Genomic DNA, 55,239 nt, shown 5'->3' with positions numbered 1-55,239 from the left:
GCGATATCGCCGAGTTCGGGAGTGAACCCGCCGCAGAGGGCTTGCCACTCGAAACTTCCCAGCGTCGAAGTAAACATCGTTGTCATGCGGGCGACGATGACAACACCTTGCTGGCCGGCGCAATAGGTGTTGCGCCAAGTGCAACACTTGACTCGTGGACTTGGGCGATTTGCACATCTTCAGTTCGGTCGTTGATGCCGGTGGGATACGCGCGGCGGCACGACATCTGGAGATGACACCGGCGACCGTATCCAGAGCCCTGCGCAGGCTGGAACGTTCGGTCGGAGTGCCACTACTGACCACCGAAGCCGGCCACACCTCCCAACCCACCGATGCGGGCCTGGCCCTGCTCACCGAGGCCAAGATCGCCTTCGCTCATCTCGGACGCGGTGTTCTGATGGCCCGGCACACCGGACGAACAGGGGCGGTAGCTATCGGAATACCGCCGCTGCCACCGGTCATCGAGCTGCATCGCCTGCTCGCGCGAGCCGATCACGCCTTCACACAGACCGGAATCGTGCTGCGGCGCGTCAGTTGGCGCGACTCCTTCACCGGCAATTCCTTGGGCTCGGCGAACCTCGACGCGGTGGTGGCACTGATCCCGGGGCCGACCGCCGACCTTCAGGAAATTCCTGTTGTGCCCCTACCTCGGGTTGCGGTGCTCCCGAACGAACACCGGCTATCCGCACTGCACGGCGTCACCGCCGCAGACCTCGATGGGGAGCGAGCGGTCGTTGGCTCCACACTTTCGACGTCCGCAGCACGGTTTTGGGGGCTGGATCCCCAAAGCAATGGGCGACGCCGTCGTTACTCGCGACAGACCAACTCGGTGTCGGGAATGCTGACCGCTATCGCCGAGGGGCGCGGATTCGCGACAATGCCCGCGCTCACGCCGCTGATGTGGACACGCAGTGATTTGTCCTGGCCGGCGCTGGACGCTGCACCGGCCTGGCTGGGTTTTACCTGCGGACTGCGGACTCCCCCATCCGTAGTGGAGCGACTACTCGAACTGAAAGCCGATTCGAGCTAGCCGCAGTGCCGCCGCGTGCACGCCATCAGGGTGCGATGCAGGACGCGTTGGTAATCAGCGTTACTCGGCGGGGCTGTGCCCGGCCAACTGCATCTTTTGCAGTCGCTGATGGGTACGGTCCAGCCACGCGTCGTAGTCAGTGGCTTTACGCAGAAAGGAGTCGCCCACTCGGGGGTGAGGGAGGGCGAGGAATTTTCCGGCAGCAGCGGCGTCGAGTGCCTGCCGGGCACAGTCCTCGGGCTCCACGACGTCGCCCAGGGCGGCGAGATCGATCATGGGCGTGCGGCTCTCGTCGTCCTCGTTACGACCGAGCATTCCGGTGTTCACCGCGTTCGGGCACAGGCAGGTGACCTGGATGCCGCGGTGCCGGTAGTTCAGCGCAACCCATTCGGCAAACCCGAGCGCACCATGCTTACTCAGCGTGTAGCCCATGAAGGACGGCCCGGTGATCAGGGCCGCCGATGAGATGGTCTGGATCAGCCAACCCTCGCCGCGGTCGAGCATGCCAGGCAACACCGCCTGGGCAGCCCACACATGACTGAGGAGGTTGACCTCCACGATCCGGCGCAGGTCCTCAGGCGGCAAAGTCAGGCCGTCACCGTTGTCGGAATAGCCAGCGTTGGAGCACAACACCGACACCGGCCCGAAAGCGTCCTGCGCCGCTTCCACCAGGTCGGCAATGCCCTCAGGTGAACCCACATTGCACTCGACGGCCACACCGCCGATTCGATCGGCCACTCGCTGCGCCCGCTCCACATTGAGATCGGCTACCACAACGCGGGCACCACGCCGGGCCAATTCCTCTGCCAGTGCGCGACCGATACCGTGCGCCCCACCCGTCACGACCGCGCAGCGTTCGTTCAAATCCACGTCGATTCCTTTCTCACAGGTGTCCGCCGTCGACGGCCAGCACTTGACCGGTCGTGAAACTCGCGGCGTCGGACACCAGGTAGAGGACTGCGCCCGACACCTCATCGGGCGTGCCGATTCGTCCGAGAGCTGCTGTGGCACTGGCCATGTCACGCTCCGCTTGCGGCCAGGCTTTCATCACGTCAGTCTCGATCGCGCCAGGCATGATGGCATTTACACGGACTGTTGGGGCGAAGGTGTGCGCAAAGGACTTAGTCAGGTTGTTCAAGCCCGCCTTGGCCGCCGCATAGACGATCGCATGACCGGCTCCGACTTGTGCCGAGATCGTCGAGATGTTGACGATACAGCCGCCACCGTCGGCAACCATGCGACTTCCGATCAACGCACTGAGCCTGAATGGGCCCTTGAGATTGAGGGCGATCGTCTTGTCGAAGAGTTCTTCGCTGATGGTATCGACAGTGTCGTAGCGCAAGGACGACCCGGCATTGTTCACCAAGATGTCGATCCGGCCGACGGTTTCGTATGCCCTGGAAACGAGGTCATCGCACTCCGACCACCGGTTGACGTTGGCCGGCAACGGATATGCAGTTCGGCCGGCGGCCGTGATCTCGGCAGCAGTCTTCTCGCAGGCGTCGGGTTTTCTGCTCGTCACGATGATGTCGGCTCCCGCGGCTGCCAACCGATCAGCGATCGAGCGACCGATACCGCGGGTTGCGCCGGTGATCAGCGCGGTCCGACCGGTCAGGTCGAAAGGACTGTTCACGACGTGCTCTCCTCACGTGGATCGAACTGGGCCAGTCCGTCTTCCAATAGGGTCAATGCGGCGGCGATTCGGGCGGATGGGTCACCGCGACCACCCGATTCGGCCCAGGCACCGAACTCCGCAGCCGCCACAGCGTTCATTGCCGTGACGATCACTCTGGCGTGGCTGCGCGCCGCCGCTGTGTCGGCCGGGAACCGCGCGACGATCAACTCGATCAACTCTGCATCGTTGATGAGGCGATATCCACGGCTTCGGGCATTGAGCTCGGGCGCCTTGGCAAGGATGCCACCAAGTTGAGCCACTCTGCCCCGATCGGCGGGCTCGACGTGTGAGGTCACCAGGAACGCCGCCCGCAGAGCGGTGACCGGCCCCTCGCCCGCGGGCCGGGCGGCGACTGCCGCGACGAGGCGCTCCCAGACATGTCGTTCGTAGGCGAGTAGTACCTCATCCTTGGTCGCGAAGTACCGGAAGAACGTTCGCTCGGAGATACCCGCCGCGTCCGCGATGTCAGCCACCGTGACACCGTCGAAGCCCCGTTCGGCGAACAGACGCACGGCTGCTCTGCCGATGTCCTCTCGAACGAGTCTGCGTCGGCGGTCGGTGAGTGGTTCCGTCATGCTCGCAGTCTCACACGCGCTGGCCGCGAGCGAACTCCGCCGCCCCGGCCAGGAGACGGATCACCCGCGGTCCCATGTCGGTGCGATCGGGATCGATACCCGACTTGACCTGACGTGAATGGGACCCTTCCAGGATCACCGCCAGCTTGAACAATGCCAGTGCCTGGTAGTACGGGAGCGAAGTGAGATCTCGCCCGCTGAGTTCGGCGTAGCGCGCAGCCATCTGCCGTCGGCTGGGGTACCCGGTCGCACCACCTGCCTGCGTGATGATGACGGGATCTTCGCCAGGTTCGGTCCACCGCGCGAGCAGGTGTCCGATGTCCAGGAGTGGATCGCCGATGGTTCCGGTGTCCCAGTCGACGATCGCGGCCAGCCGAGCCGGCGGCTCCGGGGCAACCATGACGTTGAATGGGCTGTAGTCACCGTGCATGATGGCCGCCGGACTCATGGCGGGCCTGTTCGCCGTCAGCCAGGATGAGAGGAAGTCCAGCTCCGGCAGCTCGCGGGTCCGGTACCGATCCAGCTGGCCGAGCCATCGCGGCACCTGCCGCTCCAAGAACCCGTCCGGCTTGCCGAGATCATCGAGGCCGGCTCCCCGCCAGTCCACTGCGGCCAGGTGCACCAAGCCGTCCACGTAGGCCATGCCGAGGTCGAATCGCAATGCGGGGTCGCTCGAGAACGGCTCCGGCAGTTCGAAGCCCGGTGTGAAACCGTCGACCACGCCCATCAGCATGAACTCGGTACCGAGTACCTCGATATCGTCGCAGTAGAGCACTGGCTCCGGATGCGGCACCGCAGTGCCCTCGAGCGCTTGGAGGATGCGCCACTCCCGCAATGTGTTCGAGGCGCTGGGATCATTCTTGACCGCCGGTGGCCGGCGCAAGATCCATGCGTGCTCGCCGCGCGACACCCGGAACAACGCGTTGGCGATGCCGGTGGCGGCACCGATTCGCTGACTGGTCATCGGGATGCCCTGTCCGGGAAGCCGATCACCGATCCAGGAGTCGAGTTTGTCGACTTCGAGTGCCACTGCGGCGGAGGCCATTTCCCGAAGCTAACCGATGTTGACACTGACTGTCAATCCTGTCAGTCTATGCCACATGATCGACTTCGACATGCCCGACGAGATCCAGCAGCTGCGCGCTCGGGTCGCCTCGTTCATCGACGATGTGGTGTTGCCGGCAGAGCCGCAGATTGGCACCCGCCCCTTCTTCGACATCGTGGCCGAGGTTCAGGACAAGGCGCGCGCCGAGGGTCTATGGTGCCCATTTGTCCCCGTCGCGTACGGCGGAATGGGACTGGGCCACTTGGCCAATGCCGTGGTCCAGGTCGAGGTGGGTCGATCGTTCAGTCACCTTGGCGCCTGGGCGATGAACTGCATGGGGCCGCAGGACGCCACCATGCTCACCCTCATCGAACACGGCTCCGAGGAGCAGAAGCAGCGCTACCTGGTACCGCTTGTCAACGGTGACATCCGAGTGTGCTTCGCCATGACCGAAAAGGCGGCGGGCGCCGACGCGACGGGTATGCAGACCACCGCCGTCCGCGAGGGAGACAACTGGGTTCTCAACGGTGAAAAGTGGTACACCTCAGGCGCTTCCATCTCACAACTGGCACTGGTGATGGCCAAGACCGATCCCGACGCTCCGCGCCATCAGCAGTACACCACCTTCCTGGTCGAGCTGCCCAGTGACGGCTTCGAGATCGTCCGCAATATCCCGATCATGGGTGAGAGCGACATTCCGCACTATCGGGACGAGGTCCAGATGGGTCACGCCGAGGTGCGAATCAACGACCTGGTAGTACCCCACGAGAACATCCTCGGTGGACTCGGGCAGGGTTTCGCCATGGGTCAGCACCGCCTTGGATACGGTCGGTTGCGGCACGGCATGTGGAGTGTCGCCAAAGCCCAAGCGGCTCTCGATATGGCGGCGGCGCGAGCCTGTGAGCGAGTCACATTCGGCAAGCGGGTGGCCGACCGTCAGGGAATCCAGTGGATGCTCTCCGACTGCGCCGAGAAGCTCTACATCACCCGCCTGATGATCCTGCACCTGGCCTACAAGATGGAGCGCCGGCTTGATCTGCGGATCGAGAACTCCATTGCCAAGACCTATATCGCCAACATGCTCATCGAGATCATCGACACCGCTCTGCAGATTCACGGATCACTCGGATACTCCCACGATCTCCCCCTGGCTGCCTGGCTCGCGGAAGCACGGATGAACCGGATCGTCGACGGACCCGACGAAGTACACCGCTGGACGGTGGGGCGCAGCGTGATCAAGGCGTTCGAGGCCACCGGAACCACGGCCAGGGCAGCCGGCGGCGACCTGTTCTGATCCAGCAGACACAAGCAGACTCAGGGCGTCGCGACAACGAACGTTCGGGTCACCACAGTTGGGAAGTGAGACGAGATGCGTGCAGCAGTTCTGCGCAACGGCGCAATGGCAGTGATCGATGACGTTGCGGAACCGGTCCCGGGCCCCGGCCAAGCCCTCGTCGAAGTCAAGGCGTGTGGTATCTGCGGCTCGGATCTTCAGTTCTCCGCGCACGCAGAGGAAATGGTCGCCGTCGCCAAGACCATCGGCGGTGATGCCCCGTTTGCCAAGCTCGCCGTCGACCTCGACCGTGACGTCTACATGGGCCACGAGTTCTGCGCAGAAGTACTCGATTACGGGCCCGGGACCACGGGGCCCGCACCCGGTACCTATGTCACCTCGATGCCCGCGTTGTTGACCAATTCTGGAATCGAACCGCTGGTATACAGCAACTCTGCGGCATGTGGCTTCGGTGAGCGCATGCTACTCACCGCTGATCTGATGATTCCGGTGCCCTCCGGCGTGAAGGCCACGACTGCCGCTGTTACGGAACCTATTGCGGTAGGAATTCATTCGGTGAACAGGGCCGCGCCCCGCCCCGGTGAGGCGGTCGTCGTCCTGGGATGCGGCGGAGTGGGACTGGCGATCATCGCCGTATTGCGGGCGCGCGGGTTCGAATCGATCATCGCGGCGGATCCATCGCCACTGCGGCGAGCCGTAGCCATATCGATGGGCGCCCACCACGCCGTCGATCCGGCGGTGGCCTCACCGTTCGACATCGTGGTTCCCGGCGTCACCATCGAGGCAGCCGGAGCGCCCGGAGTGCTCGACGAGGCAATGCGCCTCGCACCCCGGGGTAGCAAAATCGTCGTTGCGGGCGTGTGCATGCAGGCTGACACCCTGCACATGATCTATGCAGCCTCGAAAGAACTGGTATTGACGTTCGCCAACGGATACGCACCCCAGGAATTCGCCGAAGCGCTGCGGCTGATTTCGGACGGCACGGTCGATGTGGCACCGATGATCACCGATGTCGTCGATCTCAGCAAGATCAACCGGTCTTTCACCGAGCTGACCGATCCCACACGGCAGTGCAAAGTCCTTGTGACGCCCTGACACCTTGACTGACCGCAGAGTCGCTGCGTTGCGCCCGCACCGTCCGGCCAGGTAATCAGTCGCCTTCTTCGCTAGCGAAGAGGAAGGACCGGAGAAACCGTGCAAGCGCGACCGGTTGATCGCTTTGCACCGAGTGACCCGCGCCGTCGATCGTCACGATCAGAGCATCGGGGCGCCGGCGCGCGAACTCCTTGCAGTCCTCCTCGGCGACGAATGCCGAATTCCCGCCCACCACAAGTGCAATCGGCGTGGTGGCCGCGTCCAGATCCAGCCAGAGTCCGGAGAAATCTGGTGGGCCCTCCCCCGCCGGATCAAGGTCGTCGTAACGCCAGGTCCACTTACCGTCGCTCGACATCTTGGCGTTGTGCCGCACCCCGCGACGGATGCTCACCTCGCTGCGGTGCGGCGCCCTCGCTGTGGCAGCGGCGACCATATTCGCCAGGCTCTCAAAGACTCTTGGCCCAGAAACCAGCGCCGTCGTACCGCGCTGCGCGGTCGTCATCTCGGCCTGCCGAGCGAACACCGATGGGGTGACATCGATGATGACCGAGCGCCGAACCAGCTCCGGGTTCGTCGCGGCCAGCCTGATCGTTGTCAGCCCACCTAGCGACATCCCGACCACTCCAGCGGCATTGGGCGCGTATTCAGCGATGATTCGGGAGACGGCGTCTGCGCTGCGAACAGGCCAGTAGTCGCGGTCCGGGCGCCAATCCGAATGTCCATGTCCCGGAAGGTCGACGGCGAGCGCGGAGACACCCAATGCCATGATGACGGAGTCCCACGTGTGAGCGTTCTGGCCACCGCCATGGAGAAAGGCCAGCTGCGGGTCCTCACCCCACTGGATGCCGCTCACGGACGTGCCGTCCGGCATCGTGCACCTCACCCGAGTTACACGGGGCAGCGGTCCGGCAAACCCAACTTCGGAGGAGATTTCAGTCAAGAAGCCGAATTCGTCGTAGCTGTCCTGCATCAGGTCACCTCGCTGCTCAGTGTCATCCGTCCGGCCACGCAGATCTCCAAGAGCTCGCGCAACAACGTGCCGGTGGTCCCCCAGGCCGATGTGCCATCGATATCGAAGTAGTCCAAGACGACTGATGGATTGCCGGCCCAGGGCCTTCGGGACCATGCCCCGTCGGCAACGAGCTCCGACAGTGGCTTCACGATCACATATTGAACCTCGATGCAGCGGTGGGTCGCGCTAGGCAGGCTACTCACCGTCGCAACATAGGGCCAGATGTTCATCCCGTCGATCGTCGGATGGTTGCTCAGCTCTGCAACGATGGTCACCGTATCGGGCGAGATACCGCATTCTTCCTCAGCCTCTCGAAGCGCTGCCGCTCTGCGGCCCTCCCCCTGATCCACGCTGCCGCCCGGAAAGGCGATATCGCCACGGTGCGTGCCGATGTCAGCCGCACGCTTGATCAGAACCACTTCGAGACCGGTGCTTTGAGCTTCGTGGACGGCGATGAGAACTGATGCATCGCGCGACGATGCTGTCAACGGTGGGTAGATGAAGCGGCCTGAGTGAGTCTTTAGACCTGCCAACAGGTCTGAACGCCATAACCGCCGATCCGCCGGCCGGCTGGACAACCAATCCGGCAATGCAGTCGATCTCGGGCCCGGATTGCCTAGAGTCGTCGTCACATCCATTCCATTGCAACGTTGGTGCCGTCGGTCAGGACGGTGGGCCAACTGCTCGCGCGTGCGTTGTCACAAGCAACAGCGGACATCGCTCTGATGAGCACTCAGGCTGACGGGGTGAACTTCACCGGCAGCTTGAGGGCGGCCCGCACTGCCGAGTTGTTGTATTCCAGCGGCTCAGCGGAATCGACCTCGAGATCGGGTATGGCCGCGAGCAGTTCTTCGGTAGCGAGGCGAAGTTCCAGTCGAGCCAGATGGGAGCCCAGGCACCGATGGGTGCCGCTGGCGAACACGATGTGGTTGGTGCGGCCGCGATCGAGCTTCACCGTCAAGGGATCCTCGAATGCGGTCGGATCGACATTGGCCGCCGCCCAGACCGCGTGAATAGCTTCGCCTGAACGAATCACCAAGCCATCACCGAGATCGATATCTTCTTCTGCATAGCGCATTCCGGCCGGGACCGGCGATTCGTACCGCATCAGTTCTTCGATGGCCGCGGGGATCAGCGAATGATCGGCAGCGAGCCGGTCACGCTCCTGGGGGTGTTGGGCAAGCCAGGCATAGATGCAGGACATGGACGACGTCACCGTATCCAGCCCGGCGAACATGAAGAGGAACATGATGTTGACCAATTCCTCGTCGGTCAACGGCTTGCCGTCCACCTCGGAGTGCAGCAACGTCGAGATGATGTCCGGCTTCTGCTCCGTCTCTGCCCTTCGCTGCGCCAGGAATGTCGCGAAGTATTCGTAGATCTTCGCCGCCGAGACCATCATGTTGGCCTCGGCCTCTTCCATGGTCTCGCCCTGCGGGTGAATCACGCCGTCCTTGAACTCCACGAAGAAGTCCAGATCCTCCACCGGTGCACCGAACAGCCGCAGAAACGTCAAGCACGGCAACGGCACACAGTACGAATCGTGCAACTCGGTATGGCCGGATTCTTTGAACTGTGAGATCAGTTCCCGGGCCAGGGTGCGAATCTGATCTTCGAGGAAGGCGATCTTCTTCGGCGCGAAGATCGGATCGAGCAGACGCCGCCACTTGCGGTGACCCTCACCATCGATCTCCAACGGGATCAACTTGCCCTCGTGGCCGAACGACCCGCCCCGTCCACCGGCACCCAGGATCGCGGGGTGACGGTTGACCGCCACGATGTCCTCGAGTCGGTAGAGCGTCACCACGCCCTCGACCCGCTCGGCGCGGACTTCGGCAGCCTTCTGATAGTAGATCGGCTGCGGTTCGGCCATGTCCTTGACCTGCAGGGTCAAGGGGGCGAACCGGGGATCGAATCGGGTGGCTTGAGTCATCACTACCTCACTGTCGGGTCGCTGGTGTGGCCACACTTTTACGTAGTAACGTGACTTATCGCACAGTAGCAGCCGGGTCGTCTGGTATTCAATACAGGAAGATGATTTACCCATAATTCCGGCGGAGTGAATCATCGTGACACCAGAGAAGGAGGTCGCACATGCGACTGAAGGACAAGGTCATCGCTATCACCGGCTCGGGTTCGGGACTGGGCCGAGAATCGGCCCTGCTGTTCGCCTCCGAAGGAGCGACGGTCGTCACCAGCGATATCGTCCCCGGGCGAGCCAAGGCGGTCGCAGACGAGGTCGTCGCGGCCGGCGGCACGGCGATCGCCGTCGATGCCGATGTGCGCAATGACGCCGACATGCAGCGACTCGTCACCGAGACGGTCGCCGCCTACGGCCGAATCGACGTGATGTGGGCGAATGCCGGCATCCCCGAACCCGGTTTCGGCATGCAGGGCTTCGTGGACTCGAGCCTTGAGGACTGGGACAACATTTTTGCGGTCAACGTCACCGGTATCTACCTGGCCTGGAAGCATGCCGCCAAGTGGATGGTCACCAACAACGCCCGCGGCGCGCTGCTGGCGACCACCTCCGCCGCATCACTGAACGCCTATCCCGGCTTCCCGATGTATGCCGCGTCCAAGGCCGCCGGCAATGGCTTGACCAGAGCCGTCGCATTGGACCTCGGCAAGTACGGCATCCGGGCCAATGCGATCTGCCCGACCCATGGCATGTCAGTGAACTTCGCCATGACACCGGACAGCGAGGTCCTGGGCAAGTCCTACGAAGAGATGACGCCCTGGAATCCCGACAACCGCGCGATGCCACTACGGCTCGACCGCCCGCCGGTGCTGCGCGACAACGCCTACCTTGCACTCTTCCTGGTTTCCGACGAGTCGGCGTACATGTCCGGACAGACCATCGCTTCGGCCGACGGCGGGCAGTTCTCCCGCACCTCGATCATCTTCCCCACCGATCTAGGACAGTCCGACGACATGACCACCGGGGTCCTACCCGACGACATCCGCGAGCAGATCAACCGCTGAGCCAAAACAGCAAGGGGGACGACCCATTCGGGTTGTCCCCCTTGCTGTTTGGTCGCGTGTCAGCAGGCGACGGTCAGATCTTCGGTGGCAGGCACCGTGAACAGCTCCTCGAACGTGCCGCGCAACACCCGGTCCTTGATGCGCGCGTCGACACCGTCGAAGACCTGATGCAGGGTGTCCTGCGTGTGACCGTAGGTGCCCTCCAGGTGCGGGTAGTCATCACCCCACATCACGTTGTAGTAGTTGGTGTCCTCGATGACCTGCACCGCGCTGATGTCGTGCTGGAACGAGGTGTAGACCTGGCTGCGGACGATCTCGCTCGGGAGCCGATCCAACCGCGGACGCACGAACATCCCATGCTGGCGATACGCCTCGTCCATGCGATCTCCAATGGCCGGCACCCAACCGGCACCACCCTCTGCGACAAGCATTTTCAAGTCGGGATGGCGATCAAGAGCACCGCTGGCAACCAGTTGCGACACCACCCGCATCCCCGGATAGGTGGTCTCCATGTAGTTCACCACGGCACCGCCGGGGCCGCGGTACACCACCGTCGCCGTTCCCGTCCCGATGTGGAACGCGAGCACCATGTCGTGGGCAGCCGCTGCGTCCCACAACGGATTCCACATCTCCAGGCCCCAATCGCGCCCTTCTGGGGTTCCAGTAGGCAGGAAGACGGCCTGGAAGCCACGCTCGGCCGCCCATTCCAGTTCCTTCACCGCATCGGCAGGCTCGGGAAGCGGCAGGACGGCAGGGGCCAGGATGCGGTTCTGCTGGCCCATGAAATCTTCGATGGCCCATTCGTTCCACGCCCGCGCGACGGGCCGGGCCAGCTCGGGGTCCTCGATCTCGACGGTCCAGAAGCCGGATGACGGGAAAGCGAGCTGGCAGCGAACGCCCTCTTGATCCATGTCGCGCAGCCGGATCTTCAGGTCCTTGAATCCCGGCGGCCGCATGGCATCCATGAAGTCGTTGAGCTGGCGGGTGACCTGCTTACCGTCGACGTAGGCGATCTCGTACTTTTCGCCGCGCTCGGTTCGGGGCGCCCGGTCGGCCAGATCCTTGGGCAGTCTTGACGTCCAGATATCCTCCGGCTCCATCAAGTGCGAATCGCCGGAGTGCGCCCAGATCTTCGGGCGGTCCTGTGTCGCGGTGTCCGATTGCAGTTCAACCTGTGTCATTGCGCTGACCTTCCTATGACTCCTTTCGTCGACCCTCACCGGCCGACGCCATCGACACTCACTATACGGTGTAATGTTTGTGGAGGCGCGCACAACTTCGTCACATTTCCCACCCCTGAGCCAGGAGGCCGACTCGTGACTTCCATCCAGACCACCGCTGTCACCGACGCTGCGCTGGAATCGGCACTCAATGCCGAGGACTTGTTCGCACTGATGCGATCGACGTGGACGTGGGACGACCGCGCTTTGCGCCGTGACCTGGCGGCCCTCCTCGTCGACCTGGAAAGTGCACGAACGTGTCGTGACCCCGCAATCGGCGCAGCCCTGTATGCCGAGGCGCTGCACACCGGTGCCCACTTCGCCGCTACGGTCCTGGGCCCCAAGCTGATCGCCGACACCGGAAATCCCCTGCGGGAGAGGTACCTTCACGCCGCCGCCGATCCGGCAGCATTGAGTCGGGCGTCCGCGAACGCCCGCGCGGCGACCGCCGATGCCGCGGTCGATTACGTCGCGACGCAGGCATCGGCCATTGAGTACCCACTGGAAACCCAGTGGCGCCAGCTGGTCGCCGACAGCGGCGCCACCGGCCTGGCCGTCGCCATGCGGGCCTACGGCAACACCCTGAGCGACTCGAACTTCTTCGCCTCGTTCGGATTGGCCTGGCAGATGCTCGACACCATCACCAAGTCCGAACATGGCGCAGCACTGGCACAACGCCTACTCGACGGTGGAATTGACGCCACCCTGGCAGCCGCCGAACATACCGGTTCCTGGGACCCCGTGCTGGTCAGAACGAAGGCGACATCGACCGACGGCGGCTGGCGACTGGACGGCTTGAAGCACTTCGTACCGGGCGCCGACACCGCTGACGTGATCCTGGTCGTCGGCCGCTCAATTGCCGGGCCATCGGTGTTCGCGGTGGAACGCACCGCCCCCGGAGTTGCGGTGACCCCGCATCCCGTACTGGACACGAGCAGGCCACTCTTCGAAGTCAGCTTGTCCAACACACCCGCTGTCATCCTCGGTCGCGAGGGCGCCGGCGGCCGGTTCATGTTCGACGCCTTGGGGCGGGCGACCACCGCGCTTGCCGGCGAGCAGGTGGGGGTCATCGAGCGGGCTATCCGGCATCTGGTCAGTCACAGCGACGCCGATCTGACCGAGCTGGCAATTGCTCACGCGAAGGCCTTCGGACTGTGGCAAGCAGCGATCGACAAGCCGACGCCCGAGAGGGCCGCGATGGCCCATATCGGCGCGTCCGCGGCGGCGCTCGCGGTGTGCGAGGAGGTGGCCGAAAAACTCGGCCCCTCCCCCGAAGCCACTGCCTTGCAACACCGGGCGATCTCCGGCAATCTGCTGTTCGGCGGCCCGGCGATGTCGCACGAGCGCCTGTTGGAGCGCCTCGGTCTGTAATGATGTAATGATCTGCCGGTATCGCGGAATGCACCCACGTCGACGAAGAGGTGAACGATGAAGATCCGACTCGATTCTTCTCGCTGCGCTGGCCATGCGCTGTGCAATGCGATCAGCGACGAGCTATTCCCCCTCGACGACTCCGGTTACTCGATCCTGCAGGACCGTGAGGTCGCTCCTGATGACGAAGAATTGACTCGCCTCGGTGTGGAGGCCTGCCCGGAGGGCGCCCTCGTCCTCGAAGAGGACTGAGTCTGCGCTCAGGCGCAATGTCCGCCAGACCCTGCGCGAGCCATCACGATCGGTCCGAGCGTCGTCCGCCGCGATAGTGACACCAACGTGTGGACCAGTGCGGCGACGTCGTCGGCGGGAATCATGGTGTGCGGCGCAAGGCGTAGTCGGCGATATCGCCGGAGGACCCCACCCCGGCATTGACGATGAGGGCGCTGAGGTCGGTATTGACCTCGCGATGACGCTCGAGGATCGCCGGGACGGAATCCGGATCGGCCATGTCAGCGGCGATCGGTGTCACCGAATGTGCACCCAGCCCACGAAGATGAGGCACCAGCGCGTCGAGGTCCGCGGCGGTGCGCGACGAGATCGTGAGTGCCATGCCCTGAGCCGCGAGCTTCTCGGCGATCGCCAGGCCGATTCCACGGGAGGCTCCGGTGATGATTGCCGACTTCTGAATACCGCTGTCATTCAACACTTTCGGGGTCTTTTTCCGGTGTCGGTGTTGGAGAGCATCGCGAGCGCGAAGCTCACGTACGCCTGCGCGATGTCCTCGGCGCCGCGCGGACCGTCGTCCCGGAACCACTGCGGCAGCGAGGTACACATGGTGGCGATGGCACGTGCCGCAGCACGTGGCTCACAGGTGTGAAGGCTGCCGTCGGCGATGCCGCGGTCGACGGCTTCGTCGAGCGTGTACTGAACCCGGTCGCGCAAGCCGGTGATCCTTCGCCGGTTGGGACCCTCGAGGCTTCGCATTTCACTGGCACCGATGAAAGCCAGCTTGCGGTGGTGCGTGTGGAACAACGCCAGCGCTTCGACGATGAGCGCCACCTCGCTACGCCCGTCGTACGCTTCCCGGCGGGCCGACTCGATTCGCCACGTCAACTCACTCATGGTGACGTCCAGAATTCTCACCAGCAGTTGCTGCTTGTCTGCGTAGTGGTGATAAATCCCAGGCACACTGACCCCTATGCGCGCCGCCAGCATCCGCATCGAGGTCCCGTGATAGCCGGTCTCGACGAACGCGTCGATGGCGCCTCGCAATACCGGGTCGATGGTCAAGGGCGGAAAGTTGCGCCACTGGGCCGGCTCACCGGGGTCCGGTATCGCCGTAGCTTCCTCAGCGGTCATGCTCAGCAATCGGGACGGGGCGATGCCGAGGACTGCCGCCACCTGCTGCAACCGCCGGACGGACAAACCGGTGCGACCGTTCTCGATCGCGCTGAGCGTTGCCGCGCTCACGCCCATCTGCGCCGCCAGCGCACGCAGGCTCATGCCCCGCTGAACGCGCGCGGCACGCATCGCCACCCCGACCGACGGTGCCTGCTGTTCAGAAATACTGAACATTCCGGTCCTCGATCCTGCGGTTTTGTCGCCGATGCGCACCGCTAAAGCGCTGTTGTTGAACAAAACATAGCCGATATGCCAGCCTCAGCAGAATTCGCGGATACAGAGCGATCACTCGGGACACAGCATTGGAGCAGCACATGACAGTAAACTTGTCCTATCGGCAGGACGTCATGGACCTGGTCGAGCGCACGGAGCAGTTCGTGTCCACGACCGTGCTTCCGATCGACGACCGATACCACGGCGATATCAGCGCCGCAGGCGGTGACGCGATCCGGCGCGAGCTCCAGGACGCGGCGAAGGCTGCCGGCGTGTTTGCACCACACGCCCCCGTCGAGTACGGCGGACTCGGCCTGAATATGTCGGATCGCTCGCCTGTCTTCGAAGCGGCCGGCTATTCGGTGTTCGGCCCGACCGCGCTCAATATCGCTGCGCCAGACGAAGGGAACGTGCATCTGCTGGCGCACGTGGCCAGCGCCGCACAACGAGCGGAGTTTCTGGCCCCACTGGCCACCGGTGCGGTGCGCTCCGCCTTCGCGATGACCGAGCCGGCTCCGGGGGCCGGCTCGGACCCGGCGGCGCTGCGTACCCGAGCCGAATGGACCGGCGATCGCTGGCGGATCACCGGACACAAATGGTTCATCACCGGAGCCGATGGCGCGGCATTCTTCATCGTGATGGCCCGTACCTCCGGCGAACCCGGTCAACGCGGCGGAGCGACGATGTTCCTGGTACCCGCGCAGACGCCCGGCCTCTCCGTCGGGCGCCACATCGCCACTCTGGATCATTCGATGCTGGGCGGACACTGCGAGGTGAAGTTCGACGGCGTCCTGGTCGGTGCGGATGCGGTACTCGGCGAGGTCGACCAGGGCTTCAGCTATGCACAGGTGAGGTTGGGACCGGCACGCATGACCCATGTGATGCGGTGGCTGGGTGCCGCGCGCCGAGCCCACGATGTCGCGCTGGACTATGTCGCCAATCGCGAGGCGTTCGGTGCGCGCCTGGGCGATCTGGGCATGATCCAGCAGATGATCGCCGACAACGAGATCGATATCGCTGCCACCCGTGCTCTGCTGGTGAGAGCGTGCTGGGAACTCGACCAGGGGGATGCCGCAGCGGAGTCGACGTCAATTGCGAAAACTTTTGCCGCCGAGGCCATCTACCGCATCGTCGACCGCTCGGTACAGATGTGTGGCGGCATGGGTGTCTCGGAGGACCTTCCGATTGCCCGGTTGCTCCGGGAGGTTCGGCCGTTCCGCGTCTACGACGGCCCTTCCGAGGTCCACCGCTGGGCGCTGGCCAAGCGGCGGGTGCGGGCTGCCCGCAACGCGGTGCAGGCCCGATGAGCGCCGGCGGCGTGAGCCTTGCTACCCTGCGACAGTTCCTCTGCGACAACGGCGTTGACGTTGCCGGCGATCTGCACGCTGACTTCATCAGTGGTGGACGATCCAACCTGACCCACAAGGTCTCCGACGGGGTCTCGACTTGGGTGATGAGACAACCGCCCCTTGGCGGCCTCACCCCGTCAGCACATGACGTCGCCCGCGAATTCACCGTCACCAAGGCGCTGAGCGGTACCGTGGTGCCCATTGCAGCGGCGGTGGCCTGTGACCCTGACGGTTCGGCACTGGGCGTACCGGTCAGCATCGTGGAGTTTGTCGACGGGACCGTGATTCGCAGTCAAGACGACCTGAGCGGCCTGACCGACGACAAGATCAGCAGCCTGACCGACACCCTGGTCGACTGCCTGGTCTCGATCCACTCCGTCGACTACACGTCGGTGGGGCTGGAAACCTTCGGCCGCCCAGACGGTTTCACCAGCCGGCAGGTGGCCTTGTGGGTACGACAGTGGGAGCGGGTGAAGTCCCGCGAGATCGCCGACCTCGACACGCTGGCCAACCGACTGGCCGACCGCGTCCCCTCGCACAGCACCTCGTCGGTCATCCACGGTGACTTCCGGGTGGACAACACGATCCTCGACCCAGCGGCCGTGTCGACGGTCCGCGCTGTCCTCGATTGGGAGATGTCGACACTCGGTGACCCTCTGACTGACCTGGCCCTGATGTGTGTCTACCGGATGCCCGAATTCGACGCAGTGATCGGCACTGCTGCGGCCTGGACCAGCCCCCGCTTACCCACCGCAGACGCCATCGCAGAGCGATACGCTCACGTCTCCGGGCGCGACCTTTCCGATTGGGGGTTCTACATCGGCCTGGCCTGCCTCAAGATCGCAGTGATCGCTGAGGGCATCGCGCACCGGGCCCGTCACGGTGCCGAGGCGGGCGCCGGCCAACTCGACGCCGGAGCAACGGTTCCGGAGTTCGTCGCACACGGCCTGAGAGCTCTGGGCTAACCGCTGCTCAGCTCAGCCGTTCAAGCACCAGCGCCATGCCCTGACCGCCGCCCACACACATCGTCTCCATGCCGAACTGGGCGTCATGCCAACGCAGTGAATTGATCAAGGTCGTGGCAATGCGTGCTCCGGTCATCCCGAACGGATGCCCGACCGCGATGGCGCCACCGTTGACGTTGACCTTGTCGGGATCCAGACCTAAGCGTCGAATACTGGCCAGCACCTGCGCAGCGAACGCCTCGTTGATCTCGAACTGGTCGATATCCGATACAGCCAACCCGGCGTTGGCCAATGCTCGTCTGGTGGCCTCGACCGGTCCCAGGCCCATGATCTCCGGCGAAAGACCGGTGACACCCGTCGACACGACACGTGCCAGAGGCGTGATACCCAACCTTCGGGCCAATACATCGCTGGTCACGACCACCGCGGCTGCACCGTCGTTGAGCGGACAGGCGTTTCCGGCGGTCACAGTCCCGTCTGGGCGAAACACCGGCTTCAATCCGGCAAGGCCGTCCACCGTGGTCCCCGGTCGCGGACAGTCGTCACGGTCCACCAGCGTCGACTCATCGACTCGATAGGGAGTGATTTCCCGCGCCCAGAACCCGTTCATTGCCGCAGCCTCGGCCAGCTGCTGAGACCGTGCCGCGAACTCGTCCTGGTCACGACGTGTGATGCCGTCGATCTGCGCGACGTTCTCGGCGGTCTGACCCATCGCGATGTACACATCGGGCAGATGTCCCGCGGTCCGCGGGTCGAGCCACGGACCCGTACCCGCCTGGGCACGTTCGCGGGTAATCTGCTGTGCGGCTGCGAATTTGGGATTGACCCACGGATTCTTCGAGCGGTCGCGCGGATCGGCACCCTCGTCAACCGGCGGACTGTCGCTGGTGCCCCGCCGTGATCGGCTCACCGTCTCCACGCCGGCGGCCACGAGGGCATGCCCCTCACCAGAGCGAATGGCATGGAAAGCCATCCGGATGGTTTGCAGACTCGATGCGCAGTACCGCGTCACTGTGGTTCCCGGCACCGAGTCCCAACCAAGCAGCAGGGCGATTACTCGCGCCATGTTGAAGCCCTGTTCACCGCCTGGTGCGCCACAACCCACCATGAGGTCGTCGAGGTCCCCTGGGCCAAGCTGTGGAACCTGCGCCATCGCGGCCTGCACCGCCGCAGCGCACAAGTCATCGGCGCGAACCGAATTCAGCGAGCCCTTGAAAGCTCTGCCGATCGGGGTCCGGGCTGCCGCGACAATGACGGCTTGGGGTGCGTCAACCACTGATCTGACCTGCTTCCATCGACATTGTCATGGATAGCGCGGGTGAGCTGAACGATCAGCCGCGGGTCAGCGTGATGCCCTGCGCGTTGAAGAAGAACCCACCTGGTGTCACCAAGGCGCGCTGGGCATCGGCCACCTGACGTTCGCCAGCCAGCCCCTGCAACTGGTGGACCGCCTCGCGCACGTGACCGGAGCCCTGCGTGGCGCCCTCGGAGAGAGATCCTCCGTGCGGGTTCATCGGAACCCGACCATCGATCAATACCCGATTGGTCTTCGGGTCCCAATGCTGCCGCAGGAAGTCACCCGCTTCCCCGCGGCCACACCAGCCTGCGTTCTCGATCCAGGACAAAGTCAGGATGGTGAACCCGTCGTAGGGGAGATAGACATCGACGTCGTCGATCCAGAATTCGCTCTTGGCCTTCAGTGCATCGACCACGACCTGCTGGCCGTGCTCACCGAGGCCGGCGATCTGGTCCTCTTCGTTGCGGCCGACCTGGCCGAGCACCACGGCATCCACCAGGACCGGCGGCAGCGGTAGGTCGCGTGCGCGCTCAGCACTGGTGACGATGAATGCGTCTGCACCGTCGACCGGCAGATCCATGTCCAGCAGGCACAGCGGCTCCCGGATCATCCGTGCTGCGAAGTAGTCGTCCATGGTGATGGGCTTGTGGATAGCGGCCAGCGGGTTCATCGCTGCGTTGGATCGGTCATTGATGGCGACCAAACCGAAATCCTCTTTGCCAGCGCCATATTCGTGGATGTACCGCGACGCCCACGCCGTGTATCCCACCGAAGCGGCCATCGTCTCCGGACCGGGGTGCGGTTCCGTCAATCCCGGGGTGGCGATCCGGCGGAAGGGGTCCTTCAACGACGACGCGGTGTTCCACGCCAGCCGATAGGCAGCGTGATACACCAGGACCACCTCGGCCAGGCCGCTGTAGACGGCCGAGACGGCGGCCGCGACGTGATTGCCGAACGGGATGAACGGGCTCGCCACCCAAGTGGCACGGGGAATGCCCAGCGCTGCTTGCAGTTCGGCTGACGACGGAGTGGATCCGCAGATCCCGTCGATGTCGTCGGCGGTGAGCCCGCATTGCCGTATCACCTCGACACAGGCCCGGGCGGCCAATGCGGTCTGAGACATCGGCGTATTGGCAGCGGTGAATCCCGTGCTCGCAGCACCGGCGATTGCAACCTTGTGCCGCAAAGGGTTTGTCGTGCTCACACCTTCTCCTCGGACTCGATCCGAAATACCGGCATCGGGCTTCCTGCGCGGGTAGCCCAATCCAGTTTCACCCTGCGCCCGATGGTGACGTCGCAGTTCTGCGCGCCGACCACGGCAGCGGTGAAACGGGCCCCTGGCGCGTCATCGAGATCCACCGCAACAACCGGATACGGGGTCGAGTAGTCAACCCCCTCCGCGGGCGGTCCCTGATGGAGGATCACCGTGAGGTGGATGACGCCCGCGCCGCTGACTTCAGTCGGCTCGACGTTTCCAGACCAGCATTGGGGACATAGCGGCTTGGGCGGATGATGCCACGTCCCGCAATCGGCGCATCGATTGATCAGGAGGCGGTGCTGCAGCCGGCCACGATAGTGGGCCTTGTTGTCGTGTGTGATCGCTTCGCCGGGGAAACGGAGCACCAACTCCGAATCATCGACGTCCGTGACATCCCGCTGTGTTGGCATCGCACCATTCCTCATCGAATTCCGAATCTTCGACCGTCCACTGAACTCTGCGGGTCCGCCGGCACGGCGCCCCGATATTTGGCGTCATGTCCGCTCGTACCGCCACCCACCGTCGTCGAGATACAGCCGGTGGCGCGCACCTGACGCCTCGCCATCCCCGGAGTGATACCCGGCATCGCCGTCCCACAGAATCACCCGGCACGCGCCGCTTACCGCGACCCTGCTGACAAATCTCTCCACCGGCGCCGCAGCCAGGCCCGCGGCAGCCGCGGCGTAACTCCCGTACTTCGACAACGTGTGCAATGTCATCCAGGTGGGTGGCATCATGGCGATCGCGCCGCAACGGTGTTCGTCGAGCGCCCGTGTCGGTGCGATCCACCGATGGTCGACGATCTCCCCGCCGTCGATCTGCACCTGGGTGGACAGCTCGACGCGGCCAAACAGGGTCCAGGTTGAAAACCGTTTGGGCGCTTCGGGTCCCGGGGTCCAGTGTGCAATAGGTTGCAGATCGTCAGCATCGACGAAGACGCCCGCTTCTTCAGCGGTCTCCCGCACGGCAGCCCGGCGCGCAGCCGCGAGACCAAATGCGTCGGGGTTATCGTTCTCCGTGTCCTCGACATCACCCGGTTCCACCCGGCCGCCGGGAAACACCCATGCACCAGCGGCGAACGACGTGGTAGCGGCACGCCTGAGCAACAAGACCTCAAGACCCAACTGCCCGTCGCGCGCCAGAACAGCTGTTGCCGCGGGCATCTCCGGTGGGGGTTCTCCCCCAGGGTTGTCGGTGCGCTGCCAAGCCTGCGGGATCGAGGGACCTCGGTGTGTCACGCTCATCTACCTCGCTCGGGTCAGGACAGCAACGTCCAGGGCGGCATCCGCCGGATACCCCGGCATGACTATACAACGTAAAACCGAGACCCACGCGATGCCCTGCCGATCAACGACGACCCGGCGGATCCGAGTCACCTCTTCATGTCACACAGCGGCCGCCCACCCAGCGAGCCGGTCCCACAGCATCGCCCGAGTCGACGCGAAGTTGTGCATGTGCGCCATCCGGGGGGCCACGAACACTGTTACATCGGAAGACTTTTCGTAAGCGGCAGGCTCGTGGTGGGGCACCGGCAGCGTGTCACGCTCACCGGCCCCGACAAAGACCGGGCATTCGATGCGTGCAGCGTCGTCAGCGATGCATCCCGGCGCCAGCAGGGTGACCACACAGCTCGGTAGCGCGACACTGCCGAAGGGGGGAGCCTCAGAGTCTGAGGATCCGCGGCCCATGATCGACACGGCTGGCTCCTCCGAACGTGATTGATCCGATGTTCGGAGTCTCGCACACCTAGTCGGGGCTATACGCCTGAATGATCTATCTCATTAGACGGGGTTCGTGCGCCAGCGGTTACCCGATCACAACGCCCGCCACCAGCCGGTCGGCCGCTGGCCGGACTGGTACTGCCAGACCGGCCGCCACACCAGGCGGTGCCCGGAGGCAACGACGTGAGCCGATTCAGCATCGGTGCCCGCGTGCCGGAAACGCCGACCAAACCAGATCCGTGACAGCATCACGACCTCCGCCCTTCGCCGTGAACCTCGGGTCCGGCAAGTATGGACGCCGCTCACGGCAACAGGTGGCTGCCCACATTGACGTCGGATAAACGTCAATCGACAAATTGGGGCGATAGGGCCTTGCTCAGACGGCGCCGGCGACGATGTCCACGAAGAGCTTGTGCACCCGCCGGTCTCCGGTCATCTCTGGATGAAATGCCGTTGCCAACACCGCGCCCTGACGCACCGCGACGATATGTTCGCCGGCCTGGGCGAGCACCTGGACCTCGGGACCCACCCGCTCCACCCACGGCGCGCGGATGAACACCGCATGGGCGGGACCGTCCAAGCCCTCGAAGTCGATATCGCCTTCAAAGGAATCGACCTGACGACCGAAAGCATTGCGCCGCACGGTCATATCGATACCGCCGAGCGGGACGGCTTCACGCCCGGGCTCCCCCGCATCCAGGATCTCGGTGGCCAACAGGATCATTCCCGCGCATGACCCGTAAGCAGGCAGGCCAGCCGCCAACCGTTCGCGCAGCGGGTCGAGCAGATCGAAAACCCGCAGCAGGTGGCTCATAGCCGTCGATTCACCACCGGGGATCACCAGACCGTCGACTGTGTCGAGTTCGGACCGGCGGCGCACCGTCGAGACCTGTGCGCCGGCCTCGCGTAGCGCAGCGACATGCTCGCGAGTGTCGCCCTGCAGGGCCAGCACACCGATACGTCGGCTCATTGCCCGTCCCGGTATCCCCGCTGGTAGCGGGTGAGGCCCTCCTGCATGACGGCGGCCACCATCTCCCCGTACTGGTTGAAGATCCGACCGTGGGTCAGCGCGCGTCCGCCGCACGCAGACGGCGAGGACTGGTCGTAGAGCAACCACTCGTCGGCCCGGAACGGCCGCATGAACCACATGGCGTGATCCAGCGAGGCCACGTTGAGGTGCTTGCGATCCTCGACATGATGAACCTGCGCCGAGCCCAGTAGCGTCAGGTCACTCATGTAGGCCAGCGCGCAGATGTGCAGCACATGATCGTCAGGCAACGGGTCCCGGTGCCGGAACCACACTTGCTGCTGGGATGCCTTACCGGGAACGACCGTGACCTCGTCACGCGGCACGACGCGGACATCCCACTCCGCGAACTGCGCAAAACTGGCGTCGTCGAACACTTCACCGCGGCTGCGGAAGCCGGGCAGGTCGTCGGGCGGCGGCGCCTCGGGCATCGCGTCCTGATGCTCGATACCGCTCTGGTCGGTCTGGAACGACGCCGACATGGAGAAGATGGTCTCGCCGTGCTGGACGGCGTTGACCCGGCGAGTGACGAACGAGCCCCCGTCGCGCAGTCGTTCGACGATGTACACCGTCGGCTTGGTGGCATCACCGGGCCGCAGGAAGTATCCGTGTAGCGAATGCACCTGGAACTTCGGCTCGACGGTGCGGACCGCCGACACCAGTGACTGCCCGGCCACGTGTCCACCGAAAGTGCGCTGCAGGAAACCGGATTCGGGGCTGAACACCCCACCTCGGTAGATGTTGATCTCGAGCTGTTCGAGATCCAGGATCTCCTCGATTGCCACCCGGTCTACCAGCCGCGTTCGGCGAGCCGGTGCGGCTGAGCGATGTCCTCCACGTTGATGCCCACCATGGCCTCACCCAGACCACGCGATACCTTCGCCAGTACGTCGGGGTCGTCGTAGAACGTGGTCGCCTTCACGATGGCAGCCGCACGCTCAGCCGGGTTGCCGGACTTGAAGATGCCGGAGCCGACGAAGACACCCTCGGCGCCGAGCTGCATCATCATTGCCGCGTCGGCCGGAGTGGCGATACCGCCCGCGGTGAAGAGGGTCACCGGCAGCTTGCCGGCCCGAGCCACCTCGACGACGAGGTCATAGGGGGCCTGCAGCTCCTTGGCAGCGACGTAGAGCTCGTCCTCGGACAGCGAGGTGAGCCGGCGGATCTCGCCGCCGATCTTGCGCATGTGGGTGGTGGCGTTGGATACGTCGCCGGTGCCAGCCTCGCCCTTGGAGCGGATCATCGCCGCGCCTTCGGTGATGCGGCGCAGCGCCTCGCCCAGATTGGTCGCACCGCACACGAACGGCACGGTGAACTTCCACTTGTCGATGTGGTTGGTGTAGTCGGCCGGGGTCAGCACCTCGGACTCGTCGATGTAGTCGACGCCGAGGCTCTGCAGGATCTGCGCCTCCACGAAATGCCCGATCCGGGCCTTGGCCATCACCGGGATGGTGACCGCGGAGATGATGCCGTCGATCATGTCCGGGTCGCTCATCCGGGACACGCCGCCCTGGGCGCGGATGTCGGCGGGGACGCGCTCGAGTGCCATCACCGCGACCGCGCCGGCGCCTTCAGCGATACGCGCCTGTTCGGGGGTGACGACGTCCATGATGACGCCGCCCTTGAGCATCTCGGCCATCCCGCGCTTCACCCGGGCCGTACCGGTCTGCGCGTGGCTACCCGAGCCGTTGCGTCCAGCTGCGGTTTCCACTGTCAGTCCCTTCTATTGATACGGATCCAGTGTAATGGGCCAACCCAAACTGAATAATTCCGCCGTTCAGCGGACCTGTATCGACGCGGGCCGCTCTGTTCTCCGAACGTCCGGAGCGCACCCGCGATGGGCGTGAGGTTACCGCAACCGGGCAGGTCGTCGCCGTCGAGGGCGGTTCAGCGGATCGGTTGCAGCTCGCGGTGCCCGGCCCCGGCGTCGGCCATCGCGTTGGCCTCGGCGAGCAGTTCACCGAGCTGTAGCGGGTATACGGTTTCACCGCCGGCGGCCAGCTCTTCGATCGTGGCGGTATCGCACCACCGGTGGCCGTGGATGTAGCGCAGTTCCAGTTCGGTGCGGCCGGTGACGACCGGTTCGAACCGGCGGGTGCGGTGCACGAAGTAGAACTCCTGGCTCGCGACGACGGTGTTGTTGAAATCGATGACGGTGTCGCGCCGCCAGACCGGGCCCACCATCGCCGCCGGGTCGACACGCAACCCGGTCTCCTCGGCGATCTCGCGGACGGCAGCATCGACCAGCCGCTCCCCCTGGTTCGCCTCACCGCCGACGGTGAACCACCATCGCGGCGCGGTGCCGTCGGTGATGGCCGGGTCCGAGCCGCAGAACAACAGCACCGCACCCTCGTCGTCGAGCAGCACCACCCGAGCGGAGGTGCGCTGGTCCACCGAACTGCTGTCAGCGGCCGCGGGGGCGCTCTGACCCGCCCGCTCAGCGATCTCGAAATAGCTCGGCAGCGCAGCGGTCCCACCCAGGCGCAGCCATCGCACCGGACGTCGCTCCCGCAGCGCCAGGGTGTCCCGAACCGCGTCGTTGTGGAATCGTCTGGCCAGCAGTACCCGGGCTTCTGCGTCGGCCAGCTCGGCGACGAGGGCCACCGGAATGGCCGACGGGTCGACCATCGCCAGCGCGGTGGACAGCTCGTTCTCGGCGGCTTCGCGGGATGTCCGCGGTGTGCGTTCGGCCGCATCGGCCAGTGCCGCCAGTCGCCTACCTTCAGGGCGACCGCGGTAGGCATCGGCGGCAATAGCGCGCGCCACCACCGCACGTCGCCCCAGGGCTGCGTCGAGAGCCTGCCAGGACAGGTCGTAGCGGACGTGCAGCCGGTCCAACCGATTGGCCGTCTGGTAGGCCCATGCGGCACTGAGCACCAGGACCAGTACCAGAACCGCAGTCAGCGACCAATACAGCGGCCCCGCCATTAGTCGATCCCCCGAGTCGCTCCGCCCCAGCCCGCCATCAGCTAGCCACCTGCACTTTGATGCCCGCCCCCGCCACCGTCTCGTAGACCCGCATGATCTGATCGGCCACCACCGACCAGTCGTAGCGCCGCACCGCCACCTTGGCCGCCTCGACGTAACCGGCCTGCAGCGCGTCGTCCTCGAGGACGGCGATCAGTCCCTCGGCCAGCGCGTCGCAATCCTCGACGGCGGCCAGCCGGCCCGCCTCGCCGTCGACCAGGACCCGACGGAAGGCGTCGAGGTCGCTGGCCACCACCGCCGTACCCGCAGCCATCGCCTCGACCAGAACGATGCCGAAGCTCTCCCCGCCCGTGTTCGGGGCGCAGTAGACGTCGGCGCTGCGCATCGCCGAAGCCTTGGTCGTGTCGTCGACCAGGCCGAGGAAGCGCAGATGTCCGGCCAGATCGCCGGCCTTGTCCCGAAGCTCGTCCTCGTCGCCGCGGCCGACGATGAGCACCTCGAGGTCCTCGAAGCGATCGACCAGGGCCGGCAATGCGCCCAGGAGCACCGCCATGCCCTTGCGCGGCTCGTCGTAGCGGCCGAGGAACAACACCGTCTTGCCGGCCCTGGGATAGCCCTCGAGCAATGGCGCGTCCGCGAACGACGCCACGTCCACGCCGTTGGGAATCTCGACGGCATCGGAGCCGAGCGCCTCCATTTGCCAGCGCCGGGCCAAGTCCGACACCGCGATACGGCCGACGATCTTCTCGTGCGAAGGCCGCAGAATTCCCTGAAAGACGCTGAGCGTCAACGACTTTGTCGTGGAGGTGTGAAAGGTCGCGACGATCGGGCCTTCGGCGGCCTGCAGGGCCAGCATCGACAGGCTGGGCGCGTTGGGCTCATGCAGGTGCAACACATCGAACTCACCCTGGGCCAGCCACTTCTTGACCTTGCGGTGGGTAGCCGGTCCAAACCGTAGCCGGGCCACCGAGCCGTTGTACGGGATCGGGACGGCCTTGCCACCGGAAACCACGTAGTCGGGCAGGTCGACGTCAGCCGACGCCGGCGCCAGCACGCTGACGTCGTGCCCGCGCTCGCGCATCACCTCGGCAAGCTGCAACACGTGCGACTGCACCCCGCCGGGAACGTCGAACGAGTACGGGCAGACCATGCCGATGCGCATCAGCTCGGCCCGTCTCCCTGTATTCGGGCCCGCCGCTGCGCCGACAGATCGGCCAGCCACTGCGGCTGCAGCATGTGCCAGTCCTCGGGGTGGGCGGCGATGTTCTTGCCGAACTCGTCGGCAAGCAGCTGGGTGATGACGCCGACGTCCCCGCTCGAGCAGTCCAGGGCCGGCCCGATCTGGACGACACAGTCCGGGCCCTGGTAGTAGACGTGCGCGGGGAGCAGCACGGCACCGGTTTGGACGGCGAGCTTGGCGGGACCGCCCGGCATCCGAGTCGGCTCGCCCAGGAGATCCACCTGAACACCGGACCGGGTGAGATCACGCTCGGCCATCAGGCACACCGCGCGGTTGGCTTCCAGCCGTTCGGCCAGGACCTCCATCGGCGGGCGCTCGCCGCCGGTGAGCGGCAGCACCTCGAAACCCAGACTCTCCCGGTAGTCCAGGAAGCGGCGGTAGAGAGACTCCGGCTTGAGCCGCTCGGCCACGGTGGTGAACGTTCCGCTGTGGTGTACCAGCCAGACCCCGGCCATATCCCAGTTGCCGCTGTGCGGCAGGGCCAGGATGACGCCCCGGCCCGCCGCATAGCCGGCGTCGACATGCTCGGCACCGATCACCAGCTCGTCGAGCCGCAGCGCCAGCGCTTCCAGATCCATCGTCGGCAGCCGGAACGCCTCCCGCCAATACCGGGCATACGAGGCCAGCGAAGCGCGGATCAGCGAGTCCGGCACGTCGGCAGGCGTGGTCCCGATGACCCGAGCCAGGTTCTTGCGCAACTGCTCGGGCCCACCGCCCAGGGCGGCGTAGCGGGCGCCGGCGTCAAAAGCATTGCGGGCGAGGAATTCCGGCATGGTGCGCACCACCCGCCAGCCTGCGGCGTATCCCCAGTCCGCGAGGTTGTCGCCGGACGGCAGCCGGTTGAGCGGCGCCCTGAGCAGGGCGGTGGGTCGTGCGATCACTGCTCGGCACTCCCCGTCTCGGCAGCGGGCTCGATCTTGTCCATCGCCCCGGGCGAACTACGCACCGAATGAACCCGCTGACCGACGGTGACCAGGCTGGCCACCGCCAGCAGCCACATGGCGATGTGCAGCAGGATCGGCATCGGGAAGAACGGCAAGTCCGACAGGCCAGCACCGGCCAGCACGATCACCAGGCGTTCGGGCCGTTCGATCAGGCCACCGCCACCGTCGAGGCCGCTGGCCTCGGCGCGGGCCTTGATATAGGAGATCACCTGCGAGGTGACCAGGCAGATCAGCGTCGCGACCACCAGAGACGAACTGTGCAGACCGAACGCCGCCCACCACAGCAGGCCGCAGAACACCGCGCCGTCGCTGATCCGGTCGCAGGTAGCGTCGAGCACCGCTCCGAACCGGGTGCCACCGCCACGTTGGCGGGCCATCGCCCCGTCGAGCATGTCGGCGAGCACGAAGAAGAACACGGCCACCGCGCCCCACCACAGCACCCCGATCGGGAACAGGATCAGCGCCGCCAGCACCGAGCCGGCGGTCCCGATGATGGTGACGATGTCGGGGGTGAGCCCGATCGTGAGCGCCGCCTTGGCCACCGGCGTACTGATCTTGGTGTACGCCGCGCGAGTCATCAAATAGAAATCGCTCACGGCTGGTTGGTCCACTCGGTGGCGAGCAATGCCCGGGTGTCGCGCAGCAGCTGCGGGATGACTTTGGTCTCACCCACGATCGTGATGAAGTTGGCGTCGCCCGACCAGCGCGGGACCACATGCATGTGCAGGTGTTCGGCCAACGAGCCGCCTGCCGACTTGCCGAGGTTGAGGCCGACGTTGAAGCCGTCCGGGCTGGAGACGGCCTTGATGACGCGAATTGCCTTCTGGGTGAACGCCATCAGCTCGGCGCTCTCCTCGGCGGTGAGGTCTTCCAGTTCCGAGATCCGCCGGTAGGGCACCACCATGAGATGCCCCGGGTTGTACGGGTAGAGGTTGAGCACCGCGTAGACCTGTTCACCGCGCGCCACCACCAGGCCGTCCTCGTCGGACAGCGTCGGGATGTGGGTGAACGGCTGCGCGGGCTCCGCGGACGTCTTCTGGGCGGGGACCTCGACGATGTAACTCATCCGATGCGGGGTCCACAACCGCTGCAGGCGGTCCGGCTCCCCCACCCCCCGATCGGTGATGGCCTCGCGGTCGTCAGTCACCGTCGACCTTCACCAATTCGGCTGTGGGAACGGCATTTTCCCGTTCGGCGATCCACTTCACAATGGCGGCCACCGCCTGCGCCCGCGGCACCCCGTTGATCTGGGTGCGGTCACCGAACCGGAAACTCACCGCGCCCGCCTCCACGTCACGATCACCGGCCAGCAGCATGAACGGCACCCGCTGGTTGGTGTGGTTGACGATCTTCTTGGCCATCCGGTCGTCACTGGAGTCGACGTCGACCCGCACACCGTGCGAACGCAGTTCGGCGGCGAGGTCCTGGAGATAGGGCACGTGATCATCGGAGACGGGAATACCCATCACCTGAAGCGGAGCCAGCCAGGCCGGGAAGGCGCCCGCGTAGTGCTCGGTGAGGATGCCGAAAAATCGCTCGATGGATCCGAACAGCGCGCGGTGGATCAAAACGGGGCGCCGACGCGACCCATCCTGGGCGGTGTACTCCAGCTCGAATCGTTCGGGCATGTTGAAATCCAGCTGGATCGTCGACATCTGCCAGCTGCGCCCGAGCGCGTCACGCACCTGCACCGAGATCTTCGGGCCATAGAAGGCCGCGCCGCCCGGATCCGGAACCAGTTCCAGCCCAGAGGCTTCGGCGACCTCGCGCAGCGTGTCGGTGGCTTCCTCCCACACCTCGTCGGAGCCCACGTACTTGTTGGGGTCCTTGGTCGAGAGTTCGAGATAGAAGTCGGAAAGGCCGTAGTCGGCCAGCAGGTCGAGCACGAACCGCAGCAGCGAGGACAGCTCGTCGCGCATCTGCTCGCGCGTGCAGTAGATGTGCGAGTCGTCCTGTGTCATCCCGCGCACCCGGGTCAGACCGTGGATCACACCGGACTTCTCGTACCGGTAGACCGTGCCGAACTCGAAGAGCCGCAACGGAAGCTCCCGGTAGGAACGCCCACGCGACCGGAAGATCAGGTGGTGCATCGGGCAGTTCATCGGCTTGAGGTAGTAGTCCTGCCCGGGCTTGCGCAGCGCACCGTTCTCGTCGAACTCCGCGTCGATGTGCATCGGGGGGAACATGCCGTCGGCGTACCACTCCAGGTGCCCCGAGGTGATGTAGAGCTGTTCCTTGGTGATGTGCGGGGTGTTGACGAACTCGTAACCGGCCTCGATGTGCTTGCGCCGGGAGTACTCCTCCAGCTCGCGGCGCACAATGCCGCCCTTCGGGTGGAACACCGGCAGGCCCGAACCGAGTTCGTCGGGGAAGCTGAACAGGTCCAGTTCCACGCCGAGCTTGCGGTGGTCTCGACGCTGAGCCTCTTCCAGCAGCTCCAGGTAGGCGTCCAGAGCCTCCTGGGACTCCCAGGCCGTCCCGTAGATGCGCTGCAGGCTGGCGTTGTTCTGGTCGCCGCGCCAGTACGCCGCCGAGCTGCGGGTGAGCTTGAACGCGGGGATGTACCTGGTGGTGGGGATGTGCGGCCCGCGGCACAGATCGCCCCAGACCCGTTCGCGGGTGCGGGGATTGAGGTTGTCGTAGGCCGTCAGCTCGTCGCCGCCGACTTCCATGATGTCGGCGTCACCGGATTTGTCGTCGACCAGTTCGAGTTTGTAGGGCTCGGCGGCGAGTTCGCGCCTGGCCTCGTCCTTGGATTCGTAGACCCGGCGGGCGAACAGCTGGCCTTCCTTGACGATGGCGCGCATCCGCTTTTCGAGCTTCTCGAGATCCTCCGGGGTGAATGCCTCCGGAACGTCGAAGTCGTAGTAGAAGCCGTCGGTGATGGGCGGGCCGATGCCCAGTTTGGCTTGCGGGAAGAGTTCCTGGACCGCCTGCGCCAGGACGTGGGCGGCGGAGTGCCGGATGACGCTGCGGCCGTCGTCGGTGTTCGCGGCGACCGGGACCACCTCGGCGTCGGCGTCCGGCGCCCAGCTCAGATCGCGGAGCTTCCCGTCGGCGTCGCGCACCACCACGATGGCGTCGGCCTCGCCGCGGCTGGGCAGGCCGGCATCGCGGACAGCCGCACCCGCGGTAGTCCCGGCAGGAACCCGGATCGGGGCTGCTGGGGCGGTCGTCGCGGGGGCGCTCATCACGGTGCTCTTTCGGTCAATGGGGACAGGGAGGACCACCGCGAGGCCTCGCGGTCGGTCGCGACCATGCTATCGGTGCGGCGGTCACGCTCCGAGGCCGATAGGACTGTCCAGGGCTGGGTGCTCCAGTCCGAACAGCCCTGCCGTCCACCCCACCGCGCCGAACAGCCACAGCGTGGCGACCACGATCGCGGCGGTGAAGACCGCCCCGAGGGCCTGCACCCACCATCCCTGCCGTTTGAACCAGGCCATAGCGGTGTTGTAGCGGCCCCGGGTGAACGTCAGGGTGCGGTGCGCCCAATAGAACTCGGTGGCCAGGATCGCCAGGCCGACGAACAGGATGGCCCAGCCCGGCCCGGGGTACGGGATCGCCACGATCCCGACCAGCAGGACGGCCACCCCGACCACCCCGACGGCCACCCGGTAAACGAAGTCGGCCACCGGACGGTCTCGGAGCCGGTCGCGTCGGTGTGCCCACGCCTGCGTGAACCGCTTGACCGATCGCTTCACGGTTGTCCCGGTTTGAGCAGCACGAACAGGCCTTCTCCTTCGGCGAGGACGGTGTCACCGTCGGACAGCCGCACGTCGACGAAGATCTTGCGGCCTTCGGTGCGCAGCACACCGGCTTCGACCTGCAAGTCCTTCTCGATGGGCACGATCTGGCGGTAGTTGACATGCAGATAGGCGGTGCGCTGGTACGGCCCGCCGGTGAGCAGGAATGACGTCTTGCCGAGCACACTGTCGAAGAGGTGGGCGATGATGCCGCCGTGCACGGCGCCGTTGCGACCGAGATGGAACCGCCGGAAGCGGGCCCAGCCGCGCAAGCGGCCGTCTTCGCAGGGGTCCACGTGATTGGGAATGCTCAGGATGTTGCCACGCATCGGCAGGTCGGTACGACGGCCCGATGGTGTGCTCCATTCGTCGGCCTCGTAGGGGCCCAGCAGCCCGCAGGCCTCTTCGATCAGCGCGGCGGCCCGGCTGACGACATCATCGGGTGCGTCCGCGCCGCGGGCCAGATCCTGAAGATCGCGGACTGCGTCGATGAATCTGCCGTAGTCCGGCCCGCCTTTGGCGGTCGGTACGGGCGGGTTGAACCCGCCGCCTGGGTGGGTCGCGCCCATCACGGTCATGTCGTCTGCCACCTGGTTACCGTAAGCCGCCCCGGCTGGACGGCCCTGCTGACGACGGTACGTGCGTCGGTGGCATGGTGGATCGGGTGAAGCTCAGCGACCTGGCCGGACAGCCGTTGACCTACACCCAAGTGGGTGCCACCTTCGGCCAGCTTCCCGCGGGTTATCACCATGTCCGGTTGTCTGCACCAATCGGTCGCGGCCGTGACCGGTTCGAGCAGGCCGCCGCGACAGTGCTGCGGTACGGGATGCTGCGCGGCGCCGGCCTGCGGGTGACCGCGACCACTGAGGTGGCCGAGGTCGGCACCGACGTGCTGGGCAAGCTGGGGCCGTTCGTCGCCCCCTGTCGGGTGGTCTACGTCGTCGACGACAAGAACCGCCGGGGTTTCGCCTATGGCAGCCTGCCCGGCCATGCGGTCGCCGGCGAGGAGATGTTCGGGGTTCGCTACGAACCGGCCGACGATTCGGTGCACGCCGAGGTGGTGGCGTTCTCGCGACCGGCGACGTGGTGGAGCCAGGTCGGGGCGCCGGTTGCCTCGGTAGTGCAGCGGGTGATCACCCGGCGGTATCTGTCCGTGCTGTGAGAGCGCGGAACGTCGAGTGTGCACCCACGGCGGGATCTCACTGATTTTTTCGCCCGGGATGCACGCTCAACGCGCCTCATCCCGAGTGGCCACGTCGAGCTGATAGGACAGGATCGCCAATCCGAACAGGCCGATCGACAGCGTGATCAGCGCCGCGAAACCTTCGGTGGCGAAGTCCACCAGAGCGGTCAGGAAGGTGAACACCAGCGCCGCGCTGCGCAGCAGGCGCAACGGCCACACCTTGGTGGTGCGGCGCAGAGCGATCATCGCCGGCAGCGCCATCGCCAGGGTGAGCGCCGCGGTGATCAGCAGGATGATCGTCGCCGGACTCTTGCCGGCCAGATGAATCTTGACGTGCTTCTCTTCGTAGAAGTTGTCGCCCAGTGCGATGCCCAGGGTGTGGAAGAACAGACCGAACAGCGCACCGGCCACCAACAGCCAGCCCACCCACGGCACCCACTTGGGGTTGCGAAACACGGTGGGGATCAAGCGCGGCGCCCACTGCTGCAACCGGTAGAGCCGGTCACTGGCCCGTCCCGCGGAGAGCAGCAGCGCCCGCACGTGTTCGACGTCCGCTTCTGCCGCTCCCCCGGCGCGAGCCTGGTCGAGCAGGCCCAGCGCGATCTCGCGGCGGTGATCGGCCAGGCCGCGGGCCACCCCGTCAGCGGCGATGGCCGTGGCCGAGGCCAGACATTCGTGGGCGCTGAGCGGGCGGACCACCCGCACCAGACGCGCCCCCACCAGGATCAGGCAGACCAGGACGTACATGATCTCGGCGGACGGTCCGTAGAAGTAATCGTTGTCCTTGGTGACGAACTTGCCCACCTCGTCGAGGAACAACCCGAACCCGATTCCACCCATCACCACGGTCAGGATGCGCACGCCGGACCCCAGTGCTAGCCACCCGGTCAACAGGGCCAGCATCATCAGCGCCCCACCCCACAACGCATGCGCGATGTGCAGGTCCCCGCCACCGATCTGGGGATACCCGGTGAGCTGCAGGTAGAGCCTGGTCAGCAAGATCGTGGCGATGGCGACGATGACGAATGCCTCCGCCGACGTCGGCCCCAGGGCATTGCGGGTGATGGGGCCGCGCCGGGGCCTGGTGCGATCAGTCATCGAAAATCTCCACTCACGCCGGTGTTGAACCGCCCATCGCGGCGGGTATGGCACAGCCATGTCGGTTGATGATCACCCAGACCCGATGGATGTACCCGCGCGCATCGCCGAAATCGCCCGAACGCTGTATCAGCGGCGGAACCGCCACGGTGGTGTGGTGGCCGAACTCGCCGAGCACGCCGCCGCCGAGCTGCCCGGGGTGGACTACGCCAATGTCACCGTGACCTCCGGCGGCTCGGCCGTCGACACACCCGCGGCCACCCATCCGTGTGCGGTCGTGCTCGACGAAATCCAGCGCCGGCTATCCGAAGGGCCATGCCTGTCCTCGGCGTGGCACAACAAGACCGTGCATGTCGAGGATCTCGACGCCGACACCCGCTGGCCGCGGTTCCGGGCCGAGGCGCTCGCGAACACCCCGGTGCGCAGCATCATGGGCTTTCAGCTGTTCGTCAGCGACAGGTCGATGGGTTCACTCAACGTGTTCGCCGACCGACCGGGTGCCTTCGACGGCCACACGCGCAAGCTGGGCTCGCTGTTCGCCGCCCATACCGCGCTGGTGTGGGACGCCGCGCGCCGCGAAGCACAGTTCCAGGAGGCGCTGGCCAGCCGCGACGTCATCGGCCAGGCCAAGGGAATGATCATGGAGCGCTACCACCTCGACGCCGGCCAGGCCTTCGACATGCTGCGCACGCTGTCCCACGACACCAATACGGCGCTGGCCGACGTAGCCGCACGCCTCATTGATGCCGCGCAGTCCGACTCGCACTGAAAGACGCCCGCAAAGGCGCCACACGTTGCTGTCACGTCTCAGTGCTGTTGCTGTAAAACCGCTGCCGCACAGGGTTCGGTTGGCTCGGAAATTGCTGGGAGAGAGAGCTTTCCCGCCGGTGAGAGCAGCTGTCAGATGGCTGAGAGCTGTGCAGGTGCGTCAAACGCTCTGCCGACCGGACTACCTCGTCAATCACGGATCTACCCTCGAATCAGACCATGACGATCAGCTAGGAAAAGGGGCTGCGCATGAAGGCAACACGGATGACCGGTGTGGTAATCGGCGGTGCTGCAATCGCTTTGATGGGTGTGGTGTCCGTGGTGGACAGTGCTGCACCACCGAGGGGCAATGTGGTGGCCGGCAACGGACCGTATGTGGTCTTCCCGACCCCCAGCCCGTCGGCGGTTGCGGTGGTGTCGACCGCGACGACTACGACGGAGGCACCGGCCAGTCCGGGACACTGATCGCGTCGGTGTGCTGGTCGAGGTAGGAGGTGACCACCTCCACCAGCGCTGCCAGTTCCCGGGTCGCGTCCACCTGAGCTGCCACGACGAGGCGGGAGATCACCAAACCTCGCATGGTGGCCCAGATCAGATCGCCGATCGCCGCGGCATGCGGATTTTCGAGACCGTCGGCAATCTCGTGACTCAGATCGGTTATCGCGCTGTGCAATTCGACCAGATGCCGGGTGCCCCGCTTGTCGCGCATAGCGCGGGTACCGATAAGGATCTCCAGCGAAGCGCGCGAATTCTCGCTGGAGAAGACGCGCCAGGCCTCGTCGACCAGCAACTGGACTCGTTCGCGGCGGCTCAGCGCGGCTGACGGCGGCGGCAGGGCGCGCAGAGACGCCAGCAGTTCGCCGAATCCGCGATCTACCACGGCCATCAGCAGACCATCGCGATCACCGAAGTGGTACTGCACCACGCCCCACGTCACGCCGGCCCGCTCGGCGATGTGTTTGGCGCTGGCCGCTGCGAACCCCTCCCCGACCACGCACCGCACCGTCTCGTCGAGGACCCGGTCGCGGGTGCGGTCGGCACGAACCTGGCTGCCGCCCGGCGGGCGACGCGGCTCGACCTTAGGCGCCACCGAACATCACCACATCACGTTGTCGGCGTGGGCGGCAGGTAGATCCTTGACCGCGAGCAGACCCGGCGGCGCAGCGCAGACGTCGTGAACAGCGTTGACCGCCCGCGCCGCCGTGGACACCACACCGCCCTGGTTGTGGTCGACGCCGTCGAGACCGAGGTGGGTGTTGATCTCCACACCCGGATCGCCTCGGACCACCACCCGGTGCACCCCGGGCCGGCCGTCCGGTGGGCACGGCCAGTCCGGAGCTGCGGCGGACGTGAGCCGGTTGACATGCTCCATGGTGATGACGGGCTGTCCGTCGCGCATCCCTTCGACGGCAAAGCGCACCGCCGCAACGTGGCCCGGCGGGACGGTCATCATCGTGCACTCGATCTGCTCGGGGGTCACCCAGCTTTCGTGTCGCTCGCGCACCTCGTCGAGGGTGATGTCGAGCACCTGGGCCAATGACCGGACCTGACCACCCCACAACGAGGAGAGCACGCCCGGGGCGAACATGATCGGGGTGTGATCGGGCGTCGTTCCGAAACCGAAGCTCACACCGGTGAATTCGGCGTCATCATAGGTTCCGTAGTCGCAGATCTCCGAGACGGTGACGGAGGTGGCGCGACCGGCCAGGGTCAACGCGGTGTAGACCAGGCTGTCCCCGGAGAACCCCGGGTCCACCCCGTTGATGTAGAGCGAGGTGCCACCAGCCTCGCAGGCCCTGGCCAGCGGAGCGCGCATCCATTCGTCGGCCTGGTAGGGGGCGACGAGCCAGACCATCGATGTCCCAACCACATTGGTGCCGGATCGCAGGAAGCGGGAGATCTCCTCGATGGCCTCCTGCGGCCGCATCTCGGCCTGCGAGGTGTACACCACACAGTCGGCGTCGAGCGCCAACAACGCATCGATGTCGTCGGTGGCCACGATACCGGTCGGTTCGGGCAGCCCGCACAGTTCGGCGGCGTCCCGACCGATCTTGTCCGCGCCGTGGGCATGCAGTCCCACCAGCCTCAGGTCGGGCCGCTCGATGATCATCTTCAGGGCGTGGATGCCGACGTTGCCGGTGGAGAACTGGATGACGTTTTTCATAGCAGGTCCGTGATCGTCTTGAGGCCCGCCTCGTAGAGGACGCCGGGCAACATCCCGCCGTCCATCTCGATGGTCGTTCCGTTGATGAAATCGGCTGTGCCGCTGCAGAGGAACACCACGGCGCGCCCGACCTCGGCAGGCTCACCGGCCCGGTGCAGCGGAACGTCGCGGAAATACTTCTCCCCTGTCGGGTCGTCCTTGGGCAGCACGAAGGACTGGAAGTTGTCGGTCATGGTCGGGCCGAGCGCCAGACAGTTCACCCGGACCTTGGGCCCCCACTCCTGCGCGAGCGACCGTGTCATGTGGTTGAGTCCGGATTTCGCCGCTCCGTAGGACACCAGGGTGGGCGAACCGGCCGGATGCCCGGCCCCGCTGGAGATGTTCACGATGGAGCCGGCGCCGTCCTGATCGCGCATCTGACGGTAGGCCCGAATGGCGAACCACAGCGGGCTGATCAGGTTCATCTGGATGGCGAACTGGTGGAACAGGACGGTTCGCTCGAAGTCGTCGGCTGCCGCCGGTGCACCCTGGATACGCGCGACGAGGTCGGGGACGTCCTCGACGTGCGGTGTGGGCACCGTGCCGCCGGCGTTGTTGACCAGGATGTCGATGCGGCCGTGGTCGGCCACCACCCCGGCGATGAAGGCGTCGATGGCACCGAAATCGCCTTGGTCGCAGACTCGTTGAGACGAGCGCGCCAGCCAGTCCGGGTTGTCGGCCGCCCCGGGCAACGTCTGCAGCGGCCTTCGCGAGCAGCCGACGACGGTGGCTCCTGCACGCAGCAGTTCATGGGCGATCCCGAGACCGACGCCTCGGGATGTTCCGGTGACAACGGCGATCTTGCCGGTCAGTGGTGAGACATCGCTCACAATGCGGACCCTTTCCGGGACGACGATTTTCATAGAGCGGTCAATATGATTACATGCTCAATGTTCTTGGGCAATGACGGAAGGGCAGCCATGGGTCTTCGAGGGGATGCCGCGATCGTCGGGTATACCGAGATGCCCTCGACGAAACGCCCGACCGGACCACTGCTGTTCAGCCTCGAGCACTGGGCCCTGCTGGCCGCCGCAGCCCTGGCGGACGCCGGCCTTTCGGCCACCGACGTCGACGGCATCTGCACCACGTACCTGCAGGAGTCGCAGATCTTCGCTCCCTCGACCGTCATCGAATACCTCGGTATCACAGCTAATTTCGCTGAGATGGTCGACCTCGGCGGCGCCAGCGCCGCGGCGATGGTATGGCGCGCCGCGGCCGCTATCGAGCTCGGACTGTGCAACGCCGTGTTGTGCGTGATCCCCGGCACGCCGATGTCGCCGGCGTCGGAGAAGCGACCCCCCGACTTCGGCGACATGCTGTACTTCGGTGCCTCGAGCAACCGGTACGGCTCGCCGCAGGCCGAGTTCGAGATCCCCTACGGCAACCTCGGCCAGAACGGCCCCTACGGTCAGGTCGCCACGCTGTACGCCGCCACCTACGGCTACGACGAACGCGCGATGGCCAAGATCAGTGTGGACCAGCGGGTCAACGCCAACCACACCCCCGGCGCGATCTTCCACGACACCCCGATCACCATCGACGACGTGGTGAACAGCCCGGTGATCGCCGCACCGTTGCACATGCTCGAGATCGTCATGCCGGTGATGGGCGGGGCTGCGGTGGTGGTGACCAACACCGACCTAGCCCGGCGCTCACGCAACCGGCCGGTGTGGGTCAAGGGTTTCGGTGAACGGGTGCCCTACAAGACCCCGACCTATGCCCGTGAGTTGTTGCAGACCCCGATGATCAAGGCCGCCGCATCGGCGTTCTCGATGGCCGGGCTGGCGCCTGCTGACATGGACGTGGTGTCGATCTACGACTGCTACACGATCACCGCCCTGCTCAGCCTGGAGGACGCCGGCTTCTGCGACAAGGGCAAGGGCCTGCAATTTGTCGCTCAGCACGACCTGACGTTCCGCGGTGACTTCCCGATGAACACCGCAGGCGGCCAACTCGGCTACGGCCAGGCCGGCACCGCCGGCGGCATGCACCACGTCTGTGACGCCGCCCGCCAGATCATGGGCCGCTCCGGCGCCACCCAGGTGGCTGACTGCAACCGGGCCTTCGTCTCCGGCAACGGCGGCATCCTGTCCGAACAAACGACCCTCGTGCTGGAAGGCGACTGATATGGCCACGTTCGCCAAGCCGATGCCGATCCCGACCCCAACCGCGCAACCCTTCTGGGATGCGCTGGCGCAGCACACGATTCGTATCCAGTACTCCCCGTCGGCCGACAGTTACGTGTTCTACCCCAGGGTGCTGGCCCCGGGGACGCTGGCCGACGACCTGGAATGGCGGAACATCAGCGGAGCCGGATCGCTCTACACCTTCACGGTGGCCTATCGCCCGGTGGCGCCACATTTCGCCGAGGAGGTACCGCAGATCCTGGCTGTCGTGAAATGGGATGAAGGCCCGCACTTCTCGACCGAGATCGTCAACGCCGATCCGGCACAGTTGTCGGTGGGAATGCGGGTGAAGCCGGTGTTCTGCGACTACCCCGACGACGGGGTGACGATGCTGCGGTACGAGCCGGCGTAACGCTCAGACGTTGGCGTCGGCGGGCTGCCGAGCGGGGACGTTGTCGAACCGCAGGCACACGGTGGTGCCCAGGGCCGAGGTGTCGATGGTGACCTCGTCGGCCAGTGCTCTCATCAGCGGAATGCCGCGCCCGCGGGTGCGGCCCTGTTTGGCGGGGTCTGGCTCACGCCAGCGGCCCTGGTCGGCAATCGTGACCGTCAACGTGTGAGCCGTGCGATTGCGCACGGCTTCCACGTCGATCACGCCGGAAACGCCGTGTTGCACATAGGCGAATTCCGCGGCGTTGGCCAGCGCTTCGTTGACGGCGAGCAGGACGTCGCTGAACCGGATGTCATCGAGCCCGGTGTGCGCACGCAACCAGCGGGCGAAAGCCTCGCGCGCGCGGGCGGCACTGCGGGCATCGGCATGGACGCCGCTGTCTGCGAACCTGTCGCCATCGTCTGGGACTGGATAACTCGGTGTCGTCATGGCAAATGTCGTATACCCACCTGAGCGGGATTACTCACCCACTGCCGCGCGCGCCTCGTCCAAAGTCGAATACAGGCCGATGATCTCGGCCAATCCCACCAGCTTGAGCGGCCTGCTGGTGGCCGGTCCGCTGGCCACGACGCCGAAACCGACGTCCGGGCCGGCGTGCTCGCGCACGGCGACCAGCACGCCCATCCCCGCCGAGGCCAGGAACTCCACCTCGGTCATGTCAACGATGACGGCTGCCGGATTCTTGTCCAGCGACGTCATGATGCTGGCTTCCAGTTGCGGCGACGTCAGCATGTCGACGACGCCCGAAGCCGAGACCACTACTGTTCGGCCGAACCACTCTTCGCTGATCAGGCACCCGGTGTTGGCCGTGGTGGTCGTCACGCTGTTGGTGGCGATGGCTTGTTCGTCCAAGATTCACACCTCACTTGAGCGCACCAGGCTGGCACGCCTCGAGATAGGTAAGGCCTGCAAGGCTTCCGTCTGAACCTGGCAAGAACTCAGTGCACGTTGCGGGCCGCACTGCTTGCGGCGCCGAGTCCACGCTCCGGCGAACGGACCGCGGGACCCCTCCAGGCTAACCCACATCGCGCGGCAGCGCGGATTCCGCCGTCAATATCAGCGGCGTCAGGTGGCCACCAGGACGCTCATGCGTCAGCTCACAAGGCGGTCGAGCACCGCCAGCAGGGCTGTGGTGGCCGGTTCCAGCAGATCGCCCGCCGCCTTGGTCGCCCACCCCGGGTCGGCGGCCTCGATGGCATCGACGATCGCCGCGTAGCACTCGGCGCGGTCCACCTCGTCGGCCATCACCGCGCTCAGCGCCGCCAGTGCAGGTTCGTACGTCGTGCGCAGCGTGTTGTACATCAAGCGGAACACGATCGAGTCCGCACCGTCGACGACGTGGTCCCAGAACGTCAGCGCCAACCGCTGGCGTTGCACCGGATCCGGTTCGCCATCCAAGGCGTGCAACGACTCTCGCAGCACGGCGACGAGCTCGGGCGGCCGACGTTCGGCGGCCAGAGCAGCGACCTTGGGGCCGATGTGCAGTCGCGCCTCCAGCATGCTGCGCACCACGTCGGCATCCAGTTCACCACCGCGAATCACCAACCGGGGCAACAGGTCCAGGCCGGCATGGCGACGAAAGTCCCGCACCGTCGTCGCATCCCCCTGCCGCACCTCGATGAGTCCGGCCGCCAACACACCACGTAATGCTTCTCTGACGGCCGGCCGCGATACGCCGAGCAGTTCGGCGAGCTGGCGCTCGCTGGGCAGCACGTCGCCGGGCTTCATCTCGCCGCTGAGAACGTCAGCGATGATCTGTTCCACGACTTCTTCCGGAACTGATCTGCGTTGCACCGGTTGAAGCGCCATGGGCCGATGATGACGGCCCACCGGAAAGACGTCAAGTGGCCAGACCAATTCCCCGCGAGGTGGGCGGGATGGCTCCTATGCTGGGGCGATGACCGATACCGCGCGAGCAGCCTTGCCGCCCGGACCCGCTCTGCCGCCGGCAGTTCAAGCCGCCCTGCTGTGGCGGTACTGGCCACGCTTCGCCGCAGCGTGCCGCCGCCGATACGGGAATGTGTTCACCGTGCGCATCGCCGGGATGGGCACCATCGTCTACCTGGCCGATCCGGCCGACATCAAGAAGGTGTTCGCCGGAGATCCCGCGACCTTTCATGCCGGAGAAGCAAATTCGATGCTCGTCGGCCTGCTCGGCCCTGCCTCGGTGCTGGTGATCGACGACGACGTGCACCGCGATCGGCGCAAGCTGATGCTCGAGCCGTTCACCCGGGACGCGGTGGCCCGCCAGACCGCGATCATGGCCGAGATCGCCGCCGCCGACATCGCGACCTGGCCGGTGCGCACACCGTTCGCGGTGGCCCCGCGGATGTCGCAGATCACCCTGGAAGTGATCCTGCGGACGGTGATCGGTGCGACGGATCCGGCCCGCCTGGCCGCGTTACGCGCCGTCATGCCGCGGTTGCTGAATCTTTCGGCCTTCCAGTTGCTGGCCATCGCCTCACCTCGGCTGCAGAACCGGCTGCCGTGGCGTGGCGTGCGACGGCGCATCGACGAGGCGGATCGGCTGCTCTACGCCGAGATCGCCGAACGTCGCACCGACCCGGACCTGGCGTCGCGCTCCGATGCCCTGGCCATGCTGGTGCGTGCGGCCGATCAGGACGGCCGGACGATGTCCGATGCGGAGCTGCGTGATCAGCTGATGACGCTGCTGGTGGCTGGGCACGACACCACCGCGACGGGGCTGTCCTGGGCGCTGGAGCGGTTGACCCGCCATCCCGCGGCGCTGGCGAAGGCGGTGGCGGCCGCTGAGGCCAGCGCCGCCGGTGACCCGGGGGGCGACGAGTACCTCGACGCGGTGGCCAAGGAGACCTTCCGCACCCGGCCGGTGGTGTTCGACGTGGGCCGCATCCTGACCCGGCCGGTCGAGCTCGCCGGCTACCGGTTGCCGGCCGGAACCATGGTGGCCCCCGGGATCGGCCTGGTGCACGCTGATGAGGGGATCTACCCCGATTCGCAGCGCTTCGATCCCGATCGCATGGTGGGCGCGAGCCTGAGCCCGACGACGTGGTTGCCGTTCGGCGGGGGTGCTCGGCGCTGCCTGGGTGCGACCTTCGCGATGGCCGAGATGCGGGTGGTGCTGCGAGAGGTGCTGCGCCGTGCCGAGCTGGCCACCACCACCGCCGCCGGCGAGGTGCAGCGGGTCAAACATGTGATCCTCATCCCCGATCGTGGTGGCCGGATTCAGGTGAATCAGCTTCGGGTGCCATCGAATTCGACAAGGACGGACACACACAACGAGGGGGCGTCGACTCAGCCCGCGTGACGGGTGCCGTGCAGCATAGGTTGAACGTTATACAGCCCAACACGATTCGTTCGGAGAGCTCGCCGCTATCAGTCTAGGGCTATACCGCACTGCATGATTCGCTCAGGATTGACTTGACCGTCAGCTGCGGTTGCGCGACGGTGTTGCGGAGCGAAGAGGGATGCGTTCGCCGCGAGAACCGGGTGGGAGTTCAGCGGCATCGACCGCCCGGTACACGAGCTGGGCAGCGGGGCTGACGGTGGAGCCCGCCCAGCGGCGGGTCCGGATCACAAACCCTGATGGTGGTCCCGGCTGGGTTCGAACCAGCGACCTTCCGCGTGTGAGGCGGACGCTCTTCCGCTGAGCTACGAGACCGAGTGGCTGACCGCCGCGAGGCGGCGATGGCGCCGAGGACAGACACTAGCACGAACCGTGAACGGGCTCGGAATGCGCTCATAACCGGACGTGACCATAGGGATTTGTGTGGCTCCGGTTGCGTCGACTATTGTTCTGCATCGCACCGAGTGACGATCTCATTCGGAGCATGCGGATGTAGCGCAGTTGGTAGCGCATCACCTTGCCAAGGTGAGGGTCGCGGGTTCGAATCCCGTCATCCGCTCGAAGGTGCAACTGGCATCAGACCCAACGGTGGAGTGGCCGAGTGGTGAGGCAACGGCCTGCAAAGCCGTGCACACGGGTTCGATTCCCGTCTCCACCTCCAAAGGATCTAACGATCTACCCGCGCGATTAGCTCAGCGGGAGAGCGCTTCCCTGACACGGAAGAGGTCACTGGTTCAATCCCAGTATCGCGCACTATGTTTTAGCAGGTCAGGCCCGGCAAACCTGGGCCTTTCGTGTTTCTGTGCCCAATACGTGCCCAATCCGCCCTGTGGTGATCGACTGCGAATCCGTGGTTCGCGCTCGGCGACTTGCGCCGCTTGCTCGACCTGGCAGCCGATCGGCCGGCTCGCGGCGTGACTCGGCGGGGGTCTGCGTCGAACGCACACCCTTACCACCGCGGGCGACGCTCAACAGATGACCGCCGTGTCCGAGGCCGGCACGTACGAAGTCGTGATCCGTTCGAACAAGCCGGAAGCGGCGGCGTTCCGGCGGTGGCGAATTGGAGGAATCCGACATACGCCCAATTCCGACATTTGCTCTGGTAGAGACATATGTATGACTATTTCTGCAGCCCTTGGCAATTCGATTTCTATGGGGTTAGCTTCGGCGCATGACAACTACCATCAACACCCCGCCGGCCGACCCAGAATCCGCCGCGCTCGACCTCATTGTTCTGATAGCGGAAGCTCTCCCCGGCGGCGCCCGCGCGTTGCGCGGAGCGCTCCAACACTTCGCCGGCGCCCTCCAACTTGAGAGCGCGCTATCAAGCCTGACCACGATCACGGACGCCCGAGTCGCCGCCGGGACAATCGCCGAACTCGCATGCACAGCCGACGACGCCGTCGGGTCACTCCGGATTCGCGCAGCAGCGCTACGCGCCGGCTGCTGGGGATCGGAGTTCACTTCCGACCCGGACGGGCTGGCCCAGGCGCTCGACGGCGCCGCGTCGGTGCTTGACGTGATGTGATGACCGTACGGGCGCCACGATCGCCGCGGGCGCACGCGAACTCGACCCGGTCCACGGCACGTCTATCCTCAGCGCGTGGTGGATCAGCCCGAACCCAAAAAGACTCATAGCGCGGTCACGTCGGACAATCCTCTTGGAGGTCTGCCCGTTGGAACGACGCTCACCGTAGAACCGCTCGACTACGGATCCGTTCAAGCCACCGCTATGCCTCAGGGCGTTGCCAACTGGGAAACCTTCGACGGCGCACTGCTCGCTGTCTGCTTCCAGTACGGCGACACGTATGTCGTCGAGGGAACGGCGGTCATGGTCGGACTCGGACTCGCCCTGTCGGCGGCGCACGTCTTCGACGATCACCGCGATGCACTTGTTACTGGCGAAGCGACGCTCACTTGCATCGGGATGCGCGCGAACGGCGCAGCCGAACTCTGGCGGTGCTATGCGATGAGCCGAGACAAAGAAGATCAATGCGACCTCGAGCTTCTATGTCTCGAGCTGATATCGGACGTACCGGCAGACCGTCGATTCAGAGTTTCTGCCCCTCACAACACGACTGCCTGCACCCGGTGAGACGGTGACAGCGGTGGGGTACCGATTCGAAGGCTCCTTCGTCGGAAAATCTGCCGACGACCCGATCACGTTGGGCGGAGCGATGTACGTATCGCAGGGCGTCGTCGGCGAGTTCAGCTACCCGGTGCAACACCCCGTCCTGGCGCCCTACCCCGCGATTTCTTTCGACAGCGGCACCCTCGGCGGGATGAGCGGCGGCGCCGTCTTCGACATGAACAATCAGATCTGCGCGATCACAACTCGCGGCCTTCAAACCGACGGCGAACCTGGGTACACGCGCGCCATCTGGTGGATGACCGCACTCTTCTGGCGCACCGAAGCATCTTGGCCTCCGGGCGTCTACGACTCCACCGCGACGTTCTGGGAGACGCCCACCATTGCTATCGCCGGCCGCGAACACGTCCGCCTGCTCGATGAGCCCAACTATGAGTTGACCCGATGGACCTAATCGCTTCGCATTCCTTGGGGGTTCACTGCCGCGGCTGAATCCGTTGTGGCGGAGGAATGTTCCCCTGGGGCGGCGGTTTGAACGTGGTGCCTTCACGGCTCACGCTGCGTTCGCTTTCCGTCCTGCGCACGATGGATCGGTGGCCACGAGGCCACAACCTGAACGCCTTGTAGCGATCTGCGAACGCTACGACCCTGGCGCCGCGTGGAATCGTCCGCAGCAGGTGATTGTGATAGGTCCACAGCTTGACGTCATTTGGCTCGATACGGGCCGGTAGCTCCGGCCCAGCCGGGACGTAGTGGTTGGAGTCGCGTTCCTTCTCGTAGTCCGTGTACGGGTTACCGAAGGTCGGGAGCATTTTCGGTTTGCCGCGTCGCGCCAAGCGACGCAGCAGGCGCCTGAACTTCTGCTTGAGCGACAGTGGTGCCTCATAGAGGAGCACCACGCCCGCTGGGCCTGTATCGGGTGTCCATCGGAGCGCCTTGTCGGCGACCATTAGGCCGATTGTGCGGATGGTGAAAGCTTCAGCGCCAGTGTTGATCACTGCGACCGTGAACGTGTCGTAGCTATCGCAGAAGACGGGCTCCACCTCGCCCGCTTCCGCTTGGCTGCTTCCTCTGGCGTCAATGGCGTCATTGGGATGTAGACGTTCACTCGACTGCTGATATCCACCACGACGCGCGGCCACCGCAACCAACTCAGCGCCGTGTTGGTGGCGAATGCCGCCAGGGCGAGGACGAACGCCGCCAGCGAGAGCCAATCGCTGGCCTTCACGGCGTCACCCGCCCGCTGCTGGTTCGAATAATGCAGCATCCGCATGTACCCACGCAGCCAGAGTGCCGCCAGGGCGTGTGACTGGCCGGCGTAGGGGTTGCGGGCGCCTGGATCAGCCAGCCGCCCGGAATAGAGCGCATAGATGTACTCCGCCCGCCTCGACATCGCCCAATCTTGCGGCACTCATAAGTTGCCGTTCTCGAAACGGACTTGATCGGATTTCTAAAATTGACGAGGCTTCAGGTTCCATGCAGCAGCATGGTGCCGAGATGCTCGATGAGCTGCTCCCGGCTCGGGCGATGGGGTTCTGGCCGCAATAGCCAATCGTCAAAAACGACAAGGGAAAGCACCATCCCCATAGTTGCTCGCACGTTCATGTCTGGACCAAGAGGCCCTTGCGGTCGTTGGCGTCGGTGCGACTCTTCACCGGTAGCTTCGCTTAGGCGGGTCATCACCGAGTGGAAGCGGTCGTAGAACGATGCCCGGGTTTCCGTGTCGAGTTGATCCTCGGCAGCCAGGAACATCCGGATGGTCTGACGGTGCGCCGAGAGCTGTTCGATGAGCTCGGAAAGGAACAACCGCATGAGGGTCTCCACGTCGAGCGGCTGCGCCATCGTCCGCGCCGACAGCGCGGAGAACGCGTCGAGGACGTGGATGAACGGCGTGACCATGGCCTCGGCGAACAGGCCGGACTTCGAACCGAAATGGCGGTACAGCACCGACTCGCTCACCCCCGCGGCTTTCGCCAGGTCGCGGCTTGTCGCGGAGGCGTAGCCCTTCTCGCTGAACACCGACTCGGCCGCGCGCAGGATCTCTTCGCGGACCTGGACCGAGCTGCGCCGTACGGCGTGAATTGTCACAAAGCCACACTATCTCAATGAGTATGGTCTTGTGCCTAATAAGTAGCATTGCTACGTTCGAAGCGACTAATGGCCCAACTACTCACGAGGTGCTTATGCCCGGATCGCTGTCACTCGACGTTGCCCACGCAATGCCGGAGACCCCGGACGAACTCACGCCGGAATGGCTGACGTGGGCGCTGGCGAGCCGCCGACCCGGCGTTACCGTCACGGCCGCTGCGGTCAGCACCATCGTGTGGGGCACTGCAACGAAGGTCCTCATGACCTTGGACTTCGCGCCTGGAGCGCCGGATGACCTTTTACGCTCCGTTTGCGTCAAGGGTGGCTTCGACCCGGCGCTGCGAGAGTTCGGGCTGGGAAGTTCCTACCGGCGGGAGGCAGAGTTTTATGCACACCTGGCACCACAGCTGGACATCGCCCTGCCGCGAGTTTGGTACAGCGGCGCCGATGCTGCCGGTCAGCAGGGCATCGTCGTCATGGAGGACCTGGCAGCCGGGGGGTTCAGTTTCGGTGAATGCACCGAGCCGATGACCGTCGACCAGGTCGCCAGCGGGCTCGATGTACTCGCCGGCCTGCACGGCGGCACGTGGGGCGCGGACCCGGGCCGTTTCCCCTGGCTGACCCAGATTAACCCGGTCCGGGAGGTCGGCGCCCTTCTGCTCGACGCTCCGTACTGGGATCAGCACTTCGCCAGCGAATACGCACCAGTGGTCCCCGACGAACTCCTTGACCGGCCGCGGATGCAGGCGGCCTTCGCCGCGTGGTGGCGGTACGCGGAGTCCGACCAGTACGTTGCCGTGTCTCACAACGACCCGCACATCGGCAACACCTACCTGGCGGCGGACGGCCAAGTGTCCTTCCTGGACTGGCAGGCGGTCTGCGCCGCGCCGGCGATGGACGACGTCGCGTACTTCATCTCCGGCGCTCTCAGCGTGGAGGACCGCCGCGAACGCGAGAGCGCCTTGCTCGCGCATTACCTCGAAGCTCTCGCCAGGCACGGGGGACCCGACCTCAATCTCGACGACGTCTGGGACGAGTACCGGATGAACCTCATTCACGGGTTCTTCTGGGCGCTGACGGGACCGCAGATGCAGCGGGCGGATCGGGTGGCTGCCATGGCCGAGCGGCACCTGGCCGCGATGATCGACCACGAGACGGTGCCCCTTCTGCTGAACCGCGGCGCGAGCGAGGGCATCGCTATAAGTCCCGCCTTGAGCACCTAATGTCCTGAGTCGTTAATCGCGTGTCAGTGGGAGGACTGAGTTGCGCCTGGTCCGCAGGCTGCCGCGATCGTGTTGTCTGATGCTGAACATGCCGAGTTGGAAGGGTGGGTTCGTCGGCCCAACAGTCCCCTGCCGATCCGACACGCTACGGTCTGACCCAAAACGATATCGTCAGATATGGCAACGCAATTCAGACTAATAAGGGACTCATCCACGACGCCGGCCCCAACGGTCTGAACCACACATACCTCATGGATTACGACCCCACCGCGTTCGGCGGGAAGGGCAGAGCACTCGTAGCCATCGGCAACCCGGACACAGCGCGCAACACTTCCGTCATCGTCCCCGGAACCAGCAGCAGTGTGACGGTCCGCGCTGCGCAGGCGCGCTCGCGGCGAGGTGAGGAGCTCGCAATATGTCGTGATGGCGGATTAGTGTTGCCCCACATTGAGACTAAGCGTGACTGCGCTACGCCCAGCAACTCGCCGCCCGGATGGCCCAGCACTACGCAGATCACCAGATCACCCGATCGGCCCGGTGAGCTCATCTAGGCTGTGGCTGATTCCCAGCGGTAAGGGGGTGACGACATGGCGCAGGCCAGAGCTGAGGCCACCCGGCAGTCGATAGTCGACGCCGCGATCGGCCTGTTCAGTAAAAAGGGTTACGGCGACACAAGTTTGGCGGAGATCCAGCAGCGCGCCGGTGTGACCAAAGGTGCTTTCTACTATCACTTCGACTCCAAGGACGCGGTGGCTGCCGCCGTGATCGCGGCATTCCACAACACGATCCGCACCGCGTTCCGTCAGGCCATCGACCCACCTGCCAGGCCGACACTGGAGAACATCATCCGAGGCACGTTCGCCGTCGCCGAGTTGATGCAGAACGACGAGTCGGTACAGGTAGGCAACGAACTGTCCCAGGCGCTCGGCCAGGTCAGCGACGCCGGCCGACAAATCTTCGCCCAGACAACAGTGGCCTTCGTCGGCGAGGTGGAGAAGGCGTTCGCCGCCGGCGACCTGCGCGACGACGTCGACCCTGCCGATGTCGGAGAGTGCATCTGGGTCGGTGTGATCGGCTGCCAATTCCTGTCCGCGGCCATCGGCGATGACCTCATCGAGCGGCTCGCCCGGGCCTGGCAGGTGCTGTTGCGGGCGATCGTGCCCGCCGAGTCGGTGACCTACTTTCAGGAAGTCGTGCGCAGAGCCGCCGCCGGCCGCGGCCACTAGCGCTCTCGTGCTTACCGCACTGTCAATTTGTCGTCGGAAGCCGCACGAGCGGGGCGGCGTTGGCGTAAATTCTCGCGAGGTTGAGAGAACAGCCGATCTGCCGTTCGGTGCCGACGTGTTCTAGCACGGCGTCCGTGCACGAACCGCCACAAGCAGGTCTCCAGGGGCGGGACAGCGTAGCCATCCCCTTGCGCTATGCGCGCCCGCCTCTGGAGACCATCTTCACTTGGCAGCCGGTTTACCGGCCGGGGGACGAGATGGACGGCGTGTCAGGCTCGACGCGAGAACAGCGCGTCATCGCCACCGCAGCCGAGGGTGCGTGGCGAAGTGCGCAGTGACATCGACCCGCTGGAAGCGGTGCGCATGTTGAGCACTTCGCTCTATCACGACGTCTTCTTCGACGACAGCCCGGCGCGTCCGGAGTACGTGACGCAGGTTCTCGACATCTTCATCAGAGGCATCGCCGCCGACAGCCCCACTCGGCCGACATCCCACTCGGCTCATCGCATTCCCGCGGTTGATCCCCGGACAGCGATGAGGCGGGATTATCGTCAACGCGTGGATATGGCCGAAGAGGCTGAACAGGTCCGCCTACGCGAGGCTGCCGAAGATGCCCAGCGCGAGCGCGCCTGGATCCGCACGCGTGAGGCGCTCGATGAACTAGCTCCTGAGGTGGTCGCCGAGTGCGGACGGCGCCACTTCGCGGCGAAGCGACTGGGCCGGCTGACCACGGACCGTGGCTGGGTGTTCAGGCTGTGTGCCGCCCACCCGCCCGGCGAAGCCGACACCTGCATGCGAGTGGCGTTCCACCCCGATGGCACCTGGACACTGCTGGGCGGCGAAGCCGGTGCGGGCACTAGGCCGGTCGACAAGAATGCGACGTTTCATCCCGGTCGCCGCCAGGGTTTCGTCTTCGACGGCTACCGCCACGAGGCCGAGGTTGTGGTGACCTTGTCCCGGGATGCACTGCGGGACCGCATCCTGGCCCAGCTTCCGCAGCCGGGAGGACTTTAGGTTCCGGCCGAGAAGCCCTGCGGGGCGAACGATGCCACCGTCGTGACCGCGAGCACGGTCAGGATGACGCTGGTCAGGATGATCGCGAGAATCATCCGTGCGCTCAAATCGAAGCTCGGCTGTGGTGCATCCTCGGCTGCCTCGCTGAGGTCGTGTTCCTCGATGCTGTCCGTGGCCGCTGCAGCAACCGGCGCGGGGATCACGAACAGCGGGTAGACGGCCTGCGTCGACGCCGCTACACCAGAAGCGTCAGAGTCGGCAATCACAAGAGTCATGTCGGTGCCTTGCTGAGGGGGAACAGTTAGGTCCCCTTCATTAGTACACTTATGACAGCAAATTTCTAGAGATTTGCCTTGATTTGTGGCGCAAACCACACCATCGGTCGATGGCATCCCGAGAAACCCTCGGTCAGCTGTCGCTATGCGACCAGTTCAGAAGGTTTCGACGGACGAAAAGTGGCTGTATCTGACACATGAATCCCGCACTCCATGCACGCCGACGCGGATACAGGCAATGCTGACTTTCATGCTATTGCAGATTCAGCAAACTACTAGCCAGACTCATGAACGGCGCTGACGCATCGCGATACGTGAGGACGATCCCCGGGAATCTGCACTGCACACAGACTCGATGCGAGGGGCATACCCGCCGACTACTGGCCGGCGCCTACCACCCGAGGCTGAATCCCGAATCCCTGGACCACAGGCAGTCACCGGCCAACGCCACGGTGAACAACTTTGGCAGCAGCTCGACCGACAGCGCGACACCAGGCTGACCGTCGGAACGCTGCGGCGGGGCGAGCACGCCAGCGCTGACCACGGTGACCTGCTCGGCACTACAGCTGGTGGTGGGCTCCAGCGGGGTCGCGGTCCACTGCCCCGAGGTCAGGTTCGGGTTGCGGAAACCTTGACCGTGCAAGATGATCGGCGGCCCGTAGCTCAGCCACCGATCGTGGGGGTCGAACGGTGTCGCGACCGCGCTCCAGGTAGCCCCGTCCGCGCCAGGCAGGCACACCAGGTAGTCACTGCCGTTGGGCAGCTGCGTCATCACCCCGGCCTGATCACCCGGGCATCCAGCCCCCGCCTGCGGCGCCGTCGTATCGGCAGCCGCGATCCCCGGGGCCGCAAGCAGCAGTGCGACGATGGCAGCCGGCACCCCAGCGCGATTCAGCATGTCCACTCCCCCAGCATCGCTTCAACGCAACGCAAGGTTACGTCCGACGACGACCGCAACGCGGGCGCACAACCCGAGAAGTACCCCTAGGAATACAGCTCGTCGAGGTTGTCGTGGAAGTTCTCGACCACGGCCTTGCGCTTGAGCTTCAGGCTCGGCGTCAGGTCACCGGCCTCGACCGTCAACTCGCGGTCGATGACGGTGAACCGCTTGACCTGCTCCCAGCGATTCAGGTGCTTGTTCAGCTGATCGACGTACTCGCCGATCATCTCCCGCGTCTTCTCATCCCGGGCGATCTCGGTGAATGACTTGCCCGCCAAGCCGTTTCGGTCCGCCCACTCCCGGATCGCCTCACCGTCGAGGCTGACCAAGGCCACGCAGTAGGGCTTGCTCTCGCCGTAGATGATGATCTCACTGGCGAACGGGCACAGCCCCTTGAACGTCGCCGAGATCGCCGAGGGCGCGACGTACTTGCCCTGGGACGTCTTGAACATGTCCTTCTTGCGGTCGGTGATCCGCAGAAAGCCCTCGGCGTCCAGCTCGCCGATGTCACCGGTGTGGAACCACCCGTCGGCGTCGATCGCCTCGGCAGTGGCTTCCGGCAGGTCGTGGTACCCGCTCATCACGCCCGGACCCTTGAGCAGAACCTCACCGTCCTCGGCGATCGTGACCTCGGTGTAGGGGAAGGTCCACCCGACCGTTCCGAACCGGTAAGCGTGCGGCCGGTTCATCGACGAGGCCGCTGACGTCTCGGTGAGGCCGTAGCCCTCCAGGACGATGGCCCCGACCGCATCGAACCACTGGGCGACATCACGGTCCAGCGCCGCCGAACCGGAGATGAAGAACCGCAAGCGCCCACCGAATCGCTCGCGAATCGTGTTGAACACCAATCGGTCTGCGATCTTGTGCTCGAGTGCGAGCACCGGCCCCACCCGGTGGCCGGCCTGCTTGGCCCGCGACACCTGCAATCCGACGTCGATCGCCCAGTCGAACAACCGCTTCTTGGCCCCGCCCTCTTCGGCGATCATCTCGGTGATACGCCCGTGCACCTTCTCGAAGATGCGCGGCACCGCACCCATGATCGTCGGCCGGATGACAGCGAGGTTCTCGACGATCTTGTCGACCCGGCCGTCGATGACAGTCGGGAAACCGATCATCAGCGGCAGTGCCAGCATGACCTTGCCGAACGAATGGGCCAGCGGCAGCCACAGGTAGTTCAGATCTTTGTCGCTGAGCACATCGAGGGAGTCGATGGCCGCTGCGGTGTAGGTCCACGCTTCGTGGTTGAGCCGCACACCCTTGGGCTTACCCGTGGTACCCGAGGTGTAGATGAGCGTGGCCAGCTGGTCAGGCCGAATCGCGTCGATGCGTTCGGTCACCGCGGTGGGGGTGTCGGCCAGCAGTTGCTTGCCGCGCTGCTCGAGATCGTCGAGCGTGATCACCCAGTCACCGTCACCGGCGCCGTCGATGATCACGACCTTCTCCACTGCAGGCAGTTCCGTGCGGTGCGCGACCAGCTTGTCCACCTGGGTCTGGTTCTCGGCCACCACAACCCGGCTGCCCGAGTTGGCGACGATGAAGGCGACGTCCTCGGCATTGGTGGTCGGGTACACCGTCGTGGTGGCCGCCCCCGCCGACAGGATGCCGAAGTCGACGACGACCCACTCGTAGCGGGTCGACGACGCCAGCGCCACCCGGTCCTCGGCGTTGATTCCCAACAAAATCAGCCCTGCGGCGATCAGCTCGACGCGATCCCCGACCTGCTGCCAGGTGACGCCGGTCCACCCGTCGTGGTCGGGGTAGCGGAACGCTTCGGCGGTGGGCGTGGCCGCGACACGGTCAAGGAACATCCGCGGCACCGACGGTGCCCGGTTGTCGATCTTGCTGATGTCGGGCCGCTCTTGGGATTTGTGCAGGCCTGCCATAGGGCGAGTTTAGGAAGCGCGCCGCCTTGCCGGTGGCGGAATGGGCAAGCCCACGCAATGCACTATGCGAGATCCTCCGGATCGCGCTCTTCAGCGAGGTTGGCCAGCCGCCAGGTGCGTTCCTTGTTGCGCGGCCACACCCCAGCCAGCTGTAGCCGGTTGGGTACGAAACGCATCGGGCCCTCGACCGCCACCTCGGCCATCTCCAGACGGCAGCCCTGCGGAATATCACTGAGGCGTAACGTGATCCGCGCGGCTCCCAGTGGCCCGAGCCGGGCCAGCAACACCAGCTCCTGCTGCGGGATGCAGCTCAGCACCACCGTCTCGTCGTCGATGACGGCAGGCCACACCCCGATGGAATGCAGAATCCGGGAGCCGGCGGCCGGCCAGTCGGAGTCCACGGCGCGCATCCTGCTGTTGCCGACGACCCACTGAGAGTAGGTCCACCCGTCGGCAAGCACTTCCCAGACCCTGGCGCGCGGCGCGGCGATGTCGCGAGTGACGCTGGTCGGCATTGATCTCCCCGTCTGTCGGCTGTCGAGTCGGGATACCCGGGCTCCCGCCGATCACACGTGCGCCGTGACGCGACGGCGGCCACGATCACGTCCACCCGGCAGCACCCCACAATGGACCCGTGACGATCTCGATCACCCCTGCCACCCACGCCGATGCCGCCGAGCTGGCACAGGTGGCGGCGGTGACCTTCCCGCTGGCCTGTCCCCCGTCGTCACCGCCAGGCGACATTGCCGCCTTCATCGATGCCCAGCTGTCACCGGCACGATTCAGCGGCTACCTTGCCGACCCGTCCCGCGTCGTGCTGGCTGCCCGCGACGAGGGAACGATCCTGGGCTACGCGATGCTCGTGCGCGGCATCGGCGACGACCCAGATGTCGCCGCAGCTGTCCCAGGGAGGCCCGCGATGGAGCTGTCCAAGATGTACGTGTTGGCCGCGCAGCACGGCGCCGGAGTGGCGGGTTCGCTGATGAACCGGGCAATCGAATGCGCGGCCGATGCCGGGGCCCGCTGTCTGTGGCTCGGCGTGAACCAGGAGAACCAGCGCGCGCAACGCTTCTACGGCAAGCACGGATTCACCGTCGCCGGCACCAAGACCTTCACCCTCGGCACCCAGACCGAACACGATTTCGTGATGGTCAGGCAGCTGTAAATGCCGACCAGCCCACTGTTTGCCCAGCGCCACGTAGGGTTACTTATGGGCTGACCGCTCGAGCCGAGTTCGGGGGTGCTTGCCACCCGACGATGAGTCGGGCATGGCGAAAGGACACTTGGTGGGAGAACGGGTTTTCGGCGCCGACAGCGAGGTCGGCGGTGATCTCTCCCGGGTGGATTGGTCGGCGACCCCGCTGGGGCCACCTCGCGAGTGGCCACAGAGTCTGCGCACCGCGGTCAGCATCCTGCTGTCTTCCCGGTTCCCGATGTGGATGGCCTGGGGGCCGGAACTGACGTTCTTCTGCAATGCCGCCTACCGCCGCGACACCCTCGGCCACAAATACCCATGGGCGCTGGGGCGTCCGGCGCGCGAAGTATGGGCGGAGATCTGGGACGACATCGGGCCGCGCATCGACCGGGTGCTGACCACCGCGACGGCGACCTGGGACGAGGCGTTGATGCTCATCCTGGAGCGCTCCGGCTATCCCGAGGAGACCTTCCACACCTTCTCCTACAGCCCGCTGCGCGACGACGACGCGCAGGTGGTCGGCATGCTGTGCGTGGTCAGCGAGGACACCGACCGGGTGATCGGCGAGCGGCGGATGACCACGCTGCGCAATCTCGGATCCGATCCGTCGGTGGTACGCACCGAAGAGGAGATGCTGACCTTTGCCGCCCGCCAACTCGCGCGCAACCCGCGAGACCTGCCCTTCACCCTGATCTACCTCTACGACAACGACGGCAGCGCACGGCTGGCCGCACTGAGCGGAATGACCCCCGGTCACCCCG

General features: G+C 65.4%; 65 protein-coding genes and 4 tRNA genes (2 of these 69 cut by a window edge). 27 read left to right on the top strand and 42 right to left on the bottom strand.

The annotated features are described in order from the left end of the window. Positions 1-86, bottom strand: partial view of a hypothetical protein gene (locus tag G6N35_RS04040; protein ID WP_163803081.1) — the 5' end (the start) only. It extends 976 nt beyond the left edge of the window; 86 of the gene's 1,062 nt are visible here — the first part of the coding sequence; the start codon lies at positions 84-86; its stop codon lies off the left edge, out of view. Between the two features lie 68 nt (positions 87-154). On the opposite strand from G6N35_RS04040, the gene G6N35_RS04035 reads away from it, so the two are divergent. Further along, the gene (locus G6N35_RS04035; protein ID WP_163803080.1) at positions 155-1,030 is read left to right on the top strand and encodes a LysR family transcriptional regulator; all 876 of its coding nucleotides are present in this window, start codon (positions 155-157) and stop codon (positions 1,028-1,030) included. 60 nt (positions 1,031-1,090) lie between these two features. On the opposite strand, the gene G6N35_RS04030 is transcribed toward G6N35_RS04035, so the two are convergent. From G6N35_RS04030 to G6N35_RS04015, 4 genes are read right to left on the bottom strand one after another with little or no spacing between them, the layout of a single operon-like run. Further along, complete coding sequence (locus G6N35_RS04030; protein ID WP_246224200.1) at positions 1,091-1,900, bottom strand: SDR family oxidoreductase; 810 nt, start codon at positions 1,898-1,900, stop codon at positions 1,091-1,093. A 13-nt stretch (positions 1,901-1,913) separates the two neighbouring features. Continuing rightward, positions 1,914-2,663 carry an SDR family NAD(P)-dependent oxidoreductase gene (locus tag G6N35_RS04025; protein WP_163803078.1) on the bottom strand — a complete coding sequence of 250 codons (750 nt, stop codon included), beginning with the start codon at positions 2,661-2,663 and terminating at the stop codon, positions 1,914-1,916. Beyond that, the gene (locus G6N35_RS04020) at positions 2,660-3,280 is read right to left on the bottom strand and encodes a TetR family transcriptional regulator (protein ID WP_163803077.1); all 621 of its coding nucleotides are present in this window, start codon (positions 3,278-3,280) and stop codon (positions 2,660-2,662) included. The genes G6N35_RS04025 and G6N35_RS04020 overlap by 4 nt, the downstream gene beginning before the upstream one ends. 10 nt (positions 3,281-3,290) lie before the next feature. Continuing rightward, positions 3,291-4,325: a phosphotransferase family protein gene (locus tag G6N35_RS04015; RefSeq protein WP_246224199.1), complete on the bottom strand. Its 1,035-nt coding sequence runs from the start codon at positions 4,323-4,325 to the stop codon at positions 3,291-3,293. A 55-nt stretch (positions 4,326-4,380) separates the two neighbouring features. Here G6N35_RS04015 and G6N35_RS04010 point away from each other — a divergent pair, with 55 nt between their 5' ends. Both G6N35_RS04010 and G6N35_RS04005 read left to right on the top strand, forming a co-directional pair. Further along, positions 4,381-5,619, top strand: a complete 1,239-nt coding sequence (locus G6N35_RS04010; protein ID WP_163803076.1) for an acyl-CoA dehydrogenase family protein — start codon at positions 4,381-4,383, stop codon at positions 5,617-5,619. A 75-nt stretch (positions 5,620-5,694) separates the two neighbouring features. Continuing rightward, a complete protein-coding gene (locus G6N35_RS04005) occupies positions 5,695-6,714 on the top strand; it encodes a zinc-binding dehydrogenase (RefSeq protein WP_163803075.1) in 1,020 nt (339 codons plus the stop codon). A gap of 55 nt (positions 6,715-6,769) precedes the next feature. Here G6N35_RS04005 and G6N35_RS04000 read toward each other — a convergent pair whose 3' ends face one another. The 3 genes from G6N35_RS04000 to G6N35_RS03990 all read right to left on the bottom strand — a co-directional run bounded on the left by G6N35_RS04000 (position 6,770) and on the right by G6N35_RS03990 (position 9,659). After that, on the bottom strand, positions 6,770-7,684 hold the full coding sequence (locus G6N35_RS04000; RefSeq protein ID WP_163803074.1) for an alpha/beta fold hydrolase: 915 nt from the start codon (positions 7,682-7,684) through the stop codon (positions 6,770-6,772). After that, a complete protein-coding gene (locus G6N35_RS03995) occupies positions 7,684-8,214 on the bottom strand; it encodes an NUDIX domain-containing protein (RefSeq protein ID WP_163803073.1) in 531 nt (176 codons plus the stop codon). Before G6N35_RS03995 ends, G6N35_RS04000 begins: the two co-directional genes overlap by 1 nt. Positions 8,215-8,459: 245 nt before the next feature. After that, positions 8,460-9,659, bottom strand: a complete 1,200-nt coding sequence (locus G6N35_RS03990; RefSeq protein WP_163803072.1) for a cytochrome P450 — start codon at positions 9,657-9,659, stop codon at positions 8,460-8,462. A 161-nt stretch (positions 9,660-9,820) separates the two neighbouring features. Here G6N35_RS03990 and G6N35_RS03985 point away from each other — a divergent pair, with 161 nt between their 5' ends. After that, complete coding sequence (locus G6N35_RS03985) at positions 9,821-10,711, top strand: SDR family NAD(P)-dependent oxidoreductase (RefSeq protein WP_163803071.1); 891 nt, start codon at positions 9,821-9,823, stop codon at positions 10,709-10,711. Positions 10,712-10,770: 59 nt separating this feature from the next. Here the strand turns inward: G6N35_RS03985 and G6N35_RS03980 are convergent, their stop codons facing one another. Then, positions 10,771-11,892 carry an amidohydrolase family protein gene (locus G6N35_RS03980; RefSeq protein WP_163803070.1) on the bottom strand — a complete coding sequence of 374 codons (1,122 nt, stop codon included), beginning with the start codon at positions 11,890-11,892 and terminating at the stop codon, positions 10,771-10,773. Positions 11,893-12,027: 135 nt separating this feature from the next. Here G6N35_RS03980 and G6N35_RS03975 point away from each other — a divergent pair, with 135 nt between their 5' ends. Next, complete coding sequence (locus tag G6N35_RS03975; RefSeq protein WP_163803069.1) at positions 12,028-13,302, top strand: acyl-CoA dehydrogenase family protein; 1,275 nt, start codon at positions 12,028-12,030, stop codon at positions 13,300-13,302. A gap of 57 nt (positions 13,303-13,359) precedes the next feature. Further along, on the top strand, positions 13,360-13,554 hold the full coding sequence (locus G6N35_RS03970) for a ferredoxin (protein WP_163803068.1): 195 nt from the start codon (positions 13,360-13,362) through the stop codon (positions 13,552-13,554). A gap of 121 nt (positions 13,555-13,675) precedes the next feature. Here G6N35_RS03970 and G6N35_RS03965 read toward each other — a convergent pair whose 3' ends face one another. Both G6N35_RS03965 and G6N35_RS03960 read right to left on the bottom strand, forming a co-directional pair. Further along, positions 13,676-14,011 (bottom strand): SDR family NAD(P)-dependent oxidoreductase, encoded by a 336-nt coding sequence (locus G6N35_RS03965; RefSeq protein WP_163803067.1) that lies wholly within the window; start codon positions 14,009-14,011, stop codon positions 13,676-13,678. Beyond that, positions 14,005-14,919: a TetR-type transcription factor C-terminal domain-containing protein gene (locus G6N35_RS03960; protein ID WP_246224198.1), complete on the bottom strand. Its 915-nt coding sequence runs from the start codon at positions 14,917-14,919 to the stop codon at positions 14,005-14,007. The genes G6N35_RS03965 and G6N35_RS03960 overlap by 7 nt, the downstream gene beginning before the upstream one ends. Positions 14,920-15,020: 101 nt before the next feature. Here G6N35_RS03960 and G6N35_RS03955 point away from each other — a divergent pair, with 101 nt between their 5' ends. After that, a complete protein-coding gene (locus tag G6N35_RS03955) occupies positions 15,021-16,226 on the top strand; it encodes an acyl-CoA dehydrogenase family protein (protein WP_163803065.1) in 1,206 nt (401 codons plus the stop codon). Further along, entirely contained in the window at positions 16,223-17,233 is a 1,011-nt protein-coding gene (locus G6N35_RS03950) for a phosphotransferase family protein (protein ID WP_163803064.1), read from the top strand. Before G6N35_RS03955 ends, G6N35_RS03950 begins: the two co-directional genes overlap by 4 nt. 7 nt (positions 17,234-17,240) lie before the next feature. Here G6N35_RS03950 and G6N35_RS03945 read toward each other — a convergent pair whose 3' ends face one another. From G6N35_RS03945 to G6N35_RS03870, 16 genes are all read right to left on the bottom strand, one after another. Then, positions 17,241-18,509 carry an acetyl-CoA C-acetyltransferase gene (locus G6N35_RS03945; protein WP_163803063.1) on the bottom strand — a complete coding sequence of 423 codons (1,269 nt, stop codon included), beginning with the start codon at positions 18,507-18,509 and terminating at the stop codon, positions 17,241-17,243. Between the two features lie 55 nt (positions 18,510-18,564). Then, positions 18,565-19,734, bottom strand: coding sequence for a thiolase C-terminal domain-containing protein (locus G6N35_RS03940; protein ID WP_246224197.1), 1,170 nt, complete (start codon positions 19,732-19,734; stop codon positions 18,565-18,567). Then, positions 19,731-20,198: a Zn-ribbon domain-containing OB-fold protein gene (locus G6N35_RS03935; protein WP_163803062.1), complete on the bottom strand. Its 468-nt coding sequence runs from the start codon at positions 20,196-20,198 to the stop codon at positions 19,731-19,733. Before G6N35_RS03935 ends, G6N35_RS03940 begins: the two co-directional genes overlap by 4 nt. 84 nt (positions 20,199-20,282) lie before the next feature. Then, on the bottom strand, positions 20,283-20,951 hold the full coding sequence (locus tag G6N35_RS03930; protein WP_163803061.1) for an NUDIX hydrolase: 669 nt from the start codon (positions 20,949-20,951) through the stop codon (positions 20,283-20,285). Positions 20,952-21,602: 651 nt separating this feature from the next. Continuing rightward, positions 21,603-21,758, bottom strand: a complete 156-nt coding sequence (locus G6N35_RS03925; RefSeq protein WP_163803060.1) for a hypothetical protein — start codon at positions 21,756-21,758, stop codon at positions 21,603-21,605. 127 nt (positions 21,759-21,885) lie between these two features. Beyond that, the gene (gene pdxT, locus G6N35_RS03920; protein WP_163803059.1) at positions 21,886-22,479 is read right to left on the bottom strand and encodes a pyridoxal 5'-phosphate synthase glutaminase subunit PdxT; all 594 of its coding nucleotides are present in this window, start codon (positions 22,477-22,479) and stop codon (positions 21,886-21,888) included. After that, the gene (gene tesB / locus G6N35_RS03915) at positions 22,476-23,321 is read right to left on the bottom strand and encodes an acyl-CoA thioesterase II (RefSeq protein WP_163803058.1); all 846 of its coding nucleotides are present in this window, start codon (positions 23,319-23,321) and stop codon (positions 22,476-22,478) included. Before tesB ends, pdxT begins: the two co-directional genes overlap by 4 nt. A gap of 5 nt (positions 23,322-23,326) precedes the next feature. After that, entirely contained in the window at positions 23,327-24,247 is a 921-nt protein-coding gene (gene pdxS, locus G6N35_RS03910; protein WP_163803057.1) for a pyridoxal 5'-phosphate synthase lyase subunit PdxS, read from the bottom strand. A 176-nt stretch (positions 24,248-24,423) separates the two neighbouring features. Next, positions 24,424-25,464 carry an NUDIX hydrolase gene (locus G6N35_RS03905; protein WP_163803056.1) on the bottom strand — a complete coding sequence of 347 codons (1,041 nt, stop codon included), beginning with the start codon at positions 25,462-25,464 and terminating at the stop codon, positions 24,424-24,426. 37 nt (positions 25,465-25,501) lie between these two features. Then, on the bottom strand, positions 25,502-26,626 hold the full coding sequence (locus tag G6N35_RS03900) for a glycosyltransferase family 4 protein (protein ID WP_163803055.1): 1,125 nt from the start codon (positions 26,624-26,626) through the stop codon (positions 25,502-25,504). Beyond that, a complete protein-coding gene (locus tag G6N35_RS03895; protein WP_246224546.1) occupies positions 26,626-27,564 on the bottom strand; it encodes a phosphatidylinositol mannoside acyltransferase in 939 nt (312 codons plus the stop codon). Before G6N35_RS03895 ends, G6N35_RS03900 begins: the two co-directional genes overlap by 1 nt. Before the next feature lie 17 nt (positions 27,565-27,581). Beyond that, a complete protein-coding gene (gene pgsA / locus G6N35_RS03890) occupies positions 27,582-28,244 on the bottom strand; it encodes a phosphatidylinositol phosphate synthase (protein ID WP_163803053.1) in 663 nt (220 codons plus the stop codon). Then, positions 28,241-28,795: an ATP adenylyltransferase gene (locus G6N35_RS03885; RefSeq protein WP_163803052.1), complete on the bottom strand. Its 555-nt coding sequence runs from the start codon at positions 28,793-28,795 to the stop codon at positions 28,241-28,243. The genes pgsA and G6N35_RS03885 overlap by 4 nt, the downstream gene beginning before the upstream one ends. Then, positions 28,788-30,839: a threonine--tRNA ligase gene (gene thrS, locus G6N35_RS03880; RefSeq protein WP_163803051.1), complete on the bottom strand. Its 2,052-nt coding sequence runs from the start codon at positions 30,837-30,839 to the stop codon at positions 28,788-28,790. Before thrS ends, G6N35_RS03885 begins: the two co-directional genes overlap by 8 nt. Before the next feature lie 84 nt (positions 30,840-30,923). Then, a complete protein-coding gene (locus G6N35_RS03875; RefSeq protein ID WP_163803050.1) occupies positions 30,924-31,349 on the bottom strand; it encodes a TIGR02611 family protein in 426 nt (141 codons plus the stop codon). Further along, positions 31,346-31,960: a PaaI family thioesterase gene (locus tag G6N35_RS03870; protein ID WP_163807453.1), complete on the bottom strand. Its 615-nt coding sequence runs from the start codon at positions 31,958-31,960 to the stop codon at positions 31,346-31,348. Before G6N35_RS03870 ends, G6N35_RS03875 begins: the two co-directional genes overlap by 4 nt. A gap of 95 nt (positions 31,961-32,055) precedes the next feature. On the opposite strand from G6N35_RS03870, the gene G6N35_RS03865 reads away from it, so the two are divergent. Continuing rightward, positions 32,056-32,553: a DUF1990 domain-containing protein gene (locus G6N35_RS03865; RefSeq protein WP_163803049.1), complete on the top strand. Its 498-nt coding sequence runs from the start codon at positions 32,056-32,058 to the stop codon at positions 32,551-32,553. 66 nt (positions 32,554-32,619) lie between these two features. Here G6N35_RS03865 and G6N35_RS03860 read toward each other — a convergent pair whose 3' ends face one another. Continuing rightward, positions 32,620-33,672 carry a hypothetical protein gene (locus G6N35_RS03860; RefSeq protein WP_163803048.1) on the bottom strand — a complete coding sequence of 351 codons (1,053 nt, stop codon included), beginning with the start codon at positions 33,670-33,672 and terminating at the stop codon, positions 32,620-32,622. Positions 33,673-33,757: 85 nt separating this feature from the next. On the opposite strand from G6N35_RS03860, the gene G6N35_RS03855 reads away from it, so the two are divergent. Both G6N35_RS03855 and G6N35_RS03850 read left to right on the top strand, forming a co-directional pair. Then, the gene (locus G6N35_RS03855; protein WP_246224196.1) at positions 33,758-34,441 is read left to right on the top strand and encodes a GAF and ANTAR domain-containing protein; all 684 of its coding nucleotides are present in this window, start codon (positions 33,758-33,760) and stop codon (positions 34,439-34,441) included. A gap of 248 nt (positions 34,442-34,689) precedes the next feature. Further along, complete coding sequence (locus G6N35_RS03850) at positions 34,690-34,905, top strand: hypothetical protein (RefSeq protein WP_163803046.1); 216 nt, start codon at positions 34,690-34,692, stop codon at positions 34,903-34,905. Here G6N35_RS03850 and G6N35_RS03845 read toward each other — a convergent pair. The 3 genes from G6N35_RS03845 to G6N35_RS03835 are packed head-to-tail and all read right to left on the bottom strand — an operon-like array spanning position 34,871 to position 37,473. Next, positions 34,871-35,530 carry a TetR/AcrR family transcriptional regulator gene (locus tag G6N35_RS03845; RefSeq protein ID WP_163803045.1) on the bottom strand — a complete coding sequence of 220 codons (660 nt, stop codon included), beginning with the start codon at positions 35,528-35,530 and terminating at the stop codon, positions 34,871-34,873. The two genes, G6N35_RS03850 and G6N35_RS03845, sit on opposite strands and share 35 nt — an antisense overlap. Before the next feature lie 6 nt (positions 35,531-35,536). Beyond that, the gene (locus G6N35_RS03840) at positions 35,537-36,604 is read right to left on the bottom strand and encodes an NAD(P)H-dependent amine dehydrogenase family protein (protein ID WP_163803044.1); all 1,068 of its coding nucleotides are present in this window, start codon (positions 36,602-36,604) and stop codon (positions 35,537-35,539) included. After that, complete coding sequence (locus G6N35_RS03835) at positions 36,601-37,473, bottom strand: SDR family NAD(P)-dependent oxidoreductase (protein WP_246224195.1); 873 nt, start codon at positions 37,471-37,473, stop codon at positions 36,601-36,603. The genes G6N35_RS03840 and G6N35_RS03835 overlap by 4 nt, the downstream gene beginning before the upstream one ends. 90 nt (positions 37,474-37,563) lie before the next feature. Here G6N35_RS03835 and G6N35_RS03830 point away from each other — a divergent pair, with 90 nt between their 5' ends. Beyond that, entirely contained in the window at positions 37,564-38,769 is a 1,206-nt protein-coding gene (locus G6N35_RS03830) for a thiolase family protein (protein ID WP_163803042.1), read from the top strand. Between the two features lies 1 nt (position 38,770). Then, the gene (locus G6N35_RS03825; protein WP_163803041.1) at positions 38,771-39,181 is read left to right on the top strand and encodes a Zn-ribbon domain-containing OB-fold protein; all 411 of its coding nucleotides are present in this window, start codon (positions 38,771-38,773) and stop codon (positions 39,179-39,181) included. A 3-nt stretch (positions 39,182-39,184) separates the two neighbouring features. Here G6N35_RS03825 and G6N35_RS03820 read toward each other — a convergent pair whose 3' ends face one another. From G6N35_RS03820 to G6N35_RS03810, 3 genes are all read right to left on the bottom strand, one after another. Next, on the bottom strand, positions 39,185-39,649 hold the full coding sequence (locus tag G6N35_RS03820; RefSeq protein WP_163803040.1) for an ATP-binding protein: 465 nt from the start codon (positions 39,647-39,649) through the stop codon (positions 39,185-39,187). A 30-nt stretch (positions 39,650-39,679) separates the two neighbouring features. Further along, positions 39,680-40,072, bottom strand: a complete 393-nt coding sequence (locus tag G6N35_RS03815; RefSeq protein ID WP_163803039.1) for an STAS domain-containing protein — start codon at positions 40,070-40,072, stop codon at positions 39,680-39,682. A gap of 240 nt (positions 40,073-40,312) precedes the next feature. After that, on the bottom strand, positions 40,313-41,029 hold the full coding sequence (locus G6N35_RS03810; RefSeq protein WP_163803038.1) for a FadR/GntR family transcriptional regulator: 717 nt from the start codon (positions 41,027-41,029) through the stop codon (positions 40,313-40,315). Positions 41,030-41,117: 88 nt separating this feature from the next. Between G6N35_RS03810 and G6N35_RS03805 the strand changes: the two genes are divergently transcribed. Next, complete coding sequence (locus G6N35_RS03805; protein WP_163803037.1) at positions 41,118-42,506, top strand: cytochrome P450; 1,389 nt, start codon at positions 41,118-41,120, stop codon at positions 42,504-42,506. Positions 42,507-42,785: 279 nt separating this feature from the next. Here G6N35_RS03805 and G6N35_RS03800 read toward each other — a convergent pair. Beyond that, positions 42,786-42,860: transfer RNA gene (locus G6N35_RS03800), tRNA-Val, on the bottom strand. A gap of 171 nt (positions 42,861-43,031) precedes the next feature. Here G6N35_RS03800 and G6N35_RS03795 point away from each other — a divergent pair. The 7 genes from G6N35_RS03795 (at position 43,032) to G6N35_RS03765 (ending at position 45,088) form a co-directional block, all read left to right on the top strand. Further along, positions 43,032-43,104, top strand: a tRNA-Gly gene (locus G6N35_RS03795). Between the two features lie 28 nt (positions 43,105-43,132). Next, a tRNA-Cys gene (locus G6N35_RS03790) sits at positions 43,133-43,206 on the top strand. A gap of 20 nt (positions 43,207-43,226) precedes the next feature. Next, a tRNA-Val gene (locus G6N35_RS03785) sits at positions 43,227-43,298 on the top strand. Positions 43,299-43,475: 177 nt separating this feature from the next. Further along, complete coding sequence (locus G6N35_RS27740) at positions 43,476-43,859, top strand: BRO family protein (protein ID WP_407664600.1); 384 nt, start codon at positions 43,476-43,478, stop codon at positions 43,857-43,859. Next, positions 43,774-44,073, top strand: a complete 300-nt coding sequence (locus G6N35_RS03775; RefSeq protein WP_407664599.1) for an amino acid aminotransferase — start codon at positions 43,774-43,776, stop codon at positions 44,071-44,073. Before G6N35_RS27740 ends, G6N35_RS03775 begins: the two co-directional genes overlap by 86 nt. Before the next feature lie 78 nt (positions 44,074-44,151). Then, positions 44,152-44,640, top strand: coding sequence for a hypothetical protein (locus tag G6N35_RS03770; protein WP_163803034.1), 489 nt, complete (start codon positions 44,152-44,154; stop codon positions 44,638-44,640). A 13-nt stretch (positions 44,641-44,653) separates the two neighbouring features. Beyond that, entirely contained in the window at positions 44,654-45,088 is a 435-nt protein-coding gene (locus G6N35_RS03765; protein WP_163803033.1) for a trypsin-like peptidase domain-containing protein, read from the top strand. A 22-nt stretch (positions 45,089-45,110) separates the two neighbouring features. On the opposite strand, the gene G6N35_RS03760 is transcribed toward G6N35_RS03765, so the two are convergent. The 3 genes from G6N35_RS03760 to G6N35_RS03750 all read right to left on the bottom strand — a co-directional run bounded on the left by G6N35_RS03760 (position 45,111) and on the right by G6N35_RS03750 (position 46,722). Further along, a complete protein-coding gene (locus G6N35_RS03760) occupies positions 45,111-45,584 on the bottom strand; it encodes a hypothetical protein (RefSeq protein WP_163803032.1) in 474 nt (157 codons plus the stop codon). Between the two features lie 44 nt (positions 45,585-45,628). Beyond that, on the bottom strand, positions 45,629-46,027 hold the full coding sequence (locus G6N35_RS03755; RefSeq protein ID WP_163802231.1) for a ribosome modulation factor: 399 nt from the start codon (positions 46,025-46,027) through the stop codon (positions 45,629-45,631). Positions 46,028-46,101: 74 nt separating this feature from the next. Beyond that, positions 46,102-46,722, bottom strand: a complete 621-nt coding sequence (locus G6N35_RS03750) for a TetR/AcrR family transcriptional regulator (protein WP_163803031.1) — start codon at positions 46,720-46,722, stop codon at positions 46,102-46,104. A 95-nt stretch (positions 46,723-46,817) separates the two neighbouring features. Here G6N35_RS03750 and G6N35_RS03745 point away from each other — a divergent pair, with 95 nt between their 5' ends. From G6N35_RS03745 to G6N35_RS03730, 4 genes are all read left to right on the top strand, one after another. Continuing rightward, positions 46,818-47,945: a phosphotransferase gene (locus G6N35_RS03745; protein ID WP_163803030.1), complete on the top strand. Its 1,128-nt coding sequence runs from the start codon at positions 46,818-46,820 to the stop codon at positions 47,943-47,945. Positions 47,946-48,196: 251 nt separating this feature from the next. Then, a complete protein-coding gene (locus G6N35_RS03740) occupies positions 48,197-48,496 on the top strand; it encodes an alpha/beta hydrolase (protein WP_170313160.1) in 300 nt (99 codons plus the stop codon). A 36-nt stretch (positions 48,497-48,532) separates the two neighbouring features. Continuing rightward, positions 48,533-49,171 (top strand): TetR family transcriptional regulator, encoded by a 639-nt coding sequence (locus G6N35_RS03735; RefSeq protein WP_163803028.1) that lies wholly within the window; start codon positions 48,533-48,535, stop codon positions 49,169-49,171. A 327-nt stretch (positions 49,172-49,498) separates the two neighbouring features. Then, positions 49,499-50,185, top strand: a complete 687-nt coding sequence (locus G6N35_RS03730) for a hypothetical protein (RefSeq protein WP_163803027.1) — start codon at positions 49,499-49,501, stop codon at positions 50,183-50,185. On the opposite strand, the gene G6N35_RS03725 is transcribed toward G6N35_RS03730, so the two are convergent. The 4 genes from G6N35_RS03725 to G6N35_RS03710 all read right to left on the bottom strand — a co-directional run bounded on the left by G6N35_RS03725 (position 50,182) and on the right by G6N35_RS03710 (position 53,798). Then, a complete protein-coding gene (locus tag G6N35_RS03725; RefSeq protein WP_163803026.1) occupies positions 50,182-50,460 on the bottom strand; it encodes a hypothetical protein in 279 nt (92 codons plus the stop codon). The two genes, G6N35_RS03730 and G6N35_RS03725, sit on opposite strands and share 4 nt — an antisense overlap. Positions 50,461-50,851: 391 nt before the next feature. Then, positions 50,852-51,358, bottom strand: coding sequence for a hypothetical protein (locus tag G6N35_RS03720; RefSeq protein WP_163803025.1), 507 nt, complete (start codon positions 51,356-51,358; stop codon positions 50,852-50,854). An 86-nt stretch (positions 51,359-51,444) separates the two neighbouring features. Next, a complete protein-coding gene (locus G6N35_RS03715; RefSeq protein WP_163803024.1) occupies positions 51,445-53,283 on the bottom strand; it encodes an AMP-dependent synthetase/ligase in 1,839 nt (612 codons plus the stop codon). Between the two features lie 62 nt (positions 53,284-53,345). After that, complete coding sequence (locus tag G6N35_RS03710; protein WP_163803023.1) at positions 53,346-53,798, bottom strand: SRPBCC family protein; 453 nt, start codon at positions 53,796-53,798, stop codon at positions 53,346-53,348. 119 nt (positions 53,799-53,917) lie between these two features. Between G6N35_RS03710 and G6N35_RS03705 the strand changes: the two genes are divergently transcribed. Next, complete coding sequence (locus tag G6N35_RS03705) at positions 53,918-54,448, top strand: GNAT family N-acetyltransferase (protein WP_246224194.1); 531 nt, start codon at positions 53,918-53,920, stop codon at positions 54,446-54,448. A 103-nt stretch (positions 54,449-54,551) separates the two neighbouring features. Further along, positions 54,552-55,239, top strand: the beginning of a protein-coding gene (locus G6N35_RS03700; protein WP_163803022.1) for a SpoIIE family protein phosphatase. The gene runs 3,482 nt beyond the window's last position; 688 of the gene's 4,170 nt are visible here — the first part of the coding sequence; it begins with the start codon at positions 54,552-54,554; the stop codon falls past the right edge of the window.

Origin of the sequence: Mycolicibacterium anyangense, assembly GCF_010731855.1 — a bacterium.
In the GTDB taxonomy this organism is placed as follows: domain Bacteria; phylum Actinomycetota; class Actinomycetes; order Mycobacteriales; family Mycobacteriaceae; genus Mycobacterium; species Mycobacterium anyangense.
Note: the sequence above shows the minus strand (reverse complement) of the source record. Positions and strands in the feature narration are given on the sequence as shown.

Bases quoted from the DNA above. Each gene is read 5' to 3' on its own strand.
- G6N35_RS03820 (WP_163803040.1), bottom strand. From the start codon at position 39,649: ATGACGACACCGAGTTATCCAGTCCCAGACGATGGCGACAGGTTCGCA.
- G6N35_RS03840 (WP_163803044.1), bottom strand. From the start codon at position 36,604: ATGAAAAACGTCATCCAGTTCTCCACCGGCAACGTCGGCATCCACGCC.
- pdxT (WP_163803059.1), bottom strand. From the start codon at position 22,479: ATGAGCCGACGTATCGGTGTGCTGGCCCTGCAGGGCGACACTCGCGAG.
- G6N35_RS03870 (WP_163807453.1), bottom strand. From the start codon at position 31,960: ATGGGCGCGACCCACCCAGGCGGCGGGTTCAACCCGCCCGTACCGACC.
- G6N35_RS04000 (WP_163803074.1), bottom strand. From the start codon at position 7,684: ATGCAGGACAGCTACGACGAATTCGGCTTCTTGACTGAAATCTCCTCC.
- G6N35_RS03855 (WP_246224196.1), top strand. From the start codon at position 33,758: ATGGATGTACCCGCGCGCATCGCCGAAATCGCCCGAACGCTGTATCAG.
- G6N35_RS03970 (WP_163803068.1), top strand. From the start codon at position 13,360: ATGAAGATCCGACTCGATTCTTCTCGCTGCGCTGGCCATGCGCTGTGC.
- G6N35_RS03720 (WP_163803025.1), bottom strand. From the start codon at position 51,358: ATGCTGAATCGCGCTGGGGTGCCGGCTGCCATCGTCGCACTGCTGCTT.
- G6N35_RS03805 (WP_163803037.1), top strand. From the start codon at position 41,118: ATGACCGATACCGCGCGAGCAGCCTTGCCGCCCGGACCCGCTCTGCCG.
- G6N35_RS03830 (WP_163803042.1), top strand. From the start codon at position 37,564: ATGGGTCTTCGAGGGGATGCCGCGATCGTCGGGTATACCGAGATGCCC.
- G6N35_RS03905 (WP_163803056.1), bottom strand. From the start codon at position 25,464: ATGGCGGGGCCGCTGTATTGGTCGCTGACTGCGGTTCTGGTACTGGTC.
- G6N35_RS03900 (WP_163803055.1), bottom strand. From the start codon at position 26,626: ATGCGCATCGGCATGGTCTGCCCGTACTCGTTCGACGTTCCCGGCGGG.
- G6N35_RS04010 (WP_163803076.1), top strand. From the start codon at position 4,381: ATGATCGACTTCGACATGCCCGACGAGATCCAGCAGCTGCGCGCTCGG.
- G6N35_RS03925 (WP_163803060.1), bottom strand. From the start codon at position 21,758: ATGCTGTCACGGATCTGGTTTGGTCGGCGTTTCCGGCACGCGGGCACC.
- G6N35_RS03825 (WP_163803041.1), top strand. From the start codon at position 38,771: ATGGCCACGTTCGCCAAGCCGATGCCGATCCCGACCCCAACCGCGCAA.
- G6N35_RS04005 (WP_163803075.1), top strand. From the start codon at position 5,695: ATGCGTGCAGCAGTTCTGCGCAACGGCGCAATGGCAGTGATCGATGAC.
- G6N35_RS03985 (WP_163803071.1), top strand. From the start codon at position 9,821: ATGCGACTGAAGGACAAGGTCATCGCTATCACCGGCTCGGGTTCGGGA.
- G6N35_RS04020 (WP_163803077.1), bottom strand. From the start codon at position 3,280: ATGACGGAACCACTCACCGACCGCCGACGCAGACTCGTTCGAGAGGAC.
- G6N35_RS03860 (WP_163803048.1), bottom strand. From the start codon at position 33,672: ATGACTGATCGCACCAGGCCCCGGCGCGGCCCCATCACCCGCAATGCC.
- G6N35_RS03930 (WP_163803061.1), bottom strand. From the start codon at position 20,951: ATGCCCGCGGCAACAGCTGTTCTGGCGCGCGACGGGCAGTTGGGTCTT.
- G6N35_RS03850 (WP_163803046.1), top strand. From the start codon at position 34,690: ATGAAGGCAACACGGATGACCGGTGTGGTAATCGGCGGTGCTGCAATC.
- G6N35_RS03755 (WP_163802231.1), bottom strand. From the start codon at position 46,027: ATGTCGAGGCGGGCGGAGTACATCTATGCGCTCTATTCCGGGCGGCTG.
- G6N35_RS03935 (WP_163803062.1), bottom strand. From the start codon at position 20,198: ATGCCAACACAGCGGGATGTCACGGACGTCGATGATTCGGAGTTGGTG.
- G6N35_RS04015 (WP_246224199.1), bottom strand. From the start codon at position 4,325: ATGGCCTCCGCCGCAGTGGCACTCGAAGTCGACAAACTCGACTCCTGG.
- G6N35_RS03760 (WP_163803032.1), bottom strand. From the start codon at position 45,584: ATGGTCGCCGACAAGGCGCTCCGATGGACACCCGATACAGGCCCAGCG.
- thrS (WP_163803051.1), bottom strand. From the start codon at position 30,839: ATGAGCGCCCCCGCGACGACCGCCCCAGCAGCCCCGATCCGGGTTCCT.
- G6N35_RS03980 (WP_163803070.1), bottom strand. From the start codon at position 11,892: ATGACACAGGTTGAACTGCAATCGGACACCGCGACACAGGACCGCCCG.
- G6N35_RS03725 (WP_163803026.1), bottom strand. From the start codon at position 50,460: ATGACTCTTGTGATTGCCGACTCTGACGCTTCTGGTGTAGCGGCGTCG.
- G6N35_RS03715 (WP_163803024.1), bottom strand. From the start codon at position 53,283: ATGGCAGGCCTGCACAAATCCCAAGAGCGGCCCGACATCAGCAAGATC.
- G6N35_RS03950 (WP_163803064.1), top strand. From the start codon at position 16,223: ATGAGCGCCGGCGGCGTGAGCCTTGCTACCCTGCGACAGTTCCTCTGC.
- G6N35_RS03735 (WP_163803028.1), top strand. From the start codon at position 48,533: ATGGCGCAGGCCAGAGCTGAGGCCACCCGGCAGTCGATAGTCGACGCC.
- G6N35_RS03990 (WP_163803072.1), bottom strand. From the start codon at position 9,659: ATGACTCAAGCCACCCGATTCGATCCCCGGTTCGCCCCCTTGACCCTG.
- G6N35_RS03745 (WP_163803030.1), top strand. From the start codon at position 46,818: ATGCCCGGATCGCTGTCACTCGACGTTGCCCACGCAATGCCGGAGACC.
- G6N35_RS03955 (WP_163803065.1), top strand. From the start codon at position 15,021: ATGACAGTAAACTTGTCCTATCGGCAGGACGTCATGGACCTGGTCGAG.
- G6N35_RS03740 (WP_170313160.1), top strand. From the start codon at position 48,197: ATGGATTACGACCCCACCGCGTTCGGCGGGAAGGGCAGAGCACTCGTA.
- G6N35_RS03710 (WP_163803023.1), bottom strand. From the start codon at position 53,798: ATGCCGACCAGCGTCACTCGCGACATCGCCGCGCCGCGCGCCAGGGTC.
- G6N35_RS03810 (WP_163803038.1), bottom strand. From the start codon at position 41,029: ATGGCGCTTCAACCGGTGCAACGCAGATCAGTTCCGGAAGAAGTCGTG.